Source organism: Rhodanobacter denitrificans, assembly GCF_003335105.1.
GTDB lineage: Bacteria > Pseudomonadota > Gammaproteobacteria > Xanthomonadales > Rhodanobacteraceae > Rhodanobacter > Rhodanobacter denitrificans_A.
Genome location: NZ_QFWQ01000008.1, coordinates 1 through 54,903 on the forward strand (window position 1 = coordinate 1; position 54,903 = coordinate 54,903).

Genomic DNA, 54,903 nt, shown 5'->3' on the forward strand with positions numbered 1-54,903 from the left:
GCGCACTTCCATCTCGACCAGCTCGAGCAGCTCCGCGTCATCGACCATGTCCGCCTTGTTCAGGAACACCACGATGTACGGCACGCCCACCTGGCGCGACAGCAGGATATGCTCGCGCGTCTGCGGCATCGGACCGTCCGCCGCCGAACACACCAGGATCGCGCCGTCCATCTGCGCCGCACCCGTGATCATGTTCTTCACGTAGTCCGCATGGCCCGGGCAGTCCACGTGCGCGTAGTGGCGGTTCGGCGATTCGTATTCCACGTGCGCCGTCGAGATCGTGATGCCGCGAGCCTTCTCTTCCGGCGCCGCGTCGATCGCACTGTAGTCCTTGAACTCGCCGCCAAAGCGCTCCGCACCGACCTTCGTCAGCGCCGCCGTCAGCGTCGTCTTGCCGTGATCCACGTGACCAATCGTGCCGACGTTGACGTGCGGCTTGGTGCGTTCGAATTTACCCTTTGCCATGGCGCGCTAAACCCCGATGGAGTCAATGAATTGAAGAAACCCGCCCGTTTCGGGGCTGGCCTTGACGGCCGAATGAAGTGGTGCTCATGACAGGAATCGAACCTGTGACCTCTTCCTTACCAAGGAAGTGCTCTACCGACTGAGCTACATGAGCGCGAATCACCCAGGACGAGATCAATGGAGCGGGAGACGGGAATCGAACCCGCACCATCAGCTTGGAAGGCTGAGGTTCTACCATTGAACTACTCCCGCCCTGCGCGGAACTCGTCGTGGTGGAGGGAGGTGGATTCGAACCACCGAAGGCGTAAGCCAGCAGATTTACAGTCTGCCCCCGTTGGCCGCTTGGGTATCCCTCCAACAAAGAACGCGTATTGTGTGGATCGGACCCCGAACTGTCAACACCTTGCGACGCCAATTCCGCATGAGAAAGCGATTTTTCGCGGCGATGTCAGTCCGACGGGAGTGCCTGCAAGTCGATCAGCTGCTCCATGCCCTTGGACAGTTCCAGCAGCTTCCTGGCCTGCGCCTGCAGCCGGCGTTCGCCGTCGTCGCGCGGCTCCCAATGCGGCACCGGGGTCGGCTTGCCGTCGGGGCTGTCCAGCGCCACGAAGACCATCACGCAACTGGTCGCCAGGCGCTGCTCGTCCTTGCGCAGGTCGCGCGCCAGCACCTCGACCGCCATGTGCATGCTGCTGGTGCCGGTATGGATCAGGCGCGCGCGTACGGTGACCAGGTCGCCGATCAGGATCGGCGCCACGAACTGGATGCCGCTGACCGAAGCGGTGACGCAGTACGCCCCGCTCCAGCCCACCGCGCAGGCGTAGCCGGCCTGGTCGATCCATTTCATCGCCATGCCGCCGTGCACCTTGCCCCCGAAATTGACGTCGGTGGGCTGGGCGAGAAAGCGGAACGTCACTTCATGCTGTTTTCCGGGCATCGGCTGGCACCTGTCGACGAGATGTCGGGTCCGCATTATGCCCTGACCCGGAAGGCGATCGACGCCAGGCTCCGCCCGATGCCGCCAGCACCCTGTTCCGAAACCGCCGGCACCGGTCGCGGCGAGGTCGCTCAGACGTTGAACAGGAAGTGCAGCACGTCGCCGTCCTTGACGATGTAGTCCTTGCCTTCCTTGCGCAGCCGGCCGGCCGCCGCTGCACCGGCCTCGCCCTTGTACTGGATGAAGTCGTCGTAGCCGACCGTCTCGGCACGGATGAAGCCGCGCTCGAAGTCGGTGTGGATCACCCCGGCAGCCTGCGGCGCGGTGGCGCCGCGCTTCACCTGCCACGCGCGCACTTCCTTCACCCCGGCGGTGAAATAGGTCTGCAGGTCGAGCAGCCTGTAGCCGGCGCGGATCACCCGGTTCAGGCCCGGCTCGTCCAGGCCCATGTCCTTCAGGAACTCGTCGCGATCGGCCTCGTCGAGCTGCGCCAGCTCCTCCTCGATCGCCGCGCACACCGGCACCACTTCGGCGCCCTCGCCGACGGCGCGCGCGCGCACGGCGTCGAGCAGCGGGTTGTTCTCGAAGCCGTCGTCGGCGACGTTGGCGATGTACATCAGCGGCTTCAGGGTGAGCAGGAACAGGTCGCGCACCAGCGCCTTCTCCTCCTCGTCCAGCCCGGCGCTGCGCGCGGAACGGCCCTCGTTGAGCGCGGCGGACAGCTTCTCCAGCACCGGCTTGCGCGCCATCGCCTCCTTGTCGTTAGCCTTGGCCGCGCGCTCGGCGCGGTTCAGCGCCTTGTCCACCGACTCCAGGTCGGCCAGCGCCAGCTCGGTGTCGATCGTCTCGATGTCGGAGATCGGATCGACCCTGCCCGCCACGTGGATCACGTCGCCCTCGAAACAGCGCACCACGTGGGCGATCGCGTCCACCTCGCGGATGTGCGCCAGGAACTTGTTGCCCAGGCCCTCGCCCTTCGACGCGCCGGCGACCAGGCCGGCGATGTCGACGAACTCCACCGCGGTCGGCACCACCTTCTGCGGATTGACGATGGCGGCCAGCGCGTTGAGCCGCGGATCCGGCACCGGCACCACGCCGACGTTCGGCTCGATCGTGCAGAACGGGAAGTTCGCCGCAGCGATTCCAGCCTTCGTCAGCGCATTGAACAGGGTGGACTTGCCGACATTGGGCAGGCCGACAATGCCGCATTTGATGCCCATGGTTTACTCCGGGATACATGCTGTTCGGGGCGTCATCCCCGCGAAAGCGGGAATCCATAGGGCCTGTTGCAGCCCAAGGCAAGATGGATTCCCGCCTTCGCGGGAATGACGTCAAAAAAACTTACTTGCCATCGGCGGTATGAAGCTGCTGCATCGCCTTGTCGAACTGGCCGTCCACGGCCAGCGGCAGCACGTCGAGCGCGCGGGCGATGCCGTCGAGGATCGCGTCCTCATCCTGCGCCGACGGCCGGCCCAGCACCCACGGTGTGACGCCGTCGCGATGACCAGGATGGCCGATGCCTACGCGCAGCCGATGGAACTTACCGTGGCCGAGGTGGCCGATGATGTCGCGCAGGCCGTTCTGGCCGCCGTGGCCGCCGTCGAATTTCAGGCGCACGGTGCCGGGTGGCAGGTCCAGGTCGTCATGCGCGACCAGGCACTGCTCCGGCTCGATCTTGTAGTAGCGCAGCGCCGAGACCACGGCGATGCCGCTCTTGTTCATGAAGGTGGCCGGCTTCAGCAGCCACACCGGCTCGCCGCCGAGGCGCACGCGGCAGGCTTCGCCGTGCAGCTTGCCGTCGAAGGCGAAGCGCTCGCCCTGGGCGCTGGCGAGGGCGTCAACTAGCCAGAACCCGGCGTTGTGCCGGGTTCGGAGATATTCGGCGCCGGGATTGCCCAGCCCGACGATGAGTCGCAGGCCAGCCATGCGGACAAGCAGCAGTGACGGCCCGCGCTCCAGACGAGCGCGGGCCGGCGCGGCTTACTTCTTGTCGTCCTTCTTGGCCGGCGCGGCAGCGGCAGGAGCCGGTGCAGCAGCCTCGGCAGCCGGAGCTTCCTCGACCTCTTCCTGCACCGTGTTGGCCGTGACCACCGCGGTGTCGTGGCCTTCGCCGCCATGCAGCGCGACCAGCTCGACGTTCTTCGGCAGCTTCAGCTGCGACAGGTGGATGATGTCGCCGGGCTTCAGGTCGGCCAGGTCGAGCTCGATGAACTCGGGCAGGTCCTTCGGCAGGCAGGAGATTTCCACCTCGGTCAGGTTGTGCGAGATCACCACACCGGAGGTCTTCGCCGCCGCGGACTTTTCCTTGTTCAGGAAATGCAGCGGGACGTTGACGCGGATCGCTTCCTTCTCGTTCACGCGCAGGAAGTCCATATGCATCATCAGCTGCTTGAACGGGTGCTTCTGCCAGTCGCGCACCAGCACCTTCTGCACCTTGCCGTCGACGTTCAGGTCGAGCACCGAGGAGAAGAACCACTCGTTCTTGGCGGCGAGCAGGATGGTGTTGTGCTCGATCTGGATGCTCTCGGGCTCCTGACCGGCACCGTACACCACGGCGGGCACGAAGCTCGCATGACGCAGGCGGCGGCTCGCACCTTTCCCCTCGTCCTTGCGGCTTTGCGCCTTGATTTCATGAGTCTTGGACATTTCGTTGCTACCTTGGTTTTTGAAGAACCGCCTCGCGGCGATTTCGTGACTTTCCCGCGACCAGAAAAGCCGGTTACTTCCACGCGGCATCCGTGCCGCGAAAAGCTGGACATCAGGACCGCCCATCCTGGGCGGACTTTCAGTTATCTCCACGCGACGTCCATGCCGCGAAAAACAGAGATCAAGACCGTCCATCCTGGGCGGACTTTCAAATTCTCAATCCACGTACAGCGAACTCACCGACTCGCCGAAGGCGATGCGGCGAATGGTCTCGGCCAGCAGTTCGGCGACCGAGAGCTGGCGGATCTTGGCACACGCCTGGGCTTCCGGGCGCAGCGGCAAGGTGTTGGTGACCACCAGCTGGTCGAGCTGGGAGCCTTCGATGTTGCTGATCGCCGCACCCGACAGCACCGGGTGCACGCAGTAGGCGACCACCTTGCGCGCGCCGCGGTCCTTCAGCGCCGCGGCGGCCGCGCACAAGGTGCCGGCGGTATCGACGATGTCGTCAACCATCACGCAGGTCTTGCCATCCACGTCGCCGATGATGTTCATCACGGTGGAGACGTTCGCGCGCGGCCGGCGCTTGTCGATGATCGCCAGGTCGGCGTCGTCCAGCCGCTTGGCGATCGCGCGTGCGCGCACCACGCCGCCCACGTCCGGGCTGACCACGATCAGGTCGTCCATGCTGTGGCTGCGCCAGATGTCGGCCAGCAGCACCGGCGAGGCGTACACGTTGTCGACCGGGATGTCGAAGAACCCCTGGATCTGGTCGGCGTGCAGGTCGACCGTCAGCACCCGGTCGACGCCGGCGGCGCCGATCATGCTGGCGGCCAGCTTGGCGGTGATCGGCACCCGCGCCGAGCGCGGCCGTCGGTCCTGCCGGGCGTAGCCGAAGTACGGCATCACCGCGGTGACGCTGGCCGCCGAGGCGCGCTTCAGCGCATCGGTCAGCGCCAGCAGTTCGAACAGGTTGACCGCGCTCGGTGCGCCGGTCGGCTGGATCACGAACACTTCCTGCCGGCGCACGTTCTCCTCGATCTCGATCTGCGCCTCGCCGTCGCTGAACGTGCCGACCAGCGCCTTGCCCAGCGGCACGCCCAGGCGATGGGCGACATCGTCTGCCAGGGCACGATGTGCGTTACCGGAAAACAGCATCATCGGGGTGGACGTGTCCACTAGTGATTACCTCGAAACCAAAGCCATCATGGAATGGCTGGGGCGGCAGGATTCGAACCTGCGAATGCGGGAATCAAAATCCCGTGCCTTAACCAGCTTGGCGACGCCCCAGTGATATTTGTGTTCGCTTGTGCCTGTCAGTACCCGTTCCGCCTGCGTCGACGGGTCGGCCGTCAGCTTGTCCGCATCAACCAGTCCAGGCCCGATGGCGCGCCAATGCATCATGCAGGGGCGACACGTCGACACCCGTGGCGACAACCGCCGTGAATGCCGCCGGACACTGCGCGGCAATCGCCGCCGCCCGATCGGACGACTTCGCCTCCAGAAACACGCAACCGCCGCTGCCGGAAAGCCGCGCCTGACCGAAACCGCCCAGCCAGTCCAGCGCAGCGGCCACCCGCGGGTGCCGCGCGCGCACCACCGGCGCAAAGGCGTTTTCCGTCGTTTCGCCGGAAGCAAAGGATGAAATTGTCGCCCGCGGCGCATTTCGTGTCAATTCAGCGGCTTGAAAAAGCGCGGCGGTCGGCACCGGCTCGTGCGGGTCCAGCACCACGTAATGGCGCCGCGGCAGCGCCAGCGGGGCAAGCCGTTCGCCGATGCCCTCGGCCCAGGCCGAACGGCCGCGCACGAACACCGGCACATCAGCACCGAGCCGGCGCCCCATCTCGGCCAGCGCATCCTCGTCCAGGCCCAGCCGCCACAACCGGTTCAGCGCCACCAGCACGGTGGCCGCGTCGGAGCTGCCACCGCCCAGCCCGCCGCCCATCGGGATGCGCTTGTCCACCTCGATGTCGGCGCCCATCGACGTACCCGTGCTCTCCTGCAGCAGCTGCGCCGCCCGCACCACCAGGTCGGTGGATTCGGGCACGTCCGGCATGTCGCGCGTGCGCCGGATCACGCCGTCGTCGCGCACCCTCAGTCGCACCTCGTCACCCCAGTCGAGCAGGCGGAACACCGTCTGCAGCTCGTGGTAGCCGTCCGGGCGCCGGCCGGTGATGCGCAGGAACAGGTTCAGCTTCGCCGGCGCCGGCCACGCCGTCCATTCGCCGGGCGCAGGCGGCGGAAGCGGTCGGCTCATGAACACGCGCAGGGTGTCGGGAAAGCCGTTCTCGCGATCGCGTTGGCGCGGGAGCGCGAACGCCGGGTCGCTCTTGTCGGCGATGGCAAAGCCGTGCTTTGCGTAGAACGGCGCGTTCCACGGCACGTCGGCCAGGGTGCCCAGGTCGATCCGGCGATAGCCCGCCGCCCGCGCCCATGCGCAGGCGTGCTCAAGCAAAGCCGCACCGATGCCTTGCCGGCCGTATTCCGGCAGCACGTCGATCTCGGCGATGCCGATGGCGCCGGCGACCAGCTCGGTATCCAGCCAGATGAAACCCACCAGCTCGCCCGCCCCGCCCCGTGCCACCCAGACCAGGCCGCGGGAAATCGCCTGGCGCAGCAGCTCGGGCGGGATCGACACGGCGGAGTAGCTCGGCCATGCCGGATGGCCGCGGAAGAGCTGCACGGCGCGGCGCTCGATCGCGCACAGCGCATCGACCTGGCTCGGTTCGGCGGGTTCGATCGGCACGGACATGCGGGTTCCGGTGCTGCTGCAATGGCCAGCGGGGCGCAAAGCCTAACCCATCAACGGAACTGCCAGGACTCGATCGACAGTTTCACCTTGTACGGCGGTTTCCCGGCGAACACCTTGGTCGGCAGCGGCGGCCGGCGTGCGTCGTCCCATTCGCGATAGTCGACCACCCAGCCGTCCTGCTGCAGCAGCGAGGGCAGCCGGTTTCCGCCGAACTCGAGTTCGGCCGGGCCGCTGTCCGCACGCAGGCCGAGCACCCAGGCGCGCAGATCGCGCAGCGGCACTTCCCAGCCCAGCGCCTTGCGCATCAGGGCCTCGGCATCGGCCCCCCGCAGCGGCCCGTGCTCCAGACCTTCCAGCAGGGCGCCGCCCGGGCCGCCGCTGAGGCGGAAGTTCGTGCCGCTGATCGCCGGCCCGCGCAGCACGAATTCGTAGCGCTCGCCGTCCTGGGTCCAGCTGAAGCTGCCGCTGCCGCCGTCCCTGCCGTTGGAAACGCCGAGCCGGCCCTGCAGCACCCAGTGATCGGCATGGGCCAGCGCCTGCTCGCGCGCGCGCTGGGCGTCCAGCAGGCCAGCGTCGCCCTTCATGCGTACCACGGGCGGCGCGCAGGCGGCCAGCAGCAACAGCGGCAGGGCGATCGCGGCGAGACGCAGGCGTCGCCTCATGGATGCAGCCGCTTCAGGGTTTCCCGCAAGGCACTGTTTTGCGGATCGAGCTTGTGGACCTCGTCGAAGATCCGCTGCGCATCCTGCCGATGGCCCTGCTTCCACAGCACCTCGCCCAGGTGCACGCCGACATCGGCGTCCTTGCGCGCCAGCCACGCGCCGCGCAGGGCCTGTGCGGCCTGGTCCAGGTTGCCCATGCGGTACTGCAGCCAGCCCCAGGAATCGGCGATCGCCGGGTCGTTCGGCTTGGCGGCGCGGGCCAGGTCGATCAGCCGCTCGGCCTCGGGCAAATCGCGGTTCGCGTCGGCGAGGGTGTAGCCCAGCGCGTTGCTGGCATCGACGTCACCCGGCTTGATCTTCAGCAGCTGGCGGAAATCCTGCACCGCCTGGTCGACCTGGCCGGCCTCGGCGTAGGTCAGGCCGCGACCGTACAGCAGGCCGGGGTCGTCCGGCACGACCTGCAGCGCATGGCTGAACGCGGCCTCGGCCTTCGCGTAGTTCCGTTCGCGCAGGTACAGCTCGGCGTCGGCCTGCCAGGCCTGCCGCAGCTGCTCGGGCTGCTCGAGGTAGGCCAGTTGCAGTTGTTCCAGCAGCTGGTGCGCCTCGGTACGCTTGCCCTGTGTGTGCAGGATCATCGCGCTGCGCAGGTCGGCGTCGAAGGCATGCTCGTCGGTGTCGCTCACCTGGTCGTACCAGGCCAGTGCCTCGGCATCGCGATGCTGCATCTCGGCCAGCTGGCCGAGCAGGTAGACGCTGCTTTCGCGCACCGCCGGCGCGGCCTTCTCCAGCTCCCGGTACAGCGCGGCCAGCGCGTTGCCGTCCTTTTCATGGGCCGCCAGCCCCGCGCGCATGGCGTAGATGTTGGCATCCTGCGGACCGCGCGCCAGCAGCCGGGATGCGCCCGTGTAATCACCGGCCTGGCTGAGCATGCCGGCGTAGGCCAGGCGCAGTTGGGAATCCTCCGGGGCTTTCGCCAGCGCCTTCTGCAGCAGCGCGCGGGCGCCATCGCGATCGCCGTCCTTGAACTTCATCTGCGCCGCCCAGGCGTAGGTCTCGGCGCTGCGGAAGCGCTGCATCGCGGCGTTGGCGATCCGCGCCGCATACGCGTGACGACCGAGACGATCGCCCAGCTCGCTCATCGCCAGCCAGGCATGCGCGTCGGCGGGCAGCCGCTGCGGCGTGGCCAGCGTTTCCAGCAGGCGGGCCGCCTGGGCCTGGTCGCGGGCGCCCACCAGCACGCGGCCGAACTGGCGCCAGGCGTCCTTGTCACCCGTGCCGATCAGCAGCTCCAGCTGGCGTTGCGCCTCGTCGGCCTGCCCCTGGTCGAGTGCCAGTTGGGCCCGTACCTGGGCGATGGAGGCGGGATCGGCACCCAGCGCCTGCCAGCGACCCAGCGCGCGCCGGGCCGCCTCGCCGTCATGCACCGCGACCGCCAGGCTGGCGGCGCGCTCGGCCACCTTGGGGTCATTGCTCAGCGCGGCCGCCTTGCCGTAATAGTCCGACGCGGCTTTCAGATCGGTGCGGGTCAGCGCCATTTCGCCGGCCAGCAATTGCGCCAGCAGGTCGTGGTCGGCGTCCGGGGTGGCCACCACCGCATGCGCCAGCGGCTGCGGCACGGCCGCCGTTTCCGGTGCGGGACGCCGTGGCACGCCGGCACAGGCCGCCAGGCCAAGCATCACCGCTGCCAGTGCCGTAAAATGCCGCAGTTGCTTGAACTTGCCTGCACCGCTCCGCACACTACTCTCCGTCCACATGCCTGTTCCGGTCGCCGGTCGCCATCCGGCGACACCGCGTCAAGCTTAGCCTACGCCGCCGGATCCCCGCCGCCGAGATGTTCCGACCACCATGCCGCTGATCGCCCTCGGGCTCAACCACCTCACTGCGCCGGTCAGCCTGCGCGAACAGGTGGCGTTCGACGCGGACGCCGCCGGCGAGGCCCTGCACGAGCTGACCCGCCAGCCCGGCGTGGAGGAGGCGATGATCCTGTCCACCTGCAACCGCACCGAGCTGTATGTCGGCGTCGCCGCAGGCGCGGAGGACATCCCGCAGGCATGGCTGAATCGTCATCACCATCTGACCCCCGGCAAGCTGGATGAGTTCCTGTACCGGCACGACGAGGACGACGCGGTGCGCCACATGTTCCGCGTGGCCACCGGACTGGACTCGATGGTGCTGGGCGAACCGCAGATCCTCGGCCAGGTGAAGGACGCCTACCAGCTCGCGCGCGAGGCGCAGGCGCTGAAGGCGCCGATGGACCGCCTGCTGCAGCACACCTTCGCGGTGGCCAAGCGGGTGCGCACGGACACCCGCATCGGCGCGCACACGGTGTCGGTCGCGTTCACCGCGGTGCGCCTGGCCGAGCAGGTGTTCACCGACCTGAAGCACGCCTGCGTACTGCTGATCGGCGCCGGCGACACCATCGAACTGGCCGCGCGGCACCTGGCCGAGAAGCAGGTACGTCGGCTGATCGTGGCCAACCGCACACCGGAAACCGCGCAGGAACTGGCCGGCCGCCACGGCGGCTATGCGATCGCGCTGGCCGACCTGCCGCAGCATCTGGCCGAGGCCGACATCGTGATTTCCTCCACCGCCGCACGGCAGCCGGTGGTGACCCGGGCGATGGTCGAGCAGGCGATGGCCTCGCGCAAACGCAAGCCGATGTTCATGGTCGACATCGCCGTGCCGCGCGACATCGAGGCCGGCGTGGGCGAGCTGCCCGACGTGTACCTGTATGGCATCGACGACCTGCGCCAGGTGATCGACGAGAACCTGCGCTCGCGCGCCGCCGCCGCGCACGAGGCCGAGGCGATCATCGACCTGCAGGTGGAGCGTTACATGGCCTGGCGCCGCGCGCTGACCCTGAAGAACCCCGCCGTCGACATGCGCCAGCATGCCGAGGTCTACCGCGACGAGGTGCTGGGCAAGGCCCGCGCGATGCTGGCCCACGGCAAGCCGCCTGACGAGGCGCTGGCCTTCCTTGCCAACACGCTGACCAACAAGCTGCTGCACCACCCCAGCGCGCGCCTGCGCGAAGCCGCACTCAGCGGCGACCTGGACCTGCTGCACGCGGCGGGCCGGCTGTACGGGCTGGACGAAGAAGAAAGCGGCGGCCCGCGGAGCGAATAGCGAGGGCGGCTGGCTGCCGCCTGTCGAGTCCCTTCCGCAATGATGAAGCACGCTGCTTCACCCCTCGCCACCCTTCACGTGATGCCATGACCCCATCGATCCGCCGCAAGCTCGAGGCACTGGCCGAGCGCCATGAGGAAATCGGCCTGCTGCTGTCGCAGCCCGAGGCGCTCGCCGACAACACGCGCTTTCGCGAACTGTCGCAGGAATACGCCCAGCTCGAACCGGTCGCCGCTTCGCTGCGCGAGCACGACCAGGCCGAACGCGAGCTGGCCGAAACCCGCGTGATGCTGGACGACCCCGAGCTGCGCGAAATGGCCGGCGACGACGTGCACCGGCTGGAGCGGCGCCTGCTCGACCTCGACGGCGAACTGCAGCTCCTGCTGCTGCCGAAGGACCCGCGCGACGAGGCCAACCTCTACCTCGAGGTACGCGCCGGCACCGGCGGCGACGAGGCAGCGATCTTCGCCGGCGACCTGCTGCGCATGTACCTGCGCTATGCCGAAAGCCGCCGCTGGCGCGTAGAGATCCTCAGCGAGCACGCCGGCGAGCATGGCGGCTACAAGGAAGTGGTGGCGCGCATCGAGGGCAAGGGCGCGTATTCGCGTCTGAAATTCGAATCCGGCACACACCGCGTGCAGCGCGTGCCGGAAACCGAGTCGCAGGGGCGCATCCACACCTCGGCGGCGACCGTGGCGATCCTGCCCGAGCTGGACGAGATCGACGAGATCGAGATCAACCCGGCCGACCTCAAGGTCGACACCTTCCGCGCTTCGGGTGCCGGCGGCCAGCACGTCAACAAGACCGACTCGGCGATCCGCATCACCCACCTGCCCACCGGCACCGTGGTGGAGTGCCAGGAGGAGCGCAGCCAGCACAAGAACCGCGCCCGCGCGATGGGACTGCTGAAGGCGCGCCTGCTCGACGAGGCGCAAAGCAAGCAGAGTGCGGCGCAGGCGCAGGAGCGCAGGCTGCAGGTCGGCTCCGGCGACCGCAGCCAGCGCATCCGCACCTACAACTACCCGCAGGGCCGGATCACCGACCACCGCATCAACCTCACCCTGTATCGCCTGCCGGAAATCATGCAGGGCGACCTCGACGAGCTGGTCGACACGCTGACCCGCGAGCACCAGGCCGACCAGTTGCAGGCGCTCGGCAACGTCTGAACCTCGCCGTCACGGCAGTCTGGATACCCTGCAGCCCCTCCCCTGTCGTCATTCCGGCGAAGGCCGGAATCACATTTCGACTTTCGCACATCGCAAGAGCGATTCCGGCCTTCGCCGGAATGACGAGTTGAGAAGTTTCCAGGCTGGATACTCATGAGCAAGCGCTACCGCAAGGCAATCGAGGCACTGCAGCTCGAACTGGTGCGGCTGCAGCGGGGTTTGCGCAGCAGCGGCAAGCGCCTGCTGGTGATCTTCGAAGGCCGCGACGCCGCCGGCAAGGGCGGTACCATCAAGGCCATCACCGAAAGCCTGGACACCCGCGGCTACCGCATTGCCGCGCTCGGCAAGCCCAGCGAGACCGAGACCACGCAGTGGTACTTCCAGCGCTATGTCGCCCACCTGCCCAGCGCTGGCGAGTTCGTGCTGTTCGACCGCAGCTGGTACAACCGCGCGGTGGTGGAACCGGCGATGGGCTTCTGCAGCAGCACGCAATACGAGGCCTTCCTCGACGCCGTGCCGGCGTTCGAGAAGCTGCTCGCCGACGACGGCATCATCCTCGTCAAGTACTGGCTGGCGGTGGACCAGGCCGAGCAGGAAAAGCGCTTCGCCGAACGCGCAGACGATCCGCTGAAACGCTGGAAGCTCTCGCCGGTGGACCTTGTCGCGCGCCGGAAATACGTCGAGATGGGCCGGCTGCGCGACGTGATGATCGAGCGCACGCAGCGCGACCACGCGCCCTGGTTCGTGGTCGATTTCAACGACCAGAAGCGCGGCAGGATCAACCTGATCCGGCACCTGTTGCAGCAGGTGCCGCTGCATGAGGAAGCGGTTCCCGCGTTGAAGCTGCCGAAGCTCAAGGCCAAGCCGAAGACCGAGCACGTGACCGACAAGGCGGTGTGGGTGCCCGATACGTTCTAGCCGGTGTGGAAGCCGGTCAGTTCCTGTCCGGACATTTCCTCACGGGCCACCGCCTCCACGCGCGCCGCCGGCGGCCCCTGCCACAGCCAGCGTTCCAGCGCGGCCAGTGCTTCGGTCGATCCGCAGGCCAGCACCTCGACGCTGCCATCGCGCCGGTTCCGCGCATGGCCGGTCAGGCCAAGTATCAGGGCCTGCTCGCGGGTGCTGGCGCGGTAACACACCCCCTGCACCCTGCCGGCCACGATGAAGCGCACGGTGGGCATCACGGCGCATCCATCACGGCTGGCCGACGATCGCTTCCAGCGATGCCTCGGTCACCGGCCCCACGATGTGCTTCGCTACCTTGCCATCCGGAGCGATCACATACGTAGTGGGCAACCCGCGCGGCTCGTCGAAATCCTTCAGCGGCTGGTCCAGGCTGACCTGGGCGATCGGGTACACCACCGGATGCTTGGCCAGGAACGCCTTGATGTCGGCCGGCTCGCTGTCCTCGTAGGCGAGTCCGATCGCGGTGACGTTCTTGTGCGCGGCGACGAAGCGCGAGATGTCCGGCATCTCCTTGATGCACGGCACGCACCAGGTCGCCCAGTAGTTGACGATCACCCATTTGCCGCGCTGCGCGGCCAGATCGAACGTCTTGCCGTCCAGCGTGGCGACGTGCAGCGTCGGCTGCGCCGGCATGGCTGCCTGCACGGGCAGACCGAACGCCAAGACCAGGCCGAGCGCGGCCGATTTGAACAGAGTGGAATGCAACACGGTCATGTGGGAAGTTCCTCGGTGTCGGCCGCCGGGTCGGCGGCCGGGGGATAGACCTGGTCGAGCCGGGCGCCCAGCTTGGCGTGCAGCGCCACGGCCAGTTCCGCCAGCATCGCCAGCAGCTCCGGCGGCAGCGCGATGCCCAGCGCGGCCGTCTCCTCCATTGGCTGCAACGGCAGCCGGTAGCCGGTGTGCCGGTACACGCGCATGAGGTCAGTGCTGTCCAGGCTGCGGCACAACAGCCAGCCGCCGGACTCGCCGCGCCGGATCAGCTCGGCCCGCTGCAGGTCGTCGAGATAGTCGGCGATCAGCGTGCTGCGCAGATACGGCTCGCGCACGCGCAGATCGGCCGGGTCCACGCAGCTGCCGTTGCGCTGGGCCTCGACGAAATGGTGCAGCACCACCAGCAGGCCAAGGAACTCGGCGCCTTCGGGCAAGGTCTGCATCGGCGCGTGGTATTCGAACGCGGAGGCCGACGCCGCGATCGACGCGGCCAGGATCACGATCACCCACGACAGGTAGACCCACAGCAGGAAGATCGGGATTGCCGCCAGCACGCCGTAGATCTGCTGGTAGGTCTGCGCCTGCTGCACGAACTGGCCGAAACCCCAGCGCGCGATCTCGAACAGCACCGCGCCGAGCAGCGCGCCGATCGCCGCGTCGCGGCGCGACACCTTGCAGTTCGGGATCAGCGCGTACATCAGCCACAGCGTGAAGAACGTCACCAGGAACGGCAGCGTGGCGAGCAGGCCGCGGGCAGCGCCGCCGATCTGGCTGGCCGCGCCATGCAGCAGGGGCAACGCGGTGACGTAGGAAGTCACCGCAATGCCGCCCACCACCAGGATCGGCCCCAGCGTCAGCGCAGTCCAGTACAGCAGCAGGCGCGACCGCCAGCTGCGCGACTGGTGCACGCGCCAGATCCGGTTCAGCCGGTCCTCGATGCTGATCATCATCGACAGCGCACTGAACAGCATCACCAGGATGCTGATGCCGGTGAGCTTGCTGGCGTTCGCGGCGAAGCCCAGCATGGCGTTCTGCACCGCCTCGCCCGCCGACGGCACGAAGTTGTCGAACACGAAGTCGATCAGCGTGTCGCGCGCCGGCTTGAACACCGGGAACGCCGAGAACATCGCGAACACCGCCACCATCAGCGGCACCAGCGACACCAGGGTGGTGTACGACAGCGCACCCGCCGTCTCGAAGCACTTGTCGTCGACGAAGCGCTGCCAGATGAAGCGGCTGAAGCTCTTCGTGCGATCGCGATTGAAACTCCGAACCATCGGCATCCCTTCATCGCCGCCGACATCACCGGCATCGGCCGGTACACTAGCGCATCGCCGATGAATGCCCCAAGCACACGAGCCGCGACGCATGAGCCAAGAAATCCTGGTCCTGTACTACAGCCGCAGCGGCCACACCGCCCAGCTGGCGCGACTGGTCGCCCGCGGCATCGAGGAAGTGCCCGGCATGCGCGCGCGCCTGCGCCAGGTGCCGCCGGTGGCGCCGGTGACCGAGATCGCGCAACCGCCGGAACCCGAGGACGGCGCCCCGTACGCCACCAAGCAGGACCTGCTCGACTGCGCCGGCCTGGCGCTGGGCAGCCCTACCCGCTTCGGCAACATGGCTGCGCCGCTGAAACATTTCCTCGACACCACCGGCGCCGAGTGGGCCAGCGGCGCGCTGGTCGGCAAGCCGGCGGCGCTGTTCACCTCCACCAGCACCATGCACGGCGGCCAGGAATCCACCCTGCTGTCGATGGCGCTGCCGCTGCTCCATCACGGCATGCTCCTGCTCGGCGTGCCGTACACCGAGCCGGCACTGAGCAGCACGCAGAGCGGCGGTACCCCCTACGGCGCCAGCCACGTCGCCGGCACCAAGGGCGACAACCCGATCAGCGAACACGAACGCGAACTGGCCCGTGCGCTGGGCCGGCGGCTGGCCGATACCGCGCGCAAACTGGCGGCCGGCGCATGAGCGGACGCACCGGCCTGCCCGGCGAGCAGCGCGTCGGCCTGTTCGCCTGGGCCGCGCTGGCGGCGCTGCAGTTCGTCTGGCACGCATGGCTGTTCCCGCCGCAGACCCTGCCGCTGTGGCTGGTGCTGGCGATCGCCGCCGTTCCGCTGCTGCTGCCGCTGCTGGCGATCCGCGATGCACGCCGCGCGCTGCTGTGGGTCGGCATCCTCAGCCTGTTCTACTTCTGCCATGGCGTCGCCGAAGCCTGGAGCTCCCCCGGCGAACGCGGGCTGGCGGTGATCGAGATCATCCTCACCCTGCTGCTGATCGGCACCCTGGGCGCCGGCGTCAGGCGCAAACGGCAGGACTGAGAGGTTGTGGCTATTCAACCTCGAAGCCCGGCCATGGATGGCCGGACGCGGATCGGGCACGCCAGTGCCTGATTCGCGTGAGCGAGTTCGGACATGTGCCGGACTCGCGACGGAAGAAAACCACAGGATGTGGTTTTCTTCACAAGCTCTGAGCGCGGCTGCCTATACTCGGGAAATCGGCGCAAGGAGAACTTCCCATGGCCTTCCTGCAAGACGCTCCGCAACTCGCCCACCCGTATCGCGGCGACCGCCTGCTGCTGGCCTTGCTTGACCGCGCACTGCCCGCCGAACGCCGCGCCGCCCTGGACGCCGATCTCGACGCACTGGGCGACTATGCGCAGATGGCGTGGCAGCGAGCATGCGCCACGACGCGGCGCAAACCGGTGCTGACGCAGTGGGACGCGTGGGGCCGGCGGGTCGACCGCATCGAGCTGACGCCGGCGTGGCAGGAGGGTGCGGCGATGACGACACAGCACGCCGTGCTCGCCGCCGGCCATGCGGACAGCGAGCATGCGCGGCTGGAGGAATTCGCCCGGGTCTACCTGTACCACCTCGCCAGCGAGTTCTACACCTGCCCGCTGGCGATGACCGACGGCGCCGCCACCGCGATCAGGGCATCCGGCAACCGCGGGCTGATCGAGCGCGCGCTGCCGCATTTCCTCAGCCGCGATCCGGCCACGTTCTGGCTCAGCGGCCAATGGATGACCGAGAACGTCGGCGGCTCCGACGTGGGAAATACGGAAACCATCGCGCGGCAGGATGCGGACGGCCAGTGGCGGCTGTACGGGCGCAAGTGGTTCAGCTCGGCGGTGGTCGGCGAAGCGGCGCTGGCACTGGCGAGGCCGGAAGGCTCCGGCCACGGGGGCGCCGCGCTGGCGCTGTTCTACGTCGAGACGATGGACGGCGAGCGACGCAGGCCGGAACTGGTGATCGACCGGCTGAAGGACAAGCTTGGCACGCAGGAGCTGCCCACTGCGGAGATCCACCTGGACGGCCTGCCCGCGTGGCCGCTGGGCGAACTCGCCCACGGCGTGCGCCAGGTGGCGCCGATGCTCAACGTCACCCGCAGCTGGAACGCGATCTGCGCGGTCGCCAGCATGGCGCGGGCGATCAACCTGGCACGCGACTTCGCCGGGCGCCGGCGCGCGTTTGGCCGTCCGCTGGTCGAGCAGCCGCTGCATGCGCAGACGCTGGCCGACCTGCAGGCGCAGTTCGAGGGCGCCTTCGCGCTGGCCTTCGAAGTGGCCCACCTGCTCGGTCGCGTCGAACATGGCACGGCTGCTCCGCACGAAGCGGCGCTGCTGCGCCTGCTCACGCCGCTGGCCAAGCTGTGGACCGGCAAGCTGGCGGTGCAGATCTGCTCGGAAGCGATCGAATGTTTTGGCGGCGCCGGCTACATCGAGGACACCGGCCTGCCGCAGCTGCTGCGCGACGCGCAGGTCTACGCGATCTGGGAAGGCACCACCAACGTGCTGTCACTGGACAGCCTGCGCGCGCTGGCCGGCGACGGCCTCGGCGCGCTGCGCATGGCCTGCGCCGGCTGGCTGGAGGGCAACGACGACATGCACGCGGCCAGTGCGATCCGGCAGACGCTGGACGCCGCGGCGCGCTGGCTCGACCAGCATGCGGCGGCGCGCGACACGCTGGAGGCCGGCGCGCGCGGCCTTGCCTTCACCCTGGCGCGCTGCGCCGCGGCGGCATTGCTGGCGCGCCAGGCGGCGTGGTCAGGCCGCCATGGCGACCCGCGTCCCGCGGCAGCGCTCCGGCGATTCGTCGGCCACGGCCTCGACCGGCTGGTCACGCCGGACGCGGACAACACCGCCCTGCTGCTGGGTTAGCGCGTCTCGTAGGGTGGGCACTGCCCGCCGGCTTTTGCCCGGATGAAACAAGAGCGGCGGGCACTGCCCGCCCTACGAAGCTGTGCACGGGCTAAAATGCCGTGATTCCCTCCACGGCCCACCGACATGCAGCACCTGACCATCGTCACCACCGGCGGCACCATCGACAAGATCTACTTCGACGACAAGTCGGACTACAAGATCGGCGCGCCGCAGATCGGCGAGATCCTCGGCCAGCTCGGCGTGGCGTTCCAGTTCGACGTGATCCCGATCCTGCGCAAGGACAGCCTGCACATGGGCGCCGAGGACCGCGCGCTGGTGCGCTCGACGATCGAGGCGCAACCGCACCGCCACGTGCTGGTCACCCACGGCACCGACACCATGGTCGAAACCGCGCGCGAACTGGCGAACATCAAGGGCAAGGTGATCGTGCTGACCGGCGCGCTGAACCCGGCACGCTTCCAGGGCTCCGATGCGGTGTTCAACATCGGCTGCGCGGTGGCCGCGGTGCAGACCCTGCCCGACGGCGTCTACATCGCCATGAACGGACGCGTGTGGGATCCGGCGAAGGTTCGCAAGAACCGCGACGCCAACCGCTTCGAGGAAGTCGCCGGCTGAGCTCTCTCGCCAGATTGCCCCTGATCCACAATCTCCCCGACGAGGAGATTGTGAACAGGCGCTCACAGCATGCCGGTTTCGAGCTTCGCCGCGTCGGACATCATCGAATGGCTCCACGGTGGATCGAACACCAGGTCCACCTCGGCCTCGGCCACCGTGGGGATCATTTCCAGCTTGGTGCGCGCGTCGTCGACCAGGATGTCGCCCATGCCGCAACCGGGAGCGGTCAGGGTGAGCTTCACATAGACGCGGCGTTCGCCGGACTCGGTCTGCTCCAGGCTGAGATCGTAGACCAGCCCTAGGTCGACCACGTTCACCGGGATTTCCGGGTCGAACACGGTGCGCAACTGGTCCCATGCCAGCTTTTCCACGTCCGCGTCGGTGGCGTCCGCGGATACCTCGATCGGGGCCGGCCGCTGCTTGCCCAGTGCGTCGGCGTCGTCGCCGGCGATGCGGAACAGGTTGCCTTCCACGTACACCGTGAAACTGCCGCCCAGCGCCTGCGTGATGTAGCCGATCTGGCCGGCCGGCAAGGTCACCGTGTCGCCCTGCGGCACCATCACGGCGCTGCAATCGCGCATCAGGGTGAAGGGTTCGCTGCTCAGACTGAAACCGCTCATGCCTCTGCAAGATCCTGTATCTGCGGGCGCGGCGATGCGTCGGACCCGGAATGCGTATTATGCCGCCCGCCGCGCGGGACCGCTTGTCCCAGATCAGGCCGGCAACGGCGCACTTCAAGGCCGGGGCCGCCCCGGCAGGCGCCGGCGGCAGGCTATGATGGCCGCTTTGCCCGACGGACCCACGCATGTTCCAGGCCACCTCGACGCACCGCTTCCGCCGATGAGCAGCGTGCGTACCGTATCGCTGTCCGTGTTCGCGCTGTTCAGCGCCGCCATGCTGGGGCTGGCCGCCGGGGCCGTGTGGATGGTGGCGACGCTGTACCTGCGCCAGCCGCTGCCTTGGCTGGCGCTGCCCGTCGGCGCGCTGCTGGCCTGGATCGTCCGCGCCTGCGTGCGCCCGGCGGGGATCGGCGCGGCGTTGCTGGCGGCGTGCGGCACGCTGCTGGCGGCGCTCTACGTCAACATGCTGATCGCCGGCGTGCTGATCGCCGGCAACATGGGCATGGGCCTGATCGACGCCATGCATACCGCCGGCTTCGGCATGCTATGGCAGCTGGCGCGGATGGCGCTGTCGCCGGCGGACTTGGGCTGCGCCGTGCTCGGCATGCTGCTGGCCGCGTGGCTGGCCTGGCGCAAGCCGCGCCGGCGTTGACGGCAAGGTAAGACACGGCCGGTTCGACCGCGTAGGGCGGGCACGGCCCGCCGCTCTTGCCGCATTCATGCAAAAACCGGCGGGCCGTGCCCGCCCTACACAGCCATTCCGCGGGAAGCTCAGGTGCGCCGCGCCTGCTTCAGGCGTCGATTTCCTTCAGCGACGCCACCAGCTCACCCACCGCCGCCTGGCCGTCGCCGTACAGCATGCGCGTGTTGTCGGCGTAGAACAGCGCGTTCTCGATGCCGGCAAAGCCGGTGCCCTTGCCGCGCTTGATCACGATCACGTGCTTCGCCGCGCTGACGTCGAGGATCGGCATGCCGTAGATCGGCGAGGCCGGGTCGGTCTTGGCCAGCGGATTGACCACGTCGTTGGCGCCGATCACCAGCGCCACGTCGGTGGCGGGGAATTCGGGATTGATGTCGTCCATGTCGGCGATCAGGTCGTACGGCACGCCGGCCTCGGCCAGCAGCACGTTCATGTGGCCGGGCATGCGGCCGGCCACCGGGTGGATCGCGAACTTCACCTTTACCCCGCGCTTGATCAGCAGCTGGGCGAATTCCCACACCTTGTGCTGCGCCTGCGCCACCGCCAGGCCATAGCCGGGCACGATCACCACGCGCTCGGCGTAGGCCATCATCACCGCCGCGTCGCTGGCGTCGACCGGCTTCTGCGCACCTTCGATCGCCTGCGCCTCGCCGCCGGCGGCACCGAAGCTGCCGAACAGCACGTTGCCGATCGAGCGGTTCATCGCCTTGGCCATCAGCTGGGTCAGCAAGGTGCCAGCCGCGCCGACCACCATGCCGGCGATGATCATCGCCTCGTTGCCCAGCACGAAGCCCTCGAACGACACCGCCAGGCCGGTGAACGCGTTGTACAGCGAGATCACCACCGGCATGTCGGCGCCGCCGATCGGCAAGGTCATCATCAGGCCGAACAGCAGCGCCAGCGCGAAGAACGCCACGATCAGCGCCGCACTGGCATGGCTGGTGGCGAGCAGCACGCCCGCGACCACTGCTGCGGCCAGCAGCAACAGGTTCACCGTACGCTGGCCGGGGAACACGAAACGCTTGTCCATCCAGCCCTGCAGCTTGGCGAAGGCGACCAGCGAACCGGAGAAGCTCACCGCGCCGATCAGCGCGCCCAGCACGCCCAGCGCCAGTTCGGTCGGCGACAGCGCCGGCGGCAGGCCGTTCACCGCCCAGGCTTCCGGCCGCAGCGGCGAGGTATCCGGCACCGCGTGCAGCAGGCCCAGCCCGCGCGCGTAGCCGATCAGCTCGACCGCGCCGATCGCCGCCGCCGCGCCGCCGCCCATGCCGTTGTACAGCGCCACCATCTGCGGCATCGCGGTCATCGCCACGCGGCGGCCGCTCCACCAGGCCGCGGCCACGCCGATCAGCACCGCGGCGATGATCAGCCCGCGGTTGTGCATGTCCGGCAGGAAGAACGTGGCCAGCACCGCCAGCAGCATGCCGAAACCCGCCCAGACGATGCCGCCGCGCGCGGTGCGCGGCGAACTCATGCGTTTCAGGCCGAGGATGAACAGCAGCGCGGCGACGAAATAACAAGCCTTGATCAAGGTGGGCAGCCAGGCCATCACTTGGCTCCCTTGCCAGCGTCCGGCTTGCTGGACTTGAACATTTCCAGCATGCGCTCGGTCACCACGTAGCCGCCGGCGGCATTGCCGGCGCCCAGCAGCACGCCGATGAAGCCGATCGTCATCTCGAATGGCGTCTGCGCATGGCCTAATGCGATCATCGCCCCAACCAGCACGATGCCGTGCACGAAGTTGGAGCCGGACATCAGCGGCGTATGCAGGATCACCGGCACCCGCGCGATGATTTCGTAGCCGGTAAACGCGGCCAGCATGAAGATGTACAGCGCCAGGAAACCGTCGATCATGAGCCCATCCCCCGTGAGAGTCGCCCGCCAGGACGTCGAGTTCGCATCATACGGGCGCCGGTCAACCCGCGCGAGCCTGCCGCGTTGAACGCAAAAGATCCACCGCTGGAGCCCGAGCATGCCCCATCCGACGACGCGGACGACGCCCCCATGAGCAGCATGGCCAGTGCACTCGGCGCGGAACTCCTGGTCCACGTCCGCGAAACGCCCGCCACGCTGGACGCATTCCTGGCACAGGTCGAGCGGCGTGCGTTCCGCGTCGCCGAGCTGCAACTGCGCCAGCGCGAGGACGCCATGGATGCTGTGCAGGACGCGATGCTGCGGCTGGTCAGGCATTACCGCGACAAGCCGGCCACGGAGTGGGCGCCGCTGTTCTGGGGCATCCTGCGCCGGCGCGTGGTCGACCTGCAGCGTCGGCGCAAGGTGCGCTCGATCGTGGTCGGCTGGCTCGGCGGCGGCCGCGACGACCAGGGCGACGAGCTGCCGGCATGGGAGCCCGCCGACCCGGGCCAGGATCCGCTGGGCCGCCTGCATGACGTGCAGGCGTATGCCGACATGGCCGCCGCGGTCCGGCAGTTGCCGCAGCGCCAGCGCGAGGCATTCATGCTGCGCATGCTGGAAGGCCTGGACGTGGCCGAAACCGCCCGCGCCATGGGCTGCTCCGAGGGCAGCGTGAAAACCCATCTGTCACGCGCGATGCACCATCTGCGCGACCAACTGGAGGACTGGCGATGACTTCGCCCGACGAACATTTCGAACAGCGCGCCCGCGAACTCTGGCGCGAAGCCGCCCAGCGCATCGACCCGGCCACCGCCGGGCGCCTGCGCGCGGCCCGGCGGCAGGCGCTGGCGACGGCACACGCACCGGCACATCGCACCGCACGCTGGCTGATCCCGGCCGGTGCCTTCGCCGTGATCGCCCTGGCCACAATGATGGTGTGGCAACCCTTGCCACAGCGCCACGCCGCTCCGGCGAACACGATGGTCAACGCCGCCGAGACGGGCGTCGAGCTGGACAACGAGTTGCCACCGGACGCCGACAAGACCGATCCGAACCTCTACCAGAACCTCGACTTCTACGACTGGCTGGCCGCCAACGACAGCCCGACGGCGGCGCGCTGAGCCATGACCAGGTTCCCGCACATCGTCCTGACCCTGCTGCTGGCCATCTTGCTGAGCGGCACCGCCGCGACGCCACTGCACGCACAGGCGCCGCCCGCCCCGCCACCACAAGGCGACATGCCACCCCCGCCGCCACGTCCATGGAACAGCCTCGACCCGGCCCAGCGCGACGTGCTGGCGCCGCTGCGCGACAGCTGGGACAGCATGCCGCCGCGCAAGCAGGCGCATATGCTGCGCCGTGCCGAGCGGTGGGTCACCCTGCCGCCCGACAGGCGCCAGGAAGTCCGCGAGCACATCGCACGCTGGCAGCAGATGACGCCGGCCGAACGCGAGCAGGCGCGCGAGAACATGCGCAAGTTCCACGAGTTGTCGCCGCGGCAGCGCGAACAGCTGCACGAAACCTTTCGGCGCTTCCAGCAGCTGCCGCCGGAGCAACGCGAGAAGCTGATCCGCGAATGGCACGCACTGCCGCCAGCCGAGCGCCTGCACTGGGACGAGCGCCACCGTCGCGACCGGCCGCCACCGCCGCCACCGCCGCCCGGCCGACCCTGAGCGAAAAAAACGCCCCGCCTCGCGCGGGGCGTTTTTTTCCAAGCCCGTAGATATAAGGGCGGGCATTGCCCGCCGGCATGTGACGACAGGAGCGGCGGGCACTGCCCGCCCTACGTAGCGGAGCGTACTTCGCCGGCGTGGGTGAGGCAGCTCTTCGCCACCAGCTCGTCGTCGAAATCCGGCTTCAATGCGCCGTCGTGCACCAGCAGGTCGAGGAAGTTGAACACGTTGCGCGCGTACATCTCCGATGCGTGCAGCGGCGCGCCGGCCGGCAGGTTCAGCGGCCCCAGGATCACCACGCCGCCATGCTCGATCCGCTCGCCCGGCCGGGTCAGTTCGCAGTTGCCGCCGCTCTCGGCGGCCAGGTCGACGACCAGCGCGCCCGGCTTCATCCCTTCGACCATCGCTGAGCTGAGGATCTTCGGCGCCGGCCGCCCCGGCACCGCAGCAGTGGAGACCACCACGTCGAACGTTTTCAGGTGGTCGGCCAATGCCTGCTGCTGTGCGGCGCGCTCTTCCGCCGACAGCTCGCGCGCATAGCCGCCGCTGCCGGCGGCGCTGACGCCGAGGTCGAGGAACTTCGCGCCCAGCGATTCCACCTGCTCGCGCGTCTCCGGGCGCACGTCGTAGCCCTCCGTCTGTGCGCCGAGCCGGCGCGCGGTGGCGATCGCCTGCAGGCCGGCCACGCCGGCGCCGATCACCAGCACCTTCGACGGCCGGATCGTGCCGGCCGCAGTGGTCAGCATCGGAAAGAACTTCGGCGAGGCCTCGGCGGCGATCAGCATGATGCGATAACCGGCCACCGCCGCCTGCGAGCTCAATACGTCCATCGCCTGCGCGCGGGTGGTGCGCGGCAGCAGCTCCAGCGAGAACGCGGTGAGCTTGCGCGCCGTCAGTGCGGCGATGCGCGCGGCGGCGCCGTACGGGCGCAACTGGCCGACCACCACGCTGCCCTCGCGCAGCCCGGCGAATACCGCATCGTCCGGCGGCAACACGCAGGCCAGCACGTCGGCCTGGGCGAGAACCCCGGGGGCATCGGCAAACTCGGCGTCGGCGTACACGTCGTCGGGGAAACCGGCCGCGCGCCCCGCATCATGTTCCAGCAGCACGCGCAGACCCTTGCCGCGCAGCTTCTTCGCCATCTCGGGCGTGATCGCCACGCGCCGCTCCCCGGCGGCAGTCTCACGCAAAGCGGCTACGGTGATCGGCATGGTCCATCCCCTCTGAGTGGTTCAGGCATCTTAGCGGCACTCGCCGGCTTTGATCCGGCCGCCCGCCAAAGAGTAAGCTGGCCCGCCGGCAGTGGCCGACCGGGGTCACGCCGGAGATCCCGATGCCCGCAACTCCCGAAGCTTTGGACGACCTGCTGGCATTGGCGCGCAGCGCGCGCGAACAGGCCTATGCGCCGTATTCGAAGTTCCTGGTCGGCGCCGCCCTGCTCACCCACGACGGTCGCCGCTTCAGCGGCTGCAACGTGGAAAACTCGTCCTACGGCCTGTGCAACTGCGCCGAGCGCACCACCCTGTTCAGCGCCGTCGCCGCCGGCTGCCGTCCCGGCGACTTCGCCGCCATCGCAGTGATCGCCGACAGCGAGGCGCCGGTCAGCCCCTGCGGCGCCTGCCGCCAGGTGATGGCCGAACTGTGCGACGACGCCATGCCGGTGCTGCTGGCGAACCTGCGCGGCGACACCCAGCAGACCAGTGTGGCCGCCCTGTTGCCCGGCTCGTTCAAGCTGCCGCTGTCGGCCTGACGGTTCGCACGCAACGGCCCCGCCCGCTAGCATGGGCATTCCCCATCGAAAGAACCGGTCCATGCACGCTGCCCTGTCCCTGCTCCAGCAACGCCACTCCGTGCCCTCGCGCCAGCTCGGCGAGCCGGCACCGGACGAGGCCACCCTGCACGAGTTGCTGGAAGCGGCGATCCGCGTGCCCGACCACGGCAAGCTGGTGCCGTTCCGGCTGATCCGCCTCGAGGGCGAAGCGAAGCTGGCATTCGGCGAGCGGCTGGCCGCGATCGCGATCCGCAACCACCCGGAGATGTCCGACGCCAAGCTGGAAAAGGAGCGCACGCGCTACACCTTCGCGCCGCTGGTGATGGCAGTGGTCGCGCGCCTGCACGCCGACAGCAAAGTGCCGGCGATCGAGCAGAAGCTGTGCGCCGGCAACGTCGCCTACAACATCCTGCTCGGCGCGTACGCCCTGGGCTACGGCGCGCAATGGCTGACCGGATGGGCCGCCTACGACCGCGAAGTGGCCGGCATCCTCGATCTGGCGGACAACGAGCACGTGGTCGCCTTCGTCCACCTCGGCACGCCACAGATCGACGTGCCCGACCGCGAGCGTCCGACGCTGGGCGACCTGCTCGCCACATGGACGCCATGAGCACGACGGCAAACGGACGTCCAGCCGTCCATCTTGTTGACGGCAGTCTGTACGTGTTCCGCGCCTGGCATTCGATGCCGGACGAGTTCCACGACGCCGACGGGCACCCGGTCAACGCAGTGCACGGCTACACACGCTTCCTGTGCGAACTGCTGGAACGCGTGCAGCCCGAACACGTCGCCGTGGCCTTCGACGCCTCGTTGACCAGCTCGTTCCGCAACGCGATCTACCCGCCGTACAAGGCCAATCGCGAACTGCCGCCGCCCGACCTGGAGCGGCAGTTCGTGCAGTGCCGCGCGATCACCGAAGCGCTCGGCGTGCATCTGATGCTCGACCACAGTTTCGAGGCCGACGACCTGATCGGCAACACCGTATGGAACCTGCGCGCGCAAGGCTGGCGCAGCGTGATCGTCTCCGCCGACAAGGACTTCGGCCAGCTGCTGGGCGAGCACGACGAACAGTGGGATTACGCCCGCGGCCTGCGCTGGGGCCCGACCGGCGTGCACGAAAAACTCGGCGTGCACCCGCACCAGGTGGCCGACTACCTGGCCCTGTGCGGCGACAGCGTGGACAACATCCCCGGCGTGCCAGGCATCGGTGCCAAGACCGCCGCCGCCCTGCTCACCCACTTCGGCAGCCTCGACACCCTGCTCGACCGCGTCGACGAAGTCGCCTTCCTGCGCCTGCGCGGCGCCGCTGCCTGCGCCGCCAAATTGCGCGAACACGCCGAACAGGCGCGCATGTACCGGCGTCTCACCCGCATCGCGCTGGACGCCCCCGGCGCCAGCATGGTCGAAACGCTGCAACGCCAGCCCCGCCAACCCGACCAGCTCGAAGCCCTGTGCGAACAGCTGCGCCTCGGTGCCTTCACCCGCAGCCGCCTGCGCGCGCTGTTGCGCTGACGCTTTCCCTACCTGGCAGGGCGGGCACCGCCCGCCAACTCTCCTGACCGCAAGATCAAAAGCCGCCCCTCATCTGAAGGGTTCCCTGCAAAGCAGGGGGTCGGGGTAGGGTGCTTTTGATCTTCCTCGCCAGCCCGGAACCACCCTTCGCCCGAAAGAAGCTCGAAAAACGTCGTTTGCCCGTCATTCCCGCGAAAGTGGGAATCCAGCGCCTTGGCCCTTCAATCATTTGAAGACGCTGGATCCCCGCTTTCGCGGGGATGACGATGGCTTTTTGGGAGCATCCCGGAAAAACTTCCTGCAACCATCCGCCTCCCCCTGTTGCACAAAGAGCGAAACAAAAACGGCGCCCCGGAGGCCGCCGTTTTCATCAACACCAACTCGCTCAGTGCGAGGTCGCTTTCGGAGCGTCCTTCGCCGTCCACTGCTTCAGCCACGCGTTCACCGCGTCGTGCCATTGCACGCTGTTGTGCGGCTTCAGCACCCAGTGGTTCTCGTCGGGGAAATGCAGCAATTGGCTGGGGATGCCACGGCGCTGCAGCGCGGTGAACGCACCCAGGCCCTGGGTGTCGGGGATGCGGAAATCCTTCGCCGAATGGATCACCATCATCGGCACGCGCCAATCCTTGACGTGGTTGAGCGGGTTGAATTTCTCGTAGTTCTCCGGGTGCTCGTATTGGGTGCCGCCATTCTCGCGCTCCTCGAACCACAGCTCCTCGGTGTCGTAGTACATGGCGCGGGTGTCGAACACGCCGTCGTGGTCGACGAGGCACTTCCACGGCTGGTTCCACACGCCGGCGATCCAGTAGGTCATGTAGCCGCCATAGCTGGCCCCGAGCGCGCAGGCGCGGTCGCCGTCGAGGAACTTGTACTTGTCCAGCGCAGCCTTCCAACCCAGCTTCAGGTCTTCCAGCGGCTTGCCGCCCCAGTCGCCGGAGATCGAGTCGGTGAACGCCTGACCGTAGCCAGTGGAGCCGTGGAAGTTCACCGTCACCACCGCGAAGCCCTGGCCGGCGTAGGTCTGCGGATTCCAGCGGTAGCTCCAGCCGTTGCTCATCGCGCCCTGCGGGCCGCCATGAATGATGAAGGCGACGGGGTAGGTCTGCCCTGCCTTGTAGTCGACCGGCTTCACCACGTAGCCCTGCACGGTCTCGTTGTTCCAGCCCTTGAAGGTGAAGAACTCGGCATCGCCCACCTTCGCGTTCTTCAGGTCGGCCGCGTTGAAACGGGTGACCTGCTTCAGGCCGCTGCCGTCGACGGCGGCAAGATAGACGTCGGCAGGACGCTTCAGGTCGTCGCGGGTCAGCAGCAACTTGCCGGCAGCCAGCGAGAAGCCACCCACCGTGCCCTCGCCGACCACTTGGCTGACCTTGCCGTTGGCCGCGTCGATCGCGAACAGCGGGTGCTGGCCGTTGTCGTCGGCGGTGGCGTATAGCGTCTTGCCGTCGGCGGAAATCGAGAGGCCGCCTGGCGAGCGATCCCATTGCGGGTCCACCTCGTGACGGGTACCGCTGGCCAGGTCCAGCGCCATGATCGCGAAACGGTCGGCCTCGAAGCCCGGCGTCTTCATCGCCAGGTAGTACAGCGTCTTGCCATCCGGCGACGCCACCGGATAGGCGTCCCACGCCTTGTTGTCGGCGGTGAGGTTCTTCGGCGCCGCCGAACCATCTACCGGCACGCTGTACACATCGAAGTTGGTCGACCACGGCTCGCTGCGACCGGCGATGCGCGCGTCGAAGTACACGGTCTCGCCATCCGGCGCGAAGCTGAATTCACCGTCGTCGCCGAACGGCTTGCTCGGAACGTCACCATCGATGCCGCGGCTCAGCAGCTTCGGCTCGCCCGCCAGCTGGCCCTTGCCGTCGAAGCGGGCCACGAACAGCTGGTTGCGCCGGCCGTCAGCCCAGGTATCCCAATGCCGCACGAACAGCTTGTCGTAGAGCGTGCCGCTCGCCTTGTCCTTCGCGCGCACGTCGATACGCTGCCGGGTGCACGCCAGCGTGGCGCAATCGGTGAACACCTCGTACGAAAGAAGCACCTGCTTGCCGTCCGGCGACAGCTTGTAGCCGCCCAGGTCCAGCACCCCATGACTGACCTGCACCGGCGCGGCATGCAGCGCCAGGTTCAGCCCATCCTTGCCACCCAGATCCACCCGCCACAACTGCGCCACGTCCTTCGCCGGAGCCACGAAATACAGACTGCGCCCATCCGCCGACCAGCGCGCCGAGCCGCCCTTCTCCACCACCTTCACCGGCTGGCCGTTCTTGGCGAGGTCCAGCACATAGACCGCGCTGACGCCCTTGTTCGCCTCGTAGTCGGTGCTGCGCACGCCGAACGCCGCGTAACGCCCGTCCGGCGACAACTGCGGGTCGCTGACCCGATCCATCATCACCAGGTCGCGCACATTGAAGGCATGCGGACCAGCCGGCTTGACGAAGGTGGTATCCACGACATTGCCCGCCAGCGCGGGCGCCGCCACCAACGCGAGCAGCAGCGCGGCAATCAGAGGTTTCATGGGAACTTCCTTGGGTGGTGAAAGCGGTGACGGTAAAGCGCGAAAGCGGTCCCAGGCAAGTTTTCTGTTGCTGCCGGGCATGGTCATCAAAGGCGCCCGCGGTCGTGAATCACCTGCTCGATGAAGGGACGCGGCTCCTGCAAGCGGTTGTGTATCATCGGTGCCTTCGCATCTCGTTGCATATCAGGGGAATGGATTCATGGACAGTCGCGAGTATCGACTCGGCTACCGGGGCGATATCGAAGGCCTGCGGGCCCTCGCCATTCTTCTGGTGGTGGCCGCGCATGCCGGCGTCCCGTGGCTTGCCGGCGGGTTCGTGGGCGTGGACGTGTTCTTCGTCCTGTCCGGCTACCTGATTACCGGCCTGCTGCTGCAGGAAATCGCCAAAACCGGCCGCCTGCAGTTCGCGAACTTCTATGCACGCCGACTCCGTCGGTTGTTGCCTGCCCTGCTGCTCATGTTGTTGTGCACCTGCTTGTTTGCCTTGGTCGCACTCGCTCCCGGTGAACAAGGCAGCCAGGCCGTGGCGGCGGCGACGGCGTCGGTATGGTTCAGCAATATCCATTTCGCTTTCGCCAAACTCGACTATTTCAGCCCTGGCGCCGCCAGCAACCTGTTCCTGCACACCTGGTCGCTGGGTGTCGAGGAACAGTTCTATCTGGTCTGGCCGGCACTGATGCTGCTGGCCTTCGGCGCGTGGCGCAGCACGGGCAATCATGTGCAGCGGCTGAAAGTGACGATGCTCGCGATTGCCGCCATCAGCCTGCTGTGCTGCATCGTGCTGACCCGCACGGCACCGCAGATGGCCTTCTACATGATGCCGTTGCGCGCATGGCAGTTCGCAGCGGGGGCGATGGCATGGCTGTATTTCAACTCAACGAACGACCTTCAGGGTAACAACCAGGCACGGAGCAATCCGTCTCTCATCGCCCGCGGCGCCGGCTGGCTGGGCTTGGGCCTGATTGTCGTTGCAGCAGTGTGGTTCGACGCAAACATGGCCTATCCCGGATGGCGCTCGCTACTGCCTACGCTCGGCGCAGCCATGATCGTTGCCGCCGGCGTGCGCGAACCCGGCAAGGGCATTTCGCGGACCCTGTCGTGGCAGCCCCTGCAAATCGTGGGTCGGGTCTCCTACTCGTGGTATCTCTGGCATTGGCCCGTGCTGTTGTTGGGCGGTGCGCTCATGGGCACCAGTCCCGCCCGGCAGGCCGGACTGGTTGCCCTGTCCTTTCTGCTTGCCATGGGGTCTTACCGCTGGGTGGAATCTCCCATCCGCCATCAGGCGCGGTGGATCGCGCGCCCCGGCGTCGCGGTATTGGCGGCGATGGCGGTCATGCTGGTAGCCAACGTGCTGTGCATCACCTGGTACAACGCCACAACGACCTGGGCAAACAGCCCTGCCCAGCAACGCTACGCACAGGCTCACGTCGATGCACCCGTCATCTACGCCATGCCTTGCGACGACTGGTATCACAGCGATGCCGTTCGCTTCTGTGCGTTCGGGCCAAGCGATGCGAAGCACACGGTAGTGCTGATGGGCGACAGTATCGGCGCCCAATGGTTTCCAGCCGTGGCCGAGGTATTCAACCGGCCGGACTGGCGTCTCCTGGTCCTGACCAAGTCCTCATGCCCGATGGTGGATGAGCCGATGTTCTACCCAAGAATCGGGCGGGACTATGTCGAATGCAGCACCTGGCGCAAGAACGCATCCAGGCAGGTTGCCGGGCTGCGACCGGACATCGTCATCCTGGGGTCCATTCAAACGAGCAACTTCAGTCAAACCCAATGGGTCGAAGGCACGGCACGGCTGCTGAAAGTCATCAGCGGCTCCGTCGACCACATCTACATCCTGCGAGGGACGCCGCACCTGCCCTTCGACGGTCCCAACTGCCTCGCTTCAAAGAACTGGCTGCCGTGGTTGCGCTTCCGTCAAGGCACTTGCCAGGCACCGGCGTTCAGCAAGTCGGACAACGACGTCTACCAATGGCTGCAGGAAGCCGGCAGCCGCTTTGACAATGTCTCCGTGCTCGATCTGAACGGTGCCATCTGCCCGAACGGAATGTGCCATGCGGAGCAAGATGGCATGGTCGTCTTCCGCGACTCGCAACATATGACGGCAACCTTTACCGGATCTCTGGGCAAGGAACTCGGCCAGCGGCTCAACATGGGGAGCGCGTCGGACCCATCAGGGCAGGCGCAGTGAAATTCCGTATCTGTGCCAAGCGCATGACACGCCGCCCGACAAAAACCTGCCCAGGCTGCGCCCGGGCATACAGCACCACTTCGTGACCTCCATCGCATTACCGGCAGCCATCCGGCCCTCCACCACCTTTTTGATACCCGGCGACAAGTTTTTGCGCGCCATTGGTACAAAACGTGCCTGTCCCGGTGCACTCACAGGGGGAGTCCACCATGTTGCGCCAGCGCATTTCCGCCGGTTTCACCTTGATCGAATTGATGATCGTCGTAGCGATCATCGCGATCCTGGCCGCCATTGCCATTCCGGCGTACCAGGACTACCTCATCCGCGCACAGGTCACCGAAGGCATGAGCCTGGCGAGCGGCGCCAAGGCTGCAGTGTGGGACTTTGTCTCCAATACGGGCCGATTTCCCTCCAACAACCAATCCGCCGGCATGTCCACGAACAAGTCGATCACCGGCAGCTACGTATCCAGTGTGGACGTTACGGGGGGAGCCGTGAAGGTGCTCTATCAGGCACCAAAGGCCAACGCCCACATCAGCGGAAACAGCCTCTACCTGCTGCTATCGCCGACCACCCATGCCGGTAGCATTACGTGGTCCTGTACGGCCAGTACGCTGAATCCGCATTATTTGCCCACCTCCTGCCGTAAGTAAGTAAGCGCGGAGCGTAGTCGGCATGACGCAGTAGCACGCCAAGACTGACACTCAACGTCACTTTTGGCCTGGCTGTGACATGCCAGGTCAACACGGCATGCGGGTCACATTTTCCAAGTTCGGACGGTATCAGCGGCACTGCTTGCGACCTTCCGTGACGGCGGGCACAATCCAAGCGCCTACGGATGTGAGGGAATATACCTGCGGCAAACGTGGCATATATGCTGCTTGACTTTGCCGCGAGCTTCCTGGTCGTTCCGGCCATGCAGATGGGGTCCGATCCCGCCTAGGGGGAATAGGGACTGGGGCTCAGGGGGCATCACACGGTTAGCTAACCAAAACAGAGGAACCACCATGAAGAAGATGCAGAAGGGCTTCACCCTGATCGAACTGATGATCGTGGTCGCGATCATTGCTATCCTCGCCGCGATCGCCATCCCGGCCTACCAGGACTATCTGGTTCGCACGCAGGTGTCTGAAGGTGCCGTGTTGACCGATGGCGCCAAGACCGCCGTGGCGGAGTTCTACAGCAACACGGGGCGCATGCCTACCAACAATACGTCCGCTGGTTTGGCAACGGCCGCATCGATCAACGGCAAGTACGTCAACAACGTTCTCGTGGGTACCACCGGCATCATCACCGCGACGTTTGGCAACCAGGCAAATACCGCGATTACTGCGTCTGGTAAAAACACGTTCGTGCTTTCGCCCATCACCCAGACCGGCTCGATCAAGTGGACCTGCAACAGTTCGACGGTCGCACAGAAGTACCTGCCGACTTCGTGCCGCCCGTAATATCCTCGCTGCCATGAATCATCCGAAGGGCCGCCTGTGCGGCCCTTCCTTTTTTCGGAAGGCACGATGCGCCATCATTCCCCAATAATGTTCCTGCTTCTATTGCTATGCATGGGATTGGTTTGGTCTGGCTATTCTCCCGGCTTGCATGGGAGCTTTCTGTTCGACGATTTTGCCAACCTGCCTGCATTGGGGGCGTCCGGCCCAATAGACAACTGGCCAGTATTCTGGCGTTACATCACTTCAGGTACTGCCGATCCCACTGGCCGCCCGCTGACACTGCTGACGTTCCTGCTCGACGCACACGACTGGCCCGCGGATCCATTTCCGTTCAAGCGCACCAACCTGATCCTGCACCTGGTCAACGGGGTGCTGCTCTACGCCTTGCTGGCACGACTGGGCCGCCTGCTGGGCCACGATGATCGGCGCAGCCGGACAGCCGCCCTGCTGGGAACCGCAATCTGGCTGCTGCATCCATTGCTGGTCTCTACCACGCTATACATAGTGCAGCGCGAGGCCATGCTGCCTGCCACCTGCACCATCGTCGGCCTGCTGCTCTGGCTGCATGGCCGCCAGCTGTTGACCCAAGGCAGAACCGCGACAGGCCTGAGCTGGAGCGTGCTGGGCCTGGCAGGGTTCGCCGCGCTGGGGGTGCTGGCCAAGGCCAACGGCGCCCTGCTACCGCTGTTCGCCTTGCTGATCGAGATGATCCTGCTCGCGCCACGGCATACCATACCCGACGGCGCACCGCGACAGGCACATCGTTTCGCGCTGTTTGCATTCGGCATCGTTCCAGCCGTCGCCATCCTCGGTTATCTGTTCCGCACCGGGCTCCTAGGTGTGCTTGACGGCGGCCCGGTGGGCTTTCGCCCCTGGAGTGTCGGCCAGCGCCTGCTTACCGAACCGCGCGTGCTGCTGGACTACCTGCAATTGCTGTGGCTGCCGCGTCCGTTCTCCAGCGGACTGTTCAACGACCAGTACGTCGCCTCGACCTCGTGGCTGCAGCCCGCCACCACCGTGCCCGCCATGCTGGTGGTGTTTGGCCTGATCGGACTGGCCTGCTGGCAGCGCCGTCGACATCCCGCACTGGCGCTGGCAATACTGTTCTACTTCGCCGGCCAGCTGCTGGAATCCACCTCGATCCCGCTGGAGCTCTATTTCGAGCACCGCAACTACCTGCCCGCCTTGCTGATGTTCTGGCCGCTGGGCCTGTGGCTGGCCGATGCGCGCAAGCTGCGCCTGTTCAAGTACGCCCTGATGCTGGCTCTGCCGCTGGGCCTGGCCTGGATGACCCACGCCCGCGCCGAGCTGTGGGGCAACGTGCACAGCCAGGCCCTGCTGTGGGCCAGGATCAATCCCGATTCGGCGCGTGCCCAGACCAATGCCGCGCAGATCGAGATGCAGGCCGGGCAGTCGCAAGCAGCCATCCGGCGCCTGGAAAAACTGATCGCGCACCAGCCGGACCAAGTGCAGCTCACCTTCAATCTGATCGGCGCGCACTGCATGACCGGCGGCATCACGGCCGCCGACCTCGCCGCTGCGCAAGTTGCCATGCAGGGCACGCCGAATACCGGCACCCTGTTCGCCAACTGGTTCGAGCGCATGCTGCCCGTGGCGATTTCCGGAGAATGCCCCGGGTTGACCGCGCAAGGCCTGCAGGAGTTGATCGACACCGGTTTGAAGAATCCGAAACTGTCTGCTGCCGGGCCTCAGCAGGACCTGACCTACCTGCGCGGCAGGATCGCCCTCGCCCGGAAGCAACCGGATGCGGCCCTGGCCGATTTCACCCGTGCACTCGACCTGCAGGTGCGCCCCGGCATGGCCCTGCAGGCCGCAGCAACCCTGGGTGCAGCCGGCTATCCGTCACACGGTCTGCGCCTGCTCGACCGCTACGAGAGAGTCAGCGGGGAGGCTATGAAGCCCGGCTTCGGCATGCCGTGGCTGCACGCCTGGGTGCTTGAGCGGCAGCACTACTGGCCGCATGAGCTGGATCACCTGCGCCGCCAGCTCACGCTCGACGCCATGGCTGGCTCCGGGAATACTTCCAGCCATACCTCCCAACCGGGCGCCCCAGATTGATGGACTTTCTTCGCCGCTCGCCGTGGCGCCTCCTGGCGCTGCTTGCCGCCTTCGCCATCACCCTGGCCGTCTACTGGCCGGGGTTGTCCGGCGGGTTCCTGTTCGACGATTACCCCAACATCGTCGACAACAAGGGGGTACAGCCCCACGATGCCACGCTCCCCTCGCTGGTCGGCGCCGCGCTTTCCTCACCGGCCAGCGATTTCAAGCGCCCGCTGGCTTCGCTGAGCTTCGCCGCCAACTACCTCGCGACCGGGCTCGATCCGTACTGGATGAAGCTGGTCAACCTGCTGCTCCATCTGATGAATGGCTGGCTGGTGTATCTGCTCTCGCTGGCGCTGCTGCGGTCCGATCCCGCCGGCGGGCATAGGCGCGCTTCCCTCGTTGCCGCACTGATCGCCGCCGGCTGGATGCTGCTGCCGATCAACCTCACCGCCGTGCTGTACGTGGTGCAGCGCATGGAAAGCATGGCCAACCTGTTCGTGCTGACAGGGTTGCTCGGCTACGTGGCCGGCCGACGCCGCATGCTCGCCCACCATACGGGGCCTGCAGACAGGGCGGGATGGGGGGGCCTCGTCCTGTGCGCGGCCAGCATCGTGGTGCCGACGGCCCTTGGCATCCTCGCCAAGGAAACCGCGGTGATGCTTCCCCTGTATGCGCTCCTGGTCGAATGGGCGCTGTTCCGTTTCGGCAGGTCGGTGCAGGCACTGCACGACGCAGCACGGTCGCCGCGTGCCGACCTGCGCGTGATCGGCCTGTTCCTGCTGGTGCTCGTCCTGCCCATGGTCGCGGGGCTGGCCTGGTTGCTGCCGGGCCTGCTGAGGCCGGAAGTCTGGGCCACGCGCGACTTCACCATGGGTACCCGCCTGCTCAGCGAGGCACGGATCGTCCTCGACTACATCGCATGGACCCTGCTGCCCACGCCGAGCTCACTGTCGTTCTATCACGACGACTTCCGGGTCTCGTCCGGGCTGCTGGCGCCCTGGAGCACGCTGGCCAGCATCGTCCTGCTCAGCGCGCTGGTCGCGCTGGCGCTGTGGCTGCGTCGGCGCAAGCCGCTGGCGGCGCTCGGCATCGCACTCTTCCTTGGTTGCCAGTTGCTCACCGCCACCATCCTGCCGCTGGAGCTGATCTACGAGCACCGCAACTATTTCGCGAGCTTCGGCCTGCTGCTGGCGATCGTGCCGCTGCTTGCAGTACCACGAGCCTCCCTGCTGCCGTTGCCGCGATATGCATTGCTGGCCGGATTGATGCTCTGCTGGACCACCCTGACGGCACTCACCGCCTCGGCGTGGAGCAGCCCGCTCAGCCTGGCGGAAGACCTCGCCGCGCGCGCGCCGCAGTCGCCGCGCGCCCAGTACGAACTGGGCCGCACCTACATTATCTACTCGCACTACGACCCGGCCTCGCCGTTCACCCGGCTGGCCTACGTGCCGCTGGAAAAAGCGGCCGCACTGCCGAACTCCTCGATCCTTCCGGAGCAGGCGCTGATTTTCATGAATGCGCGCATGAATTTGCCGGCCAAGGACGCATGGTGGGAGAGCATGATCGCCAAGCTCAAGGTTCGTAAACCTGGCGTGCAGGACGAAAGCTCGCTGGGGGCGTTGACACAATGTGCCCACGAGGGACGCTGTGACTTGCCCAGACGACGCATGGTCGAGGCCTTTCTTGCAGCACTGACGCATCCGCACCCCAGTGCCCGGCTGTTGGCCACCTATGGTGATTATGCGTGGAACGTACTGGACGACAGGCAACTCGGTTTGGACATGACTCGCGATGCCATACATGCTGCTCCGCGTGAACCAGCCTACCGCGTCACGCAAATTCGCATGCAACTCGCGCTCGGCAACATCTCCGATGCAATGGCCGAGTACCAGAAGCTGGCCGCAATGAACATCGGCGGCAGTTTGGACGCGGATCTAGTCGTCCTGCGCAAATCCATCGACAGCATGCAGGCGCTGCATACTTGCCACCCCTCCGGGGCGGGTTGCCCCCACTGAACACACGCGATTGCCTGCGCGATACCATCATCAAGCAGCTCAGCCCGACAGGATCCCATACCCCATGCTACAGGTCAGCAGAAAGCGTGCTCTCATTTCCGGCATCACCGGGCAGGATGGGGCCTATCTGGCCGAATTTCTCTTGGCCAAAGGCTACGAGGTGCATGGCATCAAGCGCCGCGCGTCTTCGTTCAATACGGAACGGATTGATCACCTCTACCAGGATCCCCACACACCGGATCGGAGGTTGGTGCTGCACTACGGTGACCTGACCGACTCGACCAACCTGATCCGCATTGTCCAGCAGGTACGCCCCGACGAAATCTATAACCTCGGTGCGCAGAGCCATGTGCAAGTCTCGTTCGAGACCCCCGAATACACGGCCAACGCCGATGCCCTTGGTACGCTGCGCCTGCTGGAAGCCATCCGCATCCTCGGCCTGGAAGGCGGCACGCGCTTTTACCAGGCATCGACCTCAGAGCTCTACGGTCTGGTTGCGGAAACGCCGCAGACAGAACGCACTCCTTTCCATCCACGCTCGCCCTACGGCGTCGCAAAACTGTACGCGTACTGGATTGCGGTCAATTACCGTGAGGCATACGGTCTGTATGCCTGCAATGGCATCCTGTTCAACCACGAATCACCGGTACGCGGCGAGACCTTTGTTACCCGCAAGATCACGCGCGGACTGGCGCGTATTCATCTCGGCCTGCAGGACTGCCTGTACCTGGGTAATCTCGATGCCCGCCGTGACTGGGGGCACGCACGGGATTACGTGGAAGCACAGTGGTTGATGCTGCAACAACCACAGGCCGAGGACTATGTGATTGCCACCGGTGAACAGCACTCCGTGCGTGAATTCGTCAACTGCGCCGCACGCGAACTGGGCATGGCTCTTGAATGGGTCGGCAGCGGCATCGGCGAACAGGCGATCGTTGCCCACGCACCTGCCGGTTCTGCAACGAAAGCCGGTCAACGCATCGTCGCCATCGATCCGCGCTACCATCGCCCGGCCGAGGTGGATACGCTGCTGGGCAACCCGAGCAAGGCGCGCGAAAAGCTCGATTGGATTGCCCGGACCAGCTTCGATGATCTCGTGCGCGAAATGATGGCATCGGATCTATCCCTCACGCGACGTGATGCCTTGATCGAGCAATCCGGTTTTCGGGTCGCGCAGCACCACGAATGAACCCGATGCATACTTCATCCAAGATCTACGTCGCCGGCCATCGCGGCATGGTGGGTTCGGCCATCATCCGCCGGCTAAAGGCCGAAGGCTTCGACAACCTCGTCCTCCGCACCAGGCAGGAGCTCGATCTGATCGACCAGCGCGCCGTCGAGGACTTCTTTGCCGTCGAGCGCCCCGAGTACGTTTTCCTGGCGGCTGCCAGGGTGGGTGGCATCCACGCCAACAACACCTACCCCGCCGAATTCCTGCGCAACAACCTCGCGATCCAGACCAACGTGATCCACAGCGCGTGGAAAAACGGCGCGAAAAAGCTGCTGTTCCTCGGCTCGTCCTGTATCTACCCCCGCGACTGTCGGCAGCCAATCAAAGAGGAATATCTGTTGACCAGCCCGCTGGAGCCGACCAACGAGTGGTACGCGATCGCCAAGATCGCTGGCGTGAAAACCTGCCAAGCCTACCGTCGCCAGTACGCCTTCGACGCGATCTGCGCGATGCCCACGAACCTCTACGGTCCCAACGACAACTTCGACCCGCAAGACTCCCACGTGCTACCTGGCTTGATTCGCCGCTTTCACGAAGCCAAGCTGCGCGGCGACGAAGCGGTCGCGATATGGGGCACCGGTCAGCCACTGCGCGAGTTCATGCACGTGGACGACCTCGCCGACGCGGCGATGCTCCTGATGCGAAGCTACAGCAGAGAGGAAATCGTCAACGTCGGATCAGGTGACGAGGTCAGCATCGCCGAGCTCGCGCGCCTGATCGCCGACGCGGTCGGCTTCCGCGGCAGGCTGGAATTTGATCCCTCGCGGCCGGATGGTACGCCCCGCAAGCGGCTCGACATCTCGCGGCTCGAGGCGATGGGCTGGTCGGCTCGCACCCGCCTTCAACCAGGCATCGCGGGAACTTATGCTGCCTTTCTCGCAGCGCAGCATGATCCTGTCGAAAGGACCGCGCCATGAGCAGCAGCGCGGTTACCGTCCTCTACCGCCGGATTCGCGATTGGGTACAGGGTACCGAAGCGCACGAGCGCACCCGCGAACTGATCGGGACGATGTTGGCTGATCGTTTCGCGGAAAAGCGTCGGATCGCCTCGCTGCACGAGGTGGAATTCCGAGTCCACTCGCAGTTCGGTGACGACGGCATCATCCAGTGGCTGGTGGCCCGGCTGCCGTCACTGCCGAAGCGCTTTGTCGAGTTCGGGGTGGAGGATTACTCCGAATCCAACACGCGCTTCCTGATGGTCCATCGCAACTGGTCCGGCTTCGTTATGGACGGCTCGCCCGCCAACATCGAACGACTGCGCGCACGTCGGTGGTTCTGGCGCTACAACCTGACCGCACAGCCGCGCTTCGTAACCCGTGAGAATGTCGACGCGCTGATCGCCGAATGGGCGGGAAGCGAACCGGTAGGACTCCTGCACATCGACATCGACGGCAACGACTACTGGTTGTGGGACGCGGTGAAGTGCATCTCGCCCGGTATCGTTGTCATGGAATACAACGCCGTTTTCGGCGACGAGCGTGCGATTACAGTTCCTTACTCACCCGACTTCCATCGCTTCGCCGCGCACTATTCAGGCCAGTACGCCGGCGCTTCGCTGGGTGCGCTCGCACACCTAGCCAGGCTCAAGGGATATGCGTTGATTGGAAGCAACAGCGCGGGCAACAATGCCTACTTCGTGCGCCGGGATCTGCTCGGTGACGACATTCTTGAAGTGCCGGTTACGCGCGCCTTCGTACAGCCCAATTACCGTGAGAGCCGCGACCGCTCGAATCGGCTCGACTTCCTCTCTTTCGAGCAGCGCCAAGCCTCGATCCGCGGGATGCCGGTAGTCAACGTCGCAACCGGCCAGAGTGAGCCGTTTTGATGGCAGACGCGGCACCGCAGCGCAAGCTGGTCATCCCGCGACTGCCCTCCCTGATGGGCCATCGCGGGCGCAGCATCGCCAATACCGCTGCATGGTCGCTGGTGGCAAAAATGGCATCGGCGGCGAACCTGTTCGTCGCCGTACCCTTCGTACTCCGCGACCTCGGCCCGATGGAGTTCGGTGCCTGGGTGACGTTGGTATCGCTGGTATATTTTGCCGGCTTTCTGGATTTCGGTTTCGGCAACGGCACCATGAACCTAGTCGCCGCGGCGCACGCGCGCGGCGCATCCGCGGAAGTGGCAATTATTCTGCGTGAAGGCCGGCGCACTTTGGCGAAGGTTTCCGCCTGGCTCGCCCTCGCCGTGCTGGTGGTGCTGCCACTTGTGCCGTGGCATCGCCTGCTCGGCCTGCCTGCGGAGACGGCCGGGCACTCCCGCCTGGCCTCGGCCGCGGTACTTTTCTCGATCGTGGTTGCAGTGCCGCTGAACCTTGCCAACCGCGTACAGCTGGGATTGGGACGTGGGGAACGCGCCTTCCGCTGGCAAGCGGCCGGTCAGCTGTTCGCTCTCGTCTCAGTAGTCGTCCTGGCGCTAGCCGGTGGCTCGCTGCCGGTGCTGACCTTGGCCGCGGTGGGCGCGCCCCTGCTGGCCTCGGCCTGCAATACTATTTCCCTACGGCGCGACCCGGCCCTGCAGGTCCCCGCCAGCCTGCCGAGACAGCTCGACATCGCCAAGAGCATCCATCGTGAAGGCGTCCTGTTCTTCGTGATGCAGCTGGCGGCGGCAATGGCTTTCTCGGCCGATCTGCCGCTGATCTCGGCCCTGCGTGATCCAACGCAAGCGGGCGTCTACGCGATCGTGCAGCGCCTGTTCTCAGTCATCCCACTCAGCCTGAGCCTGGTGTGGGCTCCGCTCTGGCCCGCCTACCGGCACGCGCTAGCGGCCGGACACCATGCGTGGGCCACACGTACGTTGCGGCATTCGATGGTGATAGCGGTATGCATTGCCGGCGTCGTGGGATCACTGATTGTCATCGGTTTCGACTGGATCACCGGTTTCTGGGTGCACCGGGCGCTGGCGGTCGCCACGCCGATGCTGGTCGGCTTCGCCATCTGGAGTGTGCTGGAGGCAGCCGGTACCGCACTGGCGACCTTCCTCAACGCTGCCAGCGTGATGCGTTTTCAGGTGATCACCGCCTCGACCTTCGCTATCTTGTGCTTTGCGTGCAAGGTTTGGACGATCCCGAATCTGGGTGTCGAGTGGCTTCCATGGGTCACCGCAGCGACTTGGAGTATCACGAACGCACTGCCAATCCTGTGGTTTCGCAAACGCATCATGACCGACATCTTTGCGAGAAAGTACTGAATCTGGCGCGCACAGTCTGCGAATCAGGTCCTATGCCCACCGCCCTTCCCGATATCCAGTTCATCGAGAATCGGTAGCCCGGGTACGTCCCTCGAATCTGGCCAATGCCCCATCGACGAGGATCGCGACCATCCCGCGAAAATCCACACTCGGGCACCACCCAGTCGCTTCTCGCAATCGAGTCGTGTCGCCACATAACTCCTGCGCATGGCGCTGCAGGATCGAGGAGGTTTCCACCACATGCCCTTGCCAGTCGATACCCAGGCACTGCGCAGCCGTCTCCACTAAATCTCTGACGCTATAGGTGCGGCCCGACGCCACAACGAAGTCCTGCGGCTTCCGCGCTTCAAGGATCATCCACATAGCGCGTGTATAGTCCGGTGCGTAACCCCAGTCCACGCGCGCGTCGAGGCTGCCTATCTCAAAAGATGGGAGCACGCCTTTCTTCAACGCGACAAGCCCATCCACGACGCGTTGAGTGACGAACTGCGGTCCGCGCAGCGGCGATTCGTGGTTGAACAGGATGCCGCAGGCGACGAACAAGCCACGGACGCGGCGATAGTAGTCGGCCAAAAGCATTCCTGAAGCCTTCGTCACGCCATAGATGCAAGTCGGACGCATCGACGTACGTTCGTTCTGCGGCCTCGTCGCCGCCTCTCCGAACACGCGCGAGGACGAGGCGTAGAAAACACGAGCCTCCGAACAGAAACCGTACACGGCCTCGAGCACGTTGCCAAACCCCTCCACATGCACGCGCCAGCTATCCCGCCAGATGTCCGCTTCGTTAGTACCAGGCTCCTGCGAACTATGGTGGTGAGCTGCCAGGTAATACACCTGCTGCGGGCGGAAACGTTCCACCAATCGCCTGACCGAGGCGAGGTCGGCAACGTCGACGGGGTCGTACTTATCAGCATTGCAGACTTCAACCGCGTGCCGCGATACGCCGACGAGCGAGAATCCGCGTCTGGTGAGCTGATCCCACAGGATGCGCCCATCCTGGCCGCGATGACCAATGATGAGTGCCCGCGGCATCAGTCGCCTACGATCTCGATTTCCGGCAGCGGAAAGATGAGCTTGCCGCCCGAGGCCAGGTACTTCGCTTCGCGCTGCACGATGGTCGACTTGAAATGCCAGGGAAGCACGAGGAAATAGTCCGGCCGCATCGCGTGCGCCTCCTGCTCGGAGATGATTGGGATGTGGGTGCCCGGCGTGTAGGCGCCGAACTTCTCCGGATTCACTTCGGCAATCGCCGGGATCAACTCCGGTCCCAGCTTGCAGAACTGCAGCAGTACGTTGCCCTTCGTCGAGGCACCGTAGCCGAGGATGCGTTTGCCGTCGGCAACCAGCGACTGGATGAGACGCTGCAGATCGGCGCGGTGCTTGAACACCCGCTCCTCGAAATGGCGATAGGGCTTGGTGGTGCTCAGCCCCCAGTTTTCCTCCTGCTGCAGCATCCACTCGACAATCGAACGGTCGCCTGAAATGGTGGCTTTGTCGTGGCAGGCAGTGACGGCGACACTACCACCGTTGACGCTATTCATCTGCACGTTTGTGATGCGCAACCCATGCCTGGCGAGCAAGTCCCGGATCACGCGCAACGAGTAATACTCCAGGTGCTCGTGGCAGACGGTGTCATAAGCGTTGGTGCGCAACATCGAGGGCATGTAGCTCTGCTCGAAATGCCACAGACCGTCGGGCGCGAGCGCCTGCGCGATGTCGTGAACGAAAGCGTTCGGGTCCTCAAGATCGTAGAACATCGCGATCGAGGTGATGATCTTCGCGCGATGCCCGCCCGAAGCCTCAAGAAAGCGCGAGCCGGAGAAAAATTCCGTCACGACCTCGATATCGGAAGGGTAGTACTCCCGAAACTTGTGCGCGGTGGGATCCATGCCTACGCGGCGGATGCCAGCAATCGAATACGCCTTCAGCAGGGTGCCATCGTTGCTGCCGATGTCCAGAACCCAGTCACCCGCCGTGAGCGGCTGTCGTCGTTCCAGCCCACGTACCTTCTGGGCAAGGTGCTCGACCATCGACGAATTCAGGCCAGAGCGGTAGCCATAGTTATCCCCGTACATCTCGGCCAGACTGTAGGAGTGCTTGAGTTGCAGCAGCCCGCTGTCAGGGCACCAGACCAGTTCAAGCGGGCCGCAGGTCACCGGCTGCGAAGGTGTGCGCGGGAAAACGCCGGTCAGGTACTGCTCGCCGAGGTTGAGCACCGACACGAGGTGACGGCTACCGCTGACGCGGCACTGCTGGATTTCGTGGATCGAATCGTTGGTGCCATTGCTCGTCATGGTTTCCCCGGGGCTTTCTTGAACCAATTGCGATAGAAGAACCTACTCGCCTTCATGTCGAGCAGGTGAACGTTGGAATCCCGGTATGGTAAACGGCAAAACAGCAGACCGATGAGGTTCGCAAGCATCCCGGGGAAGCAGGCTATCGCGAAGGCACGTGCGCGGTCACGCAACTTGTGAACACGCGGACGCACCCAACGTCGGTACTCGCCAAGATCGTAAGTACCCTTCGCGCGATAGAAGAACAGGCTTTTGAAGCTGCGCCACGGCTCGACTGGGTAACGACGATGGCGTACATCTTCCGACACCCCCGCCAACGACGCTATCAGAGCCGGCCAGCGGATCATGCGTATCTCGAATTCTTTTGGACGCCACTGCGTATTGCCGAAGCGTATGGAGATAAGCGGTTCGGCAATCACAAACGACGACCCAGGCAACTGGTGCTGGAAGATCACGCCTTCGTGGATAAAGTAGGAACCGAAGAACGGTTCGCGCTCACGCGCCATCCAGACATCGTGGCGGATCACCACCGCGCCTATATAACTGAGGTAGGCAGAGGTTTCATCAAAGAGCCGGTCAAACTCATTGGCCCTGTAAGTGCGATCGGCGCCGAACTGAAGACGACTGGCGTCGATAAGCTCGCTGAGGTCCAGGCTGCGAAGTTCGGCGTTTACAACGACCAGGCTGTAGCCCTGATCGATCGCATCGAGCACGCGGGCGATCGCACCGGGTTTGAGTAGGTCATCGTCCGACATCAACCAGCAGTACACGCCCTGGGCTTCGACAACGGCCGCATCGTAGTCGCAGTCAACACCACCGTTCCTTTCCTTGCGCACATATCGCAGGCGCGGAAACGTGGTTCGGAGTTCAGCGACGACTTCTGGCGTGGCATCTGTCGAAGCGCCGTCGAGGACGACGATTTCGACTGCATCCGTCGCCTGCCCCACGATACTGCGAAGTGTCTCACCAATATAATCAGCACGATTCCGGGTGGCGATACATATGGAAAGTTTGATGTGCGTCATTATTCTGGCGCCTCGACGCCCCCACGTCACCCTCGATGCGGTGCGTAGTTTAGCTATACGGCGCGTTATGGCCTAGTAGCAACCTGCAGATACCAGTATTGTCGACACGATTGCCGGGAATGGGTCGCCTTGTTCGCCTGCTCCTTGTTAAATTCGCAGGATACATAACGCCACGCTTGAGCTCCCCGCACCCAACCCATGCGCGTTCTCTTTCTAGCCAAACGTCACCCACAACAACGCGACCTCATTGAGCGTCCTTACGGGCGCTTTCATTTCCTCCCCACACTGCTGGCAGCGCGTGGCCATGAGGTGCGTGTCACACTCTGCAGCCATCGCAGCCTGCCATCCATCGACCTGAAACGTGACGGCGTGCACTGGTTCAGTCGCGACATTCGCACGCTTGGCTTGCCCGCGTTGCTCGCGCAATTGCAGCAAGAGGCGGAATCCTTTCGTCCTAATTGGATCGTTGGTTGTTCGGATGCCTGGTTCGGCTTGCTGGCGCAGCGCCTAGCACCCAGGGTCGGTTCACGGCTGATGATCGATGCCTACGACAACTTCGAAGCGTACATGCCGTGGAACCTTCCGTTGCACTGGCTGTGGCGCCGGGCAGTGCGCAGCGCTGACTTGGTGACGGCGGCCGGACCGCAACTGGCAGAACGGCTGCAGTCGCACCGCCGATCCAGCCAGCCTGCGGCGGTGCTGCCAATGGCCGCCGATCCCGAGTTCGTACCGCTCGACAAGGCCGCCTGCCGGCAGGCACTCGGCCTGCCGATACAGGCCATTTATGCTGGTTATGTGGGCAGTTGGTCCGCCAGCCGCGGCTCCTCGCTCTTGATCGGCGCGTTCCGTCGCGCACGTGCCGCGCGCCCCGACCTGCAACTCCTACTGAGTGGCCGGCCACCGCGCGAGGTGTTGGACGAACCCGGGGTAACTGCCACCGGCTACCTGCCCGACGCGCAACTGCCCATACTCCTCAATGCCCTCGACCTTGCCTGCGTGGTCACCGCCGACACCCGCTTTGGCCACTACAGCTATCCGGCAAAGCTCTGCGAGGCAATGGCCTGCACCATTCCGGTGGTCGCCACGGCCACCGGCGCGGTTCGGTGGATGCTGGGCGAGCAAACCGAACACCTCGCCCCCCTAGGCGATCCTGAAGCCTTCGCCGAGCGCATGCTGGCCTTGCTGGCCACCCCACGTACAAAGTACCCGTGTCCTCTTTCTTGGGAGGACGTTGCACTCAAGCTGGAGGACCTGCTCTCCTCCACACCCCGCCACTGAGATTACAAGGCTGTCGCAATCACCGCCGATCAAGCCGATAGATCAGGGTCGGAATGAGACCCCGCAGCGGCTTCAGCACCCCATCCGGCACCATGCCAAGCCAGCGCGCGACCATCGCCTGCGACCGTTCGGTGGCAACCGTTTCACGCAAGGCCTCAAGGCACAGGTTGCGGTAGCCGAGCCCGGCATCACCCAGCATGCATTCAAGCTGGTGCTTTTCGAGCGGTTCGCAATCGTAGAACTCGCCCTTGCGCATCAGGCGCAGGTAAGGTGTGCGCCAGCTGTGCGGCCACCAACTCAGGAACATCAGGCCGTAATGAGGCTCGGTGAGCATCCAGCGATTGGGTACAGCGAGATAACCATCACCGCTGGGCTTCATCACGCGACGGATCTCAGCAAGATGAAGCGCCTGCGCCTTGGCATCACCGACGTGCTCGATCACATGGTTGCTGATGACGACATCGAAGCTGGCGTCGTCAAATGGCAGCTCCACGCCCTGCACCTGCCGATAACTGTAGCCTTCGTGCACGAGACGATTGTCGGAGACGTCAACCGCGGTCACCTCGCACTGCAGCCGCGGGTGGGTGCCGAAGTAGTGGGCGATGCCGCCGGAGCCAGTGCCGATTTCCAGCATGTGCAGCGGCCGACGACGACTGGCCAGATTCAGCAAGCGCTCAATCTTCAGCGCTTTCCGCCTGCGCGAAGCCAGATCGAGCGCAACGTGGGGCAGACGTTGTAATGGTGGTGCAGTCATGGCGAGTTGGACGTAGGGGTGACTGAGATCAGGGAGTGCAGATGGCGCTGGAGTCGCATCCCGAACTCCGGCCACGCAAATCGGCGCGCAAACTCGATGCACGACGATCTCAGGCTTTCGCGCTCGGTCAGGGCGGCGATGGCCGCATCGGCCAGGGCCGCATAGTCGCCAGGGGGCACCAGATGCCCGGAGCGGCCTTCGGCCACTGCATCGACGATGCCGCCGGTGGCGAACGCCACGCTGGGCAAGCCATGCGCGGCAGCCTCGACCGCCACCATGCCGAAGCCTTCGGGATCGCCAAGGATATGGCGTACCGGGAAGACGTGCACGTCGGACGCACGGTAGATCGCGCCGAGCTCGGCATAGTCGGTGATGACGCCGAGGAACAGCAGATGCTCGCCGACGCCTGCCGCTTCGGCCGCGACCCGGATGGATTCGGGTGTTTGTGCTTCGGCGTGCAGCGCCTGCCTGGGCGCGTCGCCTACGACCAGCAGCAATGCCCCCGATCGCGCGGCAATGATGCGTGGCAAGGCATGACTGACGAACTCTCGCAGTCCCTTCCGGGTGGACAGGCGGCCGACCGACAGCAGCAGAGGGCGATCGCCCAGACGGTGCGCCTGGCGAAACTGGGCCGCACCCCCAGGCACAACGGAGCCGGATGCAAAGGCGCCGGATCCAGGCTCCCGCCGGGATGACGGTTCCGGTCCCTGCTGGATCCGGTCGGCAGCCTCGGCGGGCAAATCGACCCCGGGATGCACGATGCCGATGCGCGCGGGGTCGACTCCGACGCTGCGACAGAGCTCGGCCGTGGCGTGACTGTTTGCGATGACGCGATCAGCACCGCGAATTGCGCGCAGCCAGATGGTGCGGTAGACAGCATTCCTCACCGCCACGTCGAGGCCATGTACGTACACGCAGGTCTTTGCCCCGCACAGCCGTGCAGTGGATCGTGCAATGGGTGCGGTGAGGCCACTGCCGGCTAGCACGATGTCGGGCTTCCACGCCCGCGCTTCGCGTCGTGCCAGCACCCCAGCCTGCCACAGGAACTTCCACAGTGGCTGCAACCGTGCCTCGCGCACAGTGACTCCCGCGGGAGCCATGGCGGCGGAGCCCGACGGGCCGATCACGCGCACATCCGCTGTCTTGGACAGCTCATCGGCCATGTGCCAGTTGAGCCGCTCCATCCCACCGACCAGCGGCGGCAGATTGCGGGTCACCAGCAGGATGCGCAGCCTTTGCGAGTCAGGCATCACGTCGGTACGTCAGCGCGGTGATCTGCTCCGACACCAGCCCGATCAGGAACACGATCACCGCTGCGCTCCACATCAACGTACTGCCGTTGGTCAGGCGCCCTTCGCTGGCAAACGTCCAGGCATAGTTGGCGCAGCCAAGCAGGAAAAACAGCCCGCTCGCCGGCACAAACAACTTCAGCGGCGAATACAGCGTGGCGATCTTGAAGATGATCAGCAAAAAGCGCACGCCGTCGCGCAGAGGCCTGATGTGGCTCTTGCCGACGCGCTGGGCGGCCTTGATCGGGATATAGGCCACCGGGTAGGCGCTGCGGAAGAAGGCCATGGTGCTGGTGGTGGGATAGCTGAAGCCGTTCGGCAGCAGGTGCAGGAATTCGCGGAACTTGTCCGCGCGCACGGCGCGGAAGCCTGAGGTCAGGTCCAGTACCGGGTGGCCGGTCATGCGGGTGGCCAGCCAGTTGTACAGGGTGTTGGCGAGGCCGCGGCCCACCCCGGCCTGGCTGCCCCAGTCACGGGCGCCGACCACCATGTCGTAGCCCTGCTCGAGTTTCGCCAGCAGGCGGGCGACGTCGGCCGGGTCGTGCTGGCCGTCGCCGTCCATGAATACCAGGATGTCGCCGGCGGCGGCACGGGCGCCACGCTTGATCGCCGCGCCGTTGCCCATCGAGTACGGCGAGGACAGGCACCGGATGCCGCTGGCCTCGCAGATATCGCGAGTGTCGTCGGTGGAGCCGTCGTCGACCACGATGATCTCGGCCGCGGGATGTGCAGCACGCAGGCGCGGCAGCAGTACGGCCAACGCGGGCGCCTCGTTCTTGGCGGGCAGGATGATGCTCAGGCGGTTCAACAGGTGGCTCCCCCGGATGAAGGGCGATCATAGCGTGAAGGCTGGGTGGAGGTTGAGGCAGGAGTTGTGGTTTTGGCGGCGTGTTGTGGCACACCGCGGGAGGAGCATCTTTGAAAGGCTCCCTATGATCACCAACCTCCCCTGCGCGGAAGGGGAGACGCCAGAGCCACTGCGGCCGGGCTTTCCCGTCTACCTGGAGTGCGTCCGGGGCCCGCAGCCTCCTGATCACCTTGTGCACTGCGTCAAGCCGTGTGGCGTTGCCCGCAGCGAATGGATGACCTGCGCGTCGGACTGCGGTAGATTCAACAACATACAGGGGCAAGATCGAGTCGTTTATGTCATCTCAATTGCAACCGTCGCTCACGGGTTTGTCGGGCATGGCACGCCGGCTGGTGTCCGAGGGGGTGATGCCCGAGGACGTCGTGCGCAAGGCGATGGCCGACAGCAATCAGAGCAAGTCGACCCTGACGACATGGTTGCTGGAGCGCAACCTGGTGGACGGCGCCGAGCTGGCGCGCATCGCCTCGGCCGAATTCGGCATGCCGATGATGGATGTGGCGGCGCTGAACCCGGCGACGATGCCACTGGACCTGATCAGCGAGGCGCTGATCACCAAGCACCAGGCGCTGCCGCTGTTCCGCCGCGGCAAGCGGTTGTTCGTGGGCATCGCCGACCCGATGCAGTCGCATGCGCTGGACGAGATCAAGTTCCACTCCAACTGCATGGTGGAGCCGATCCTGGTGGAGCGTGGCTCGCTGCAGCGGGTGATCGAGAGCCTGCTCAACAACATGCGCAACACCATGCCCGACATGGGTGGCGGCGAGCTGGACGAGCTGGATATCGAAGGCGGCGACGGCGACGGCGAATCGAGCAGCGGCGTCGACGCGAACGCGAACGACGACGCGCCGATCGTGAAGTTCGTCAACAAGATCCTGGTCGACGCGATCCGCCGCGGCGCCTCGGACATCCACTTCGAGCCGTTCGAGACGCAGTACCGGGTGCGTCTGCGCATGGACGGCATCCTCAAGGCGGTGTCCAACCCGCCGATGAAGATGGCCAACCGCATCTCCTCGCGCATCAAGGTTATGGCGCAGCTGGACATCGCCGAGAAGCGCGTGCCGCAGGACGGCCGCATCAAGCTCAACCTGTCCAAGACCCGCGCCGTCGACTTCCGCGTGAGCACGCTGCCCACGCTGTTCGGCGAAAAAATCGTGATGCGTATCCTGGACGGCTCCTCGGCCCGGATCGGCATCGAGAAGCTCGGCTACGAGCCGGACCAGCAGAAGCTCTATGTCGACGCCATCCACAAGCCGTACGGCATGGTGCTGGTCACCGGCCCCACCGGCTCGGGCAAGACGGTGTCGCTGTACACCGGCCTGAACATGCTCAACACCGCCGAGCGCAACATCTCCACGGTGGAGGATCCGGTGGAAATCCGCGTCGAGGGCATCAATCAGGTGCAGCAGAACGTGAAGCGCGGCATGACCTTCGCCAGCGCGCTGCGCTCGTTCCTGCGCCAGGACCCGGACGTGATCATGGTCGGCGAGATCCGCGATCTGGAGACCGCCGAGATCGCGATCAAGGCGGCGCAGACCGGCCACATGGTGCTGTCCACCCTGCATACCAACGATGCGGCGCAAACCATTTCGCGCCTGATGAACATGGGCATCGCGCCGTACAACATCACCTCGTCGGTGAGCCTGATCATCGCCCAGCGCCTGGCGCGGCGCCTGCACGACTGCAAGAAGGCGATCGAGCTGCCGCCGCAGGTGCTGCTGGCCGCCGGCTTCACCCAGGCCGACATCGATGCGGGGCTGACCGTCTACGAGGCCGTCGGCTGCGACGGCTGCAACGAGGGCTACAAGGGCCGCGTGGGCATCTACCAGGTAATGCCGATGCTGGAGGAGATCCAGAAGATCATCCTGCAGGGCGGCAACACCCTGCAGATCGCCGAGGCAGCCCGGGCCGCGGGGGTGAACGACCTGCGCGCGTCGGCCCTGTTGAAGGTGAAACAGGGGTTGACCAGCCTGACCGAAATCGACCGTGTGACCAAGGAATGAGCGGCGGAACTGGGACTGCCGTTGCATCGAACTTGCGTCCGACGCCACGGTTTGGCGCCGCAAAAATGGCATAAGCTGCACAAATACTGTCTGCCGCCCGCACAGGACGGCTCCGGGACTGGATCACTGGGGGAAGATGCGCATGGCCACGGCTACCGCAACCACGAATATCGACAAGGCGCGCTCGCTGGGTGCCCAGCGTGCCGAGGTCAGCAAGCTGACCACCTACGAGTGGGTCGCGCTGGACAAGCGTGGCAAGCGCATGAAGGGCGACATGCCGGCGAAGAACGCCACCCTGGTCAAGGCCGAGCTGCGCCGCCAGGGCATGAACCCGCAGACGGTGCGCGAACGCGCCAAGCCGCTGTTCGGCGCCACCGGCAGCACGATCAAGCCCGGCGACATAGCCATCTTCAGCCGCCAGATCGCCACCATGATGGCCTCCGGCGTGCCGATGATCCAGGCCTTCGACATCATCGCCGACGGCCAGAAGAACGTCCGCTTCAAGAACGTCCTCATCGACGTCAAGCAGAACATCGAGGGCGGTTCGTCGCTGAACGAGGCGCTGGGCCGCTACCCCGTGCAGTTCGACGAGCTGTACTGCAACCTGGTGAAGGCCGGCGAGGCCTCCGGCGTGCTGGATACGGTGCTGGACACCGTCGCGACCTACAAGGAGCGCACCGAGGCGATCAAGAAGAAGATCAAGAAGGCGCTGTTCTATCCGGCGATGGTGCTGGTGGTGGTGTTCCTGGTCTGCCTGATCATGCTGCTGTTCGTGGTGCCGGTATTCGCCAAGACCTTCAAGGACGCCGGCGCGCAGCTGCCCGCGCCCACCCAGTTGCTGGTGACCGCCTCGGAGTTCATGCAGAGCTACTGGTTCGTCGTCATAGGCATCATCGGCGGCAGCATCGCCGCGATCGTCATCGCCAAGAAGCGCTCGGTGAAGTTCGCCCACTTCCTCGACCGCATGTCGCTGAAGATGCCGGTGATGGGCGGCATCGTGCGCAACTCGGCGATCGCCCGCTTCGCCCGCACGCTGGGCGTGACGTTCCGCGCCGGCGTGCCGCTGGTCGAGGCGCTGGACGCGGTGGCCGGTGCCACCGGCAGCGTGGTCTACGGCGACGCGGTCAAGCAGATGCGCGAGGACATCGCGGTCGGCCACCAGCTGCAGCTGGCGATGAGGCAGACCAACCTGTTCCCCAACATGGTGGTGCAGATGACCGCGATCGGCGAGGAGTCCGGCGCACTGGACAACATGCTGTTCAAGGTCGCCGAGTTCTACGAGGAAGAAGTCAGCAACGCGGTCGACACCCTGTCCACCCTGCTCGAGCCGATCATCATGGTCGTGCTGGGCACCCTGGTCGGCGGCATGGTGGTGGCCCTGTACCTGCCGATCTTCAAGCTCGCCGGCACGTTCTGACGCAACCTCAAAAACGGATCGGGAGCCGGCGGGCAGTGCCCGCCCTACCGGGTGTCGCGCTCCGTAGGGCGGGCACTGCCCGCCTCGTTATTTCCCCTGCCGAGGGGCACCTGAAACACAAGGCCGACGCATGCCCGAACTCCCCTTTGCCCTGTGGATCGCCCTGGCCGGCGTGCTCGGCCTGCTGGTGGGCAGCTTCCTCAACGTGGTGATCCTGCGACTGCCCGAGCGCATCGCGGCGGGCTGGCGGCAGGAGGCACGGGACGTGCTCGAACTCGAGCCGGACGCGGCGCCGCTGCCACCGGGCATCGTGCGCGAGCCGTCGCACTGCCCGCACTGCAAGCACCCGCTGTCGGCGCTGGACAACATCCCGCTGTTCGGCTGGCTGCTGCTGCGCGGGCGCTGCCGCTACTGCCAGGCGAGGATCTCGATCCAGTACCCCCTGGTGGAGCTGCTCAGCGGCGTGCTGAGCGCGGTGATCGTGTGGAGATTCGGCCCGTCGTGGGCCGCGCTGGCCGGGCTGGCGCTGACCTGGACGCTGATCGCGCTGTCCGGCATCGACTTCCGCACCCAGCTGCTGCCGGACCAGCTCACCTACCCGCTGCTGTGGCTGGGCCTGCTGCTGTCGCTGCTGCCGATGTTCGTCGCCGCGCCGGCGGCCATCCTCGCGGCGGCGATCGGCTACCTGAGCCTGTGGAGCGTGTACTGGGCGTTCAAGCTGCTTACCGGCAAGGAAGGCATGGGCTATGGCGACTTCAAGCTGCTAGCGGCGCTGGGCGCATGGATGGGGCCGATGTCGCTGCTGCCGGTGATCCTGCTGTCGTCGCTGATCGGCGCACTGGTCGGCGGCACCCTGATCGCGCTGCGCAAGCATCAGCGCGAGATCCCCATGCCGTTCGGCCCGTTCATCGCCACCGCCGGCTGGGTCTGGTTCGTCGCCGGGTCCGACCTGCTGCAGGGCTACATGCAACTTACCGGCCTGCGATGAGCGCGCGGCCGCATGCCCTGGTGATCGCGCTGACCGGCGGCGTCGCCGCGGGCAAGACCGCGGTGGCGCGGCGCTTCGAGGCGCTGGGCGTGCATGTCCACGACGCCGACGTGGCCGCCCGCGAGGTGATCGAGCCGGGTACCGCCGGGCTGGCCGCGGTGGTCGATGCGTTCGGGAGCGGGGTGCTGGATGGCACCGGCCGACTCGATCGCGCCGCGATGCGCCGGCGCGTGTTTGCCGATCCGGCGGCGCGGAAAACGCTGGAGGCGATCATCCATCCGCTGGTGCGCCAGTGGCTGCACCGGCGCGCGCTGGCCGAACGCGGCCCGTACTGCCTGCTGGCGATCCCGTTGCTGGCCGAGAACATCGAACACTATCGCTGGGTCGATCGCGTGCTGCTGGTCGACGCCCCCGAATCGCTGCAGCTGGCCCGGCTGACCCTCCGCGACGGCATCGACGAGGCCCTGGCCCGCCGCATGCTCGCCCACCAGGCCAGCCGCACCGAGCGCCTGGCGCTGGCCGACGACGTGATCGAGAACAGCGGCGACGAATCCGCCCTGGACCACGCCGTCGCCGAGTTGCATCGACGGTACCTGAACCTCGCCTCCCACCGCTCCGCGTAAAGCGGGCCGTACCCACCGCTCTTCCCGTAGGGCGGACACCGTCCGCCATGCCCTTGATTTGCACGAGAGCGGCGGGCGGTGCCCGCCCTACAAAACGCAACACGAATAATCTGCCCGTAGGGCGGACACCGTCCGTCATGCAACAAAACGCAACGCGAATACCCTGCCCGTAGGGCGGACATTGTCCGCCATGCCTCGCAGCTACATCGTCCACGGACCCGGCATCGACGGGGCCATGCCGGACAGACGATCCGCGACACCGCTTGCCAGCATCGATACATGCCGGACTATCGCCGCGCAAGGGTTGCGGGAGCGACCTACTTCTTCACCGTCGTGACGGCACGACGACGCCCCCTGCTGGCTACCGCCGCGAACGTGGAGGTTCTGCGCCAAAGTGTCGCCGAGGTGCGGCGGCAACTGCCGTTTTCGATCGTTGCCTGGGTAGTCCTGCCCGAACACATGCATGCGATCTGGACACTGCCGGTGGACGATTCCGATTTCTCCACGCGCTGGGGGAGAATCAAGGCCGGATTTACCCGGCACTGCGGCAGGGCACACACGTCCGCAGCGGGACACGATGCCGGCCTCTGGCAGCCTCGCTTCTGGGAGCACCTGGTTCGCGACGAGGCTGACTTCGCCGCGCACATGGATTACACGCATTACAACCCGGTGAAACACGGACACGTGAAGCGCGTGATCGATTGGCCGTATTCGAGCTTTCATCGTTGCGTACGGCAGGGCATCTATCCTGCCAGTTGGGGTGGCAATGAGCCCCATGGTCCGCCGGGCAGAACGTTCGGCGAGTGATCGGAAAGAGCTGGCGGGCGGTGGCCGCCCTATGACTTCACCGGCGTTACCTCGCGCTATCTGCCAGCGAGTGGTCCGTAGTGCAGGCGGGTCCGCTATGGCCAGAAGCCGCGGATGCCGGCAACGCCCTGGGCACGGTGGTCACGGGCCTGGGCGATGTCCGCCGGAGCCATCCCGCCAAGGGCATAGACCGGCAGCGCGGCGGATTCGGCCAGGGTGGCAAACGCGGCCCAGCCCAGCGGCGGGGTCTGCGGGTGAGTGCCGGTGGCGGCCACCGGCGAGAGCGTGGCGAAATCGGCGATCTGCCCGGCGCGGGCCAGCGAAGCCGCGCCATGGCAGCTGGCGCCCACCAGCTGGGTCGACGGCAGCGGGCGTTCGGACAGGGCCGCCAGCTGGGTTTCCCTGAGATGCACGCCGACGCCCAGCAGTCGCGCGCCGTCGATGTCGCCATTGAGCAGCAGGGAAACGCCCTGCCGACGGGCCAGCGGCAACAGGCTGGCGGCCAACTCGCGTACGCGCTCGCGCGGCCACAGCGGCAGGCGCAACTGCACCAGTTGTCC

At 66.1% G+C, this 54,903-nt stretch carries 53 protein-coding genes and 4 tRNA genes (1 of these 57 only partly in view); 29 read left to right on the forward strand and 28 right to left on the reverse strand.

The features are described from left to right. The 13 genes from DEO45_RS13045 to DEO45_RS13105 all read right to left on the reverse strand — a co-directional run. The coding region (locus tag DEO45_RS13045) for a GTP-binding protein (protein ID WP_114344421.1) at positions 1–465 on the reverse strand (465 nt) is incomplete at its 3' end. A 78-nt stretch (positions 466–543) separates the two neighbouring features. Beyond that, positions 544–619: transfer RNA gene (locus DEO45_RS13050), tRNA-Thr, on the reverse strand. A 24-nt stretch (positions 620–643) separates the two neighbouring features. Then, a tRNA-Gly gene (locus DEO45_RS13055) sits at positions 644–717 on the reverse strand. 18 nt (positions 718–735) lie between these two features. Further along, a tRNA-Tyr gene (locus DEO45_RS13060) sits at positions 736–821 on the reverse strand. 92 nt (positions 822–913) lie between these two features. Continuing rightward, a complete protein-coding gene (locus DEO45_RS13065; RefSeq protein ID WP_114344423.1) occupies positions 914–1,402 on the reverse strand; it encodes an acyl-CoA thioesterase in 489 nt (162 codons plus the stop codon). 131 nt (positions 1,403–1,533) lie between these two features. Then, positions 1,534–2,622 carry a redox-regulated ATPase YchF gene (ychF, locus tag DEO45_RS13070; RefSeq protein ID WP_114344425.1) on the reverse strand — a complete coding sequence of 363 codons (1,089 nt, stop codon included), beginning with the start codon at positions 2,620–2,622 and terminating at the stop codon, positions 1,534–1,536. 121 nt (positions 2,623–2,743) lie between these two features. Continuing rightward, on the reverse strand, positions 2,744–3,328 hold the full coding sequence (gene pth, locus DEO45_RS13075) for an aminoacyl-tRNA hydrolase (RefSeq protein WP_114344427.1): 585 nt from the start codon (positions 3,326–3,328) through the stop codon (positions 2,744–2,746). Between the two features lie 54 nt (positions 3,329–3,382). Next, complete coding sequence (locus DEO45_RS13080) at positions 3,383–4,048, reverse strand: 50S ribosomal protein L25/general stress protein Ctc (RefSeq protein WP_114344430.1); 666 nt, start codon at positions 4,046–4,048, stop codon at positions 3,383–3,385. A 216-nt stretch (positions 4,049–4,264) separates the two neighbouring features. Then, positions 4,265–5,206 (reverse strand): ribose-phosphate diphosphokinase, encoded by a 942-nt coding sequence (locus DEO45_RS13085; protein ID WP_189339760.1) that lies wholly within the window; start codon positions 5,204–5,206, stop codon positions 4,265–4,267. Positions 5,207–5,258: 52 nt separating this feature from the next. Next, positions 5,259–5,335 (reverse strand) — tRNA-Gln (locus tag DEO45_RS13090). 76 nt (positions 5,336–5,411) lie between these two features. Further along, complete coding sequence (gene ispE, locus DEO45_RS13095; protein ID WP_114344432.1) at positions 5,412–6,797, reverse strand: 4-(cytidine 5'-diphospho)-2-C-methyl-D-erythritol kinase; 1,386 nt, start codon at positions 6,795–6,797, stop codon at positions 5,412–5,414. 50 nt (positions 6,798–6,847) lie between these two features. Further along, the gene (gene lolB, locus DEO45_RS13100; RefSeq protein ID WP_114344435.1) at positions 6,848–7,459 is read right to left on the reverse strand and encodes a lipoprotein insertase outer membrane protein LolB; all 612 of its coding nucleotides are present in this window, start codon (positions 7,457–7,459) and stop codon (positions 6,848–6,850) included. Continuing rightward, the gene (locus DEO45_RS13105; RefSeq protein ID WP_114344437.1) at positions 7,456–9,213 is read right to left on the reverse strand and encodes a tetratricopeptide repeat protein; all 1,758 of its coding nucleotides are present in this window, start codon (positions 9,211–9,213) and stop codon (positions 7,456–7,458) included. Before DEO45_RS13105 ends, lolB begins: the two co-directional genes overlap by 4 nt. A gap of 91 nt (positions 9,214–9,304) precedes the next feature. On the opposite strand from DEO45_RS13105, the gene hemA reads away from it, so the two are divergent. From hemA to ppk2, 3 genes are all read left to right on the forward strand, one after another. After that, positions 9,305–10,585, forward strand: coding sequence for a glutamyl-tRNA reductase (hemA, locus tag DEO45_RS13110; RefSeq protein WP_114344440.1), 1,281 nt, complete (start codon positions 9,305–9,307; stop codon positions 10,583–10,585). 86 nt (positions 10,586–10,671) lie between these two features. Further along, positions 10,672–11,751 (forward strand): peptide chain release factor 1, encoded by a 1,080-nt coding sequence (gene prfA, locus DEO45_RS13115; protein WP_114344443.1) that lies wholly within the window; start codon positions 10,672–10,674, stop codon positions 11,749–11,751. Between the two features lie 153 nt (positions 11,752–11,904). Next, positions 11,905–12,669 carry a polyphosphate kinase 2 gene (gene ppk2 / locus DEO45_RS13120; protein WP_114344445.1) on the forward strand — a complete coding sequence of 255 codons (765 nt, stop codon included), beginning with the start codon at positions 11,905–11,907 and terminating at the stop codon, positions 12,667–12,669. Here ppk2 and DEO45_RS13125 read toward each other — a convergent pair. From DEO45_RS13125 to DEO45_RS13135, 3 genes are read right to left on the reverse strand one after another with little or no spacing between them, the layout of a single operon-like run. Continuing rightward, positions 12,666–12,932: an acylphosphatase gene (locus tag DEO45_RS13125; RefSeq protein WP_114344448.1), complete on the reverse strand. Its 267-nt coding sequence runs from the start codon at positions 12,930–12,932 to the stop codon at positions 12,666–12,668. The genes ppk2 and DEO45_RS13125 overlap by 4 nt on opposite strands. Positions 12,933–12,945: 13 nt before the next feature. Continuing rightward, positions 12,946–13,431 carry a TlpA family protein disulfide reductase gene (locus DEO45_RS13130; protein WP_114344450.1) on the reverse strand — a complete coding sequence of 162 codons (486 nt, stop codon included), beginning with the start codon at positions 13,429–13,431 and terminating at the stop codon, positions 12,946–12,948. Beyond that, positions 13,428–14,705 carry a YihY family inner membrane protein gene (locus DEO45_RS13135; RefSeq protein WP_114344824.1) on the reverse strand — a complete coding sequence of 426 codons (1,278 nt, stop codon included), beginning with the start codon at positions 14,703–14,705 and terminating at the stop codon, positions 13,428–13,430. The genes DEO45_RS13130 and DEO45_RS13135 overlap by 4 nt, the downstream gene beginning before the upstream one ends. Before the next feature lie 91 nt (positions 14,706–14,796). Between DEO45_RS13135 and wrbA the strand changes: the two genes are divergently transcribed. The 4 genes from wrbA (at position 14,797) to DEO45_RS13155 (ending at position 18,205) form a co-directional block, all read left to right on the forward strand. Next, entirely contained in the window at positions 14,797–15,399 is a 603-nt protein-coding gene (gene wrbA / locus DEO45_RS13140) for an NAD(P)H:quinone oxidoreductase (protein WP_114344453.1), read from the forward strand. Beyond that, positions 15,396–15,749, forward strand: a complete 354-nt coding sequence (locus DEO45_RS13145; RefSeq protein WP_114344455.1) for a DUF2069 domain-containing protein — start codon at positions 15,396–15,398, stop codon at positions 15,747–15,749. Before wrbA ends, DEO45_RS13145 begins: the two co-directional genes overlap by 4 nt. A 197-nt stretch (positions 15,750–15,946) precedes the next feature. Then, positions 15,947–17,587 carry an acyl-CoA dehydrogenase family protein gene (locus DEO45_RS13150; protein ID WP_114344457.1) on the forward strand — a complete coding sequence of 547 codons (1,641 nt, stop codon included), beginning with the start codon at positions 15,947–15,949 and terminating at the stop codon, positions 17,585–17,587. 126 nt (positions 17,588–17,713) lie between these two features. Further along, positions 17,714–18,205, forward strand: a complete 492-nt coding sequence (locus DEO45_RS13155) for an asparaginase domain-containing protein (RefSeq protein WP_114344459.1) — start codon at positions 17,714–17,716, stop codon at positions 18,203–18,205. 62 nt (positions 18,206–18,267) lie between these two features. Here the strand turns inward: DEO45_RS13155 and sufT are convergent, their stop codons facing one another. Beyond that, entirely contained in the window at positions 18,268–18,825 is a 558-nt protein-coding gene (sufT, locus tag DEO45_RS13160) for a putative Fe-S cluster assembly protein SufT (protein WP_114344461.1), read from the reverse strand. A 220-nt stretch (positions 18,826–19,045) separates the two neighbouring features. On the opposite strand from sufT, the gene DEO45_RS13165 reads away from it, so the two are divergent. Further along, positions 19,046–19,477 carry a hypothetical protein gene (locus DEO45_RS13165; protein ID WP_114344463.1) on the forward strand — a complete coding sequence of 144 codons (432 nt, stop codon included), beginning with the start codon at positions 19,046–19,048 and terminating at the stop codon, positions 19,475–19,477. A gap of 139 nt (positions 19,478–19,616) precedes the next feature. On the opposite strand, the gene DEO45_RS13170 is transcribed toward DEO45_RS13165, so the two are convergent. After that, a complete protein-coding gene (locus DEO45_RS13170) occupies positions 19,617–21,074 on the reverse strand; it encodes an NAD(P)(+) transhydrogenase (Re/Si-specific) subunit beta (protein WP_114344465.1) in 1,458 nt (485 codons plus the stop codon). Beyond that, positions 21,074–21,379, reverse strand: a complete 306-nt coding sequence (locus DEO45_RS13175) for an NAD(P) transhydrogenase subunit alpha (RefSeq protein ID WP_114344467.1) — start codon at positions 21,377–21,379, stop codon at positions 21,074–21,076. The genes DEO45_RS13170 and DEO45_RS13175 overlap by 1 nt, the downstream gene beginning before the upstream one ends. Positions 21,380–21,529: 150 nt before the next feature. On the opposite strand from DEO45_RS13175, the gene DEO45_RS13180 reads away from it, so the two are divergent. From DEO45_RS13180 to DEO45_RS13190, 3 genes are read left to right on the forward strand one after another with little or no spacing between them, the layout of a single operon-like run. Further along, the gene (locus DEO45_RS13180) at positions 21,530–22,114 is read left to right on the forward strand and encodes an RNA polymerase sigma factor (RefSeq protein ID WP_114344469.1); all 585 of its coding nucleotides are present in this window, start codon (positions 21,530–21,532) and stop codon (positions 22,112–22,114) included. Continuing rightward, on the forward strand, positions 22,111–22,500 hold the full coding sequence (locus tag DEO45_RS13185) for a DUF3619 family protein (protein ID WP_114344471.1): 390 nt from the start codon (positions 22,111–22,113) through the stop codon (positions 22,498–22,500). Before DEO45_RS13180 ends, DEO45_RS13185 begins: the two co-directional genes overlap by 4 nt. Positions 22,501–22,503: 3 nt before the next feature. Continuing rightward, positions 22,504–23,052: a DUF3106 domain-containing protein gene (locus tag DEO45_RS13190; protein WP_114344473.1), complete on the forward strand. Its 549-nt coding sequence runs from the start codon at positions 22,504–22,506 to the stop codon at positions 23,050–23,052. Positions 23,053–23,162: 110 nt separating this feature from the next. Here the strand turns inward: DEO45_RS13190 and DEO45_RS13195 are convergent, their stop codons facing one another. Beyond that, on the reverse strand, positions 23,163–24,263 hold the full coding sequence (locus tag DEO45_RS13195; RefSeq protein WP_114344475.1) for an NAD(P) transhydrogenase subunit alpha: 1,101 nt from the start codon (positions 24,261–24,263) through the stop codon (positions 23,163–23,165). Between the two features lie 122 nt (positions 24,264–24,385). Here DEO45_RS13195 and cdd point away from each other — a divergent pair, with 122 nt between their 5' ends. From cdd to DEO45_RS13210, 3 genes are all read left to right on the forward strand, one after another. Next, positions 24,386–24,802, forward strand: a complete 417-nt coding sequence (cdd, locus tag DEO45_RS13200) for a cytidine deaminase (protein WP_114344477.1) — start codon at positions 24,386–24,388, stop codon at positions 24,800–24,802. Positions 24,803–24,863: 61 nt separating this feature from the next. After that, complete coding sequence (locus DEO45_RS13205; RefSeq protein ID WP_114344479.1) at positions 24,864–25,433, forward strand: nitroreductase family protein; 570 nt, start codon at positions 24,864–24,866, stop codon at positions 25,431–25,433. Next, complete coding sequence (locus tag DEO45_RS13210) at positions 25,430–26,335, forward strand: 5'-3' exonuclease (protein WP_114344481.1); 906 nt, start codon at positions 25,430–25,432, stop codon at positions 26,333–26,335. Before DEO45_RS13205 ends, DEO45_RS13210 begins: the two co-directional genes overlap by 4 nt. 385 nt (positions 26,336–26,720) lie before the next feature. On the opposite strand, the gene DEO45_RS13215 is transcribed toward DEO45_RS13210, so the two are convergent. After that, positions 26,721–28,850 (reverse strand): alpha/beta hydrolase family protein, encoded by a 2,130-nt coding sequence (locus DEO45_RS13215; protein WP_114344483.1) that lies wholly within the window; start codon positions 28,848–28,850, stop codon positions 26,721–26,723. Positions 28,851–29,049: 199 nt separating this feature from the next. On the opposite strand from DEO45_RS13215, the gene DEO45_RS13220 reads away from it, so the two are divergent. The 9 genes from DEO45_RS13220 to DEO45_RS13260 all read left to right on the forward strand — a co-directional run bounded on the left by DEO45_RS13220 (position 29,050) and on the right by DEO45_RS13260 (position 41,000). Beyond that, positions 29,050–31,053, forward strand: coding sequence for an acyltransferase family protein (locus DEO45_RS13220; protein WP_114344485.1), 2,004 nt, complete (start codon positions 29,050–29,052; stop codon positions 31,051–31,053). 209 nt (positions 31,054–31,262) lie between these two features. Then, positions 31,263–31,706 carry a pilin gene (locus DEO45_RS13225; RefSeq protein ID WP_114344826.1) on the forward strand — a complete coding sequence of 148 codons (444 nt, stop codon included), beginning with the start codon at positions 31,263–31,265 and terminating at the stop codon, positions 31,704–31,706. 354 nt (positions 31,707–32,060) lie between these two features. Beyond that, on the forward strand, positions 32,061–32,501 hold the full coding sequence (locus DEO45_RS13230) for a pilin (protein ID WP_114344487.1): 441 nt from the start codon (positions 32,061–32,063) through the stop codon (positions 32,499–32,501). Between the two features lie 144 nt (positions 32,502–32,645). Then, positions 32,646–34,580 (forward strand): tetratricopeptide repeat protein, encoded by a 1,935-nt coding sequence (locus DEO45_RS13235; RefSeq protein WP_223250868.1) that lies wholly within the window; start codon positions 32,646–32,648, stop codon positions 34,578–34,580. Further along, a complete protein-coding gene (locus DEO45_RS13240; protein WP_114344491.1) occupies positions 34,580–36,580 on the forward strand; it encodes a hypothetical protein in 2,001 nt (666 codons plus the stop codon). Before DEO45_RS13235 ends, DEO45_RS13240 begins: the two co-directional genes overlap by 1 nt. Positions 36,581–36,644: 64 nt before the next feature. Then, positions 36,645–37,769: a GDP-mannose 4,6-dehydratase gene (gmd, locus tag DEO45_RS13245; RefSeq protein WP_114344494.1), complete on the forward strand. Its 1,125-nt coding sequence runs from the start codon at positions 36,645–36,647 to the stop codon at positions 37,767–37,769. Next, positions 37,766–38,728, forward strand: coding sequence for a GDP-L-fucose synthase family protein (locus DEO45_RS13250; RefSeq protein ID WP_428992448.1), 963 nt, complete (start codon positions 37,766–37,768; stop codon positions 38,726–38,728). Before gmd ends, DEO45_RS13250 begins: the two co-directional genes overlap by 4 nt. Next, a complete protein-coding gene (locus tag DEO45_RS13255; protein WP_114344496.1) occupies positions 38,725–39,636 on the forward strand; it encodes a hypothetical protein in 912 nt (303 codons plus the stop codon). Before DEO45_RS13250 ends, DEO45_RS13255 begins: the two co-directional genes overlap by 4 nt. Further along, complete coding sequence (locus tag DEO45_RS13260; RefSeq protein ID WP_114344498.1) at positions 39,636–41,000, forward strand: lipopolysaccharide biosynthesis protein; 1,365 nt, start codon at positions 39,636–39,638, stop codon at positions 40,998–41,000. Before DEO45_RS13255 ends, DEO45_RS13260 begins: the two co-directional genes overlap by 1 nt. A gap of 60 nt (positions 41,001–41,060) precedes the next feature. Here DEO45_RS13260 and DEO45_RS13265 read toward each other — a convergent pair whose 3' ends face one another. Genes DEO45_RS13265 through DEO45_RS13275 form a run of 3 tightly spaced genes read right to left on the reverse strand, consistent with a single transcriptional unit; the run spans position 41,061 to position 44,319 of the window. Continuing rightward, a complete protein-coding gene (locus DEO45_RS13265) occupies positions 41,061–42,032 on the reverse strand; it encodes a GDP-mannose 4,6-dehydratase (RefSeq protein ID WP_114344500.1) in 972 nt (323 codons plus the stop codon). Further along, positions 42,032–43,294, reverse strand: a complete 1,263-nt coding sequence (locus DEO45_RS13270; RefSeq protein WP_114344502.1) for a class I SAM-dependent methyltransferase — start codon at positions 43,292–43,294, stop codon at positions 42,032–42,034. Before DEO45_RS13270 ends, DEO45_RS13265 begins: the two co-directional genes overlap by 1 nt. Next, on the reverse strand, positions 43,291–44,319 hold the full coding sequence (locus DEO45_RS13275) for a glycosyltransferase family 2 protein (protein ID WP_114344504.1): 1,029 nt from the start codon (positions 44,317–44,319) through the stop codon (positions 43,291–43,293). The genes DEO45_RS13270 and DEO45_RS13275 overlap by 4 nt, the downstream gene beginning before the upstream one ends. 198 nt (positions 44,320–44,517) lie before the next feature. Between DEO45_RS13275 and DEO45_RS13280 the strand changes: the two genes are divergently transcribed. Beyond that, the gene (locus tag DEO45_RS13280) at positions 44,518–45,597 is read left to right on the forward strand and encodes a glycosyltransferase (RefSeq protein WP_223250869.1); all 1,080 of its coding nucleotides are present in this window, start codon (positions 44,518–44,520) and stop codon (positions 45,595–45,597) included. 19 nt (positions 45,598–45,616) lie between these two features. Here DEO45_RS13280 and DEO45_RS13285 read toward each other — a convergent pair whose 3' ends face one another. Genes DEO45_RS13285 through DEO45_RS13295 form a run of 3 tightly spaced genes read right to left on the reverse strand, consistent with a single transcriptional unit; the run spans position 45,617 to position 48,448 of the window. After that, positions 45,617–46,351: a class I SAM-dependent methyltransferase gene (locus tag DEO45_RS13285; RefSeq protein WP_114344507.1), complete on the reverse strand. Its 735-nt coding sequence runs from the start codon at positions 46,349–46,351 to the stop codon at positions 45,617–45,619. Beyond that, positions 46,348–47,601 carry a glycosyltransferase family 4 protein gene (locus DEO45_RS13290; protein WP_114344509.1) on the reverse strand — a complete coding sequence of 418 codons (1,254 nt, stop codon included), beginning with the start codon at positions 47,599–47,601 and terminating at the stop codon, positions 46,348–46,350. The genes DEO45_RS13285 and DEO45_RS13290 overlap by 4 nt, the downstream gene beginning before the upstream one ends. Further along, positions 47,594–48,448 carry a glycosyltransferase family 2 protein gene (locus DEO45_RS13295; RefSeq protein ID WP_114344511.1) on the reverse strand — a complete coding sequence of 285 codons (855 nt, stop codon included), beginning with the start codon at positions 48,446–48,448 and terminating at the stop codon, positions 47,594–47,596. Before DEO45_RS13295 ends, DEO45_RS13290 begins: the two co-directional genes overlap by 8 nt. Before the next feature lie 335 nt (positions 48,449–48,783). Here DEO45_RS13295 and pilB point away from each other — a divergent pair, with 335 nt between their 5' ends. The 5 genes from pilB to DEO45_RS13320 all read left to right on the forward strand — a co-directional run bounded on the left by pilB (position 48,784) and on the right by DEO45_RS13320 (position 54,343). After that, the gene (pilB, locus tag DEO45_RS13300) at positions 48,784–50,508 is read left to right on the forward strand and encodes a type IV-A pilus assembly ATPase PilB (protein ID WP_114344513.1); all 1,725 of its coding nucleotides are present in this window, start codon (positions 48,784–48,786) and stop codon (positions 50,506–50,508) included. 142 nt (positions 50,509–50,650) lie between these two features. Continuing rightward, positions 50,651–51,925, forward strand: a complete 1,275-nt coding sequence (locus DEO45_RS13305) for a type II secretion system F family protein (RefSeq protein ID WP_114344515.1) — start codon at positions 50,651–50,653, stop codon at positions 51,923–51,925. 130 nt (positions 51,926–52,055) lie between these two features. Continuing rightward, positions 52,056–52,913 (forward strand): prepilin peptidase, encoded by an 858-nt coding sequence (locus DEO45_RS13310; RefSeq protein WP_114344518.1) that lies wholly within the window; start codon positions 52,056–52,058, stop codon positions 52,911–52,913. Further along, positions 52,910–53,536 (forward strand): dephospho-CoA kinase, encoded by a 627-nt coding sequence (gene coaE / locus DEO45_RS13315; protein ID WP_114344521.1) that lies wholly within the window; start codon positions 52,910–52,912, stop codon positions 53,534–53,536. Before DEO45_RS13310 ends, coaE begins: the two co-directional genes overlap by 4 nt. 279 nt (positions 53,537–53,815) lie before the next feature. After that, positions 53,816–54,343 carry an REP-associated tyrosine transposase gene (locus tag DEO45_RS13320; protein WP_114344523.1) on the forward strand — a complete coding sequence of 176 codons (528 nt, stop codon included), beginning with the start codon at positions 53,816–53,818 and terminating at the stop codon, positions 54,341–54,343. A gap of 95 nt (positions 54,344–54,438) precedes the next feature. Here the strand turns inward: DEO45_RS13320 and DEO45_RS13325 are convergent, their stop codons facing one another. Then, a protein-coding gene (locus tag DEO45_RS13325; protein ID WP_114344832.1) for a Nudix family hydrolase crosses the window boundary here: on the reverse strand, positions 54,439–54,903 show its final stretch. 465 nt of this gene lie beyond the right edge of the window; the window shows 465 of its 930 coding nt (coding positions 466–930); the start codon falls outside the window, past its right edge; it ends in the stop codon at positions 54,439–54,441.

Excerpts from the sequence above, each read along its gene's own strand:
- DEO45_RS13180 (WP_114344469.1), top strand. The coding sequence starts at position 21,530 with ATGAGCAGCATGGCCAGTGCACTCGGCGCGGAACTCCTGGTCCACGTC.
- DEO45_RS13260 (WP_114344498.1), top strand. The coding sequence starts at position 39,636 with ATGGCAGACGCGGCACCGCAGCGCAAGCTGGTCATCCCGCGACTGCCC.
- DEO45_RS13320 (WP_114344523.1), top strand. The coding sequence starts at position 53,816 with ATGCCGGACTATCGCCGCGCAAGGGTTGCGGGAGCGACCTACTTCTTC.
- DEO45_RS13215 (WP_114344483.1), bottom strand. The coding sequence starts at position 28,850 with ATGAAACCTCTGATTGCCGCGCTGCTGCTCGCGTTGGTGGCGGCGCCC.
- DEO45_RS13165 (WP_114344463.1), top strand. The coding sequence starts at position 19,046 with ATGAGCAGCGTGCGTACCGTATCGCTGTCCGTGTTCGCGCTGTTCAGC.
- DEO45_RS13275 (WP_114344504.1), bottom strand. The coding sequence starts at position 44,319 with ATGACGCACATCAAACTTTCCATATGTATCGCCACCCGGAATCGTGCT.
- cdd (WP_114344477.1), top strand. The coding sequence starts at position 24,386 with ATGCCCGCAACTCCCGAAGCTTTGGACGACCTGCTGGCATTGGCGCGC.
- DEO45_RS13250 (WP_428992448.1), top strand. The coding sequence starts at position 37,766 with ATGAACCCGATGCATACTTCATCCAAGATCTACGTCGCCGGCCATCGC.
- DEO45_RS13185 (WP_114344471.1), top strand. The coding sequence starts at position 22,111 with ATGACTTCGCCCGACGAACATTTCGAACAGCGCGCCCGCGAACTCTGG.
- DEO45_RS13280 (WP_223250869.1), top strand. The coding sequence starts at position 44,518 with ATGCGCGTTCTCTTTCTAGCCAAACGTCACCCACAACAACGCGACCTC.
- DEO45_RS13310 (WP_114344518.1), top strand. The coding sequence starts at position 52,056 with ATGCCCGAACTCCCCTTTGCCCTGTGGATCGCCCTGGCCGGCGTGCTC.
- ispE (WP_114344432.1), bottom strand. The coding sequence starts at position 6,797 with ATGTCCGTGCCGATCGAACCCGCCGAACCGAGCCAGGTCGATGCGCTG.
- DEO45_RS13285 (WP_114344507.1), bottom strand. The coding sequence starts at position 46,351 with ATGACTGCACCACCATTACAACGTCTGCCCCACGTTGCGCTCGATCTG.
- DEO45_RS13255 (WP_114344496.1), top strand. The coding sequence starts at position 38,725 with ATGAGCAGCAGCGCGGTTACCGTCCTCTACCGCCGGATTCGCGATTGG.
- DEO45_RS13225 (WP_114344826.1), top strand. The coding sequence starts at position 31,263 with ATGTTGCGCCAGCGCATTTCCGCCGGTTTCACCTTGATCGAATTGATG.
- DEO45_RS13210 (WP_114344481.1), top strand. The coding sequence starts at position 25,430 with ATGAGCACGACGGCAAACGGACGTCCAGCCGTCCATCTTGTTGACGGC.
- coaE (WP_114344521.1), top strand. The coding sequence starts at position 52,910 with ATGAGCGCGCGGCCGCATGCCCTGGTGATCGCGCTGACCGGCGGCGTC.
- DEO45_RS13290 (WP_114344509.1), bottom strand. The coding sequence starts at position 47,601 with ATGCCTGACTCGCAAAGGCTGCGCATCCTGCTGGTGACCCGCAATCTG.
- sufT (WP_114344461.1), bottom strand. The coding sequence starts at position 18,825 with ATGAGCGGTTTCAGTCTGAGCAGCGAACCCTTCACCCTGATGCGCGAT.
- DEO45_RS13175 (WP_114344467.1), bottom strand. The coding sequence starts at position 21,379 with ATGATCGACGGTTTCCTGGCGCTGTACATCTTCATGCTGGCCGCGTTT.
- prfA (WP_114344443.1), top strand. The coding sequence starts at position 10,672 with ATGACCCCATCGATCCGCCGCAAGCTCGAGGCACTGGCCGAGCGCCAT.
- DEO45_RS13220 (WP_114344485.1), top strand. The coding sequence starts at position 29,050 with ATGGACAGTCGCGAGTATCGACTCGGCTACCGGGGCGATATCGAAGGC.
- DEO45_RS13170 (WP_114344465.1), bottom strand. The coding sequence starts at position 21,074 with ATGGCCTGGCTGCCCACCTTGATCAAGGCTTGTTATTTCGTCGCCGCG.
- DEO45_RS13125 (WP_114344448.1), bottom strand. The coding sequence starts at position 12,932 with ATGCCCACCGTGCGCTTCATCGTGGCCGGCAGGGTGCAGGGGGTGTGT.
- ychF (WP_114344425.1), bottom strand. The coding sequence starts at position 2,622 with ATGGGCATCAAATGCGGCATTGTCGGCCTGCCCAATGTCGGCAAGTCC.
- DEO45_RS13155 (WP_114344459.1), top strand. The coding sequence starts at position 17,714 with ATGCAGCACCTGACCATCGTCACCACCGGCGGCACCATCGACAAGATC.
- DEO45_RS13270 (WP_114344502.1), bottom strand. The coding sequence starts at position 43,294 with ATGACGAGCAATGGCACCAACGATTCGATCCACGAAATCCAGCAGTGC.
- DEO45_RS13230 (WP_114344487.1), top strand. The coding sequence starts at position 32,061 with ATGAAGAAGATGCAGAAGGGCTTCACCCTGATCGAACTGATGATCGTG.
- DEO45_RS13105 (WP_114344437.1), bottom strand. The coding sequence starts at position 9,213 with ATGTGGACGGAGAGTAGTGTGCGGAGCGGTGCAGGCAAGTTCAAGCAA.
- DEO45_RS13240 (WP_114344491.1), top strand. The coding sequence starts at position 34,580 with ATGGACTTTCTTCGCCGCTCGCCGTGGCGCCTCCTGGCGCTGCTTGCC.
- pilB (WP_114344513.1), top strand. The coding sequence starts at position 48,784 with ATGTCATCTCAATTGCAACCGTCGCTCACGGGTTTGTCGGGCATGGCA.
- DEO45_RS13085 (WP_189339760.1), bottom strand. The coding sequence starts at position 5,206 with ATGATGCTGTTTTCCGGTAACGCACATCGTGCCCTGGCAGACGATGTC.
- DEO45_RS13195 (WP_114344475.1), bottom strand. The coding sequence starts at position 24,263 with ATGCCGATCACCGTAGCCGCTTTGCGTGAGACTGCCGCCGGGGAGCGG.
- gmd (WP_114344494.1), top strand. The coding sequence starts at position 36,645 with ATGCTACAGGTCAGCAGAAAGCGTGCTCTCATTTCCGGCATCACCGGG.
- DEO45_RS13145 (WP_114344455.1), top strand. The coding sequence starts at position 15,396 with ATGAGCGGACGCACCGGCCTGCCCGGCGAGCAGCGCGTCGGCCTGTTC.
- DEO45_RS13080 (WP_114344430.1), bottom strand. The coding sequence starts at position 4,048 with ATGTCCAAGACTCATGAAATCAAGGCGCAAAGCCGCAAGGACGAGGGG.
- lolB (WP_114344435.1), bottom strand. The coding sequence starts at position 7,459 with ATGAGGCGACGCCTGCGTCTCGCCGCGATCGCCCTGCCGCTGTTGCTG.
- DEO45_RS13130 (WP_114344450.1), bottom strand. The coding sequence starts at position 13,431 with ATGACCGTGTTGCATTCCACTCTGTTCAAATCGGCCGCGCTCGGCCTG.
- ppk2 (WP_114344445.1), top strand. The coding sequence starts at position 11,905 with ATGAGCAAGCGCTACCGCAAGGCAATCGAGGCACTGCAGCTCGAACTG.
- DEO45_RS13205 (WP_114344479.1), top strand. The coding sequence starts at position 24,864 with ATGCACGCTGCCCTGTCCCTGCTCCAGCAACGCCACTCCGTGCCCTCG.
- pth (WP_114344427.1), bottom strand. The coding sequence starts at position 3,328 with ATGGCTGGCCTGCGACTCATCGTCGGGCTGGGCAATCCCGGCGCCGAA.
- DEO45_RS13150 (WP_114344457.1), top strand. The coding sequence starts at position 15,947 with ATGGCCTTCCTGCAAGACGCTCCGCAACTCGCCCACCCGTATCGCGGC.
- DEO45_RS13305 (WP_114344515.1), top strand. The coding sequence starts at position 50,651 with ATGGCCACGGCTACCGCAACCACGAATATCGACAAGGCGCGCTCGCTG.
- hemA (WP_114344440.1), top strand. The coding sequence starts at position 9,305 with ATGCCGCTGATCGCCCTCGGGCTCAACCACCTCACTGCGCCGGTCAGC.
- DEO45_RS13265 (WP_114344500.1), bottom strand. The coding sequence starts at position 42,032 with ATGCCGCGGGCACTCATCATTGGTCATCGCGGCCAGGATGGGCGCATC.
- DEO45_RS13190 (WP_114344473.1), top strand. The coding sequence starts at position 22,504 with ATGACCAGGTTCCCGCACATCGTCCTGACCCTGCTGCTGGCCATCTTG.
- DEO45_RS13065 (WP_114344423.1), bottom strand. The coding sequence starts at position 1,402 with ATGCCCGGAAAACAGCATGAAGTGACGTTCCGCTTTCTCGCCCAGCCC.
- wrbA (WP_114344453.1), top strand. The coding sequence starts at position 14,797 with ATGAGCCAAGAAATCCTGGTCCTGTACTACAGCCGCAGCGGCCACACC.
- DEO45_RS13135 (WP_114344824.1), bottom strand. The coding sequence starts at position 14,705 with ATGGTTCGGAGTTTCAATCGCGATCGCACGAAGAGCTTCAGCCGCTTC.